General features: G+C 44.7%; 50 protein-coding genes, 1 tRNA gene and 1 riboswitch (1 of these 52 cut by a window edge). Of the genes, 24 read left to right on the top strand and 27 right to left on the bottom strand.

Features of this window, described 5'->3' with window-relative positions; translation table 11 throughout:
- Together rne and F0229_RS01005 are read left to right on the top strand one after the other, a co-directional pair.
- A protein-coding gene (gene rne / locus F0229_RS01000; protein ID WP_171732066.1) for a ribonuclease E crosses the window boundary here: on the top strand, positions 1 to 1,289 show its end. The gene continues 1,879 nt to the left of window position 1, outside the view; the window shows 1,289 of its 3,168 coding nt (coding positions 1,880–3,168); the start codon falls outside the window, past its left edge; it ends in the stop codon at positions 1,287 to 1,289.
- A 258-nt stretch (positions 1,290 to 1,547) separates the two neighbouring features.
- Positions 1,548 to 3,095, top strand: a complete 1,548-nt coding sequence (locus F0229_RS01005) for a SulP family inorganic anion transporter (protein WP_017062156.1) — start codon at positions 1,548 to 1,550, stop codon at positions 3,093 to 3,095.
- Between the two features lie 114 nt (positions 3,096 to 3,209).
- Here the strand turns inward: F0229_RS01005 and F0229_RS01010 are convergent, their stop codons facing one another.
- Positions 3,210 to 3,659, bottom strand: a complete 450-nt coding sequence (locus F0229_RS01010) for a low molecular weight protein-tyrosine-phosphatase (protein ID WP_017067202.1) — start codon at positions 3,657 to 3,659, stop codon at positions 3,210 to 3,212.
- Positions 3,660 to 3,743: 84 nt separating this feature from the next.
- Between F0229_RS01010 and cobO the strand changes: the two genes are divergently transcribed.
- On the top strand, positions 3,744 to 4,349 hold the full coding sequence (cobO, locus tag F0229_RS01015) for a cob(I)yrinic acid a,c-diamide adenosyltransferase (RefSeq protein WP_017062158.1): 606 nt from the start codon (positions 3,744 to 3,746) through the stop codon (positions 4,347 to 4,349).
- A 221-nt stretch (positions 4,350 to 4,570) separates the two neighbouring features.
- Here cobO and F0229_RS01020 read toward each other — a convergent pair whose 3' ends face one another.
- The 3 genes from F0229_RS01020 to apbC form a co-directional block, all read right to left on the bottom strand.
- Positions 4,571 to 6,697, bottom strand: coding sequence for an AsmA family protein (locus F0229_RS01020; protein ID WP_171732067.1), 2,127 nt, complete (start codon positions 6,695 to 6,697; stop codon positions 4,571 to 4,573).
- Between the two features lie 106 nt (positions 6,698 to 6,803).
- Positions 6,804 to 7,445, bottom strand: a complete 642-nt coding sequence (udk, locus tag F0229_RS01025; RefSeq protein WP_004734002.1) for a uridine kinase — start codon at positions 7,443 to 7,445, stop codon at positions 6,804 to 6,806.
- Positions 7,446 to 7,702: 257 nt separating this feature from the next.
- The gene (apbC, locus tag F0229_RS01030; RefSeq protein WP_102332506.1) at positions 7,703 to 8,779 is read right to left on the bottom strand and encodes an iron-sulfur cluster carrier protein ApbC; all 1,077 of its coding nucleotides are present in this window, start codon (positions 8,777 to 8,779) and stop codon (positions 7,703 to 7,705) included.
- Positions 8,780 to 8,936: 157 nt separating this feature from the next.
- Here apbC and metG point away from each other — a divergent pair, with 157 nt between their 5' ends.
- Together metG and F0229_RS01040 are read left to right on the top strand one after the other, a co-directional pair.
- A complete protein-coding gene (metG, locus tag F0229_RS01035) occupies positions 8,937 to 10,997 on the top strand; it encodes a methionine--tRNA ligase (protein WP_171732068.1) in 2,061 nt (686 codons plus the stop codon).
- Positions 10,998 to 11,218: 221 nt separating this feature from the next.
- Positions 11,219 to 11,698 (top strand): DUF1456 family protein, encoded by a 480-nt coding sequence (locus F0229_RS01040; RefSeq protein ID WP_016783812.1) that lies wholly within the window; start codon positions 11,219 to 11,221, stop codon positions 11,696 to 11,698.
- Positions 11,699 to 11,892: 194 nt separating this feature from the next.
- On the opposite strand, the gene fadR is transcribed toward F0229_RS01040, so the two are convergent.
- Positions 11,893 to 12,732, bottom strand: coding sequence for a fatty acid metabolism transcriptional regulator FadR (gene fadR, locus F0229_RS01045; protein ID WP_017062161.1), 840 nt, complete (start codon positions 12,730 to 12,732; stop codon positions 11,893 to 11,895).
- Positions 12,733 to 13,372: 640 nt separating this feature from the next.
- Here fadR and nhaB point away from each other — a divergent pair.
- Positions 13,373 to 14,965: a Na(+)/H(+) antiporter NhaB gene (gene nhaB, locus F0229_RS01050; protein ID WP_171732069.1), complete on the top strand. Its 1,593-nt coding sequence runs from the start codon at positions 13,373 to 13,375 to the stop codon at positions 14,963 to 14,965.
- Positions 14,966 to 15,112: 147 nt separating this feature from the next.
- A complete protein-coding gene (gene dsbB / locus F0229_RS01055) occupies positions 15,113 to 15,622 on the top strand; it encodes a disulfide bond formation protein DsbB (RefSeq protein ID WP_029235487.1) in 510 nt (169 codons plus the stop codon).
- Positions 15,623 to 15,749: 127 nt separating this feature from the next.
- Here the strand turns inward: dsbB and F0229_RS01060 are convergent, their stop codons facing one another.
- Positions 15,750 to 16,370 carry an SEC-C metal-binding domain-containing protein gene (locus F0229_RS01060; RefSeq protein WP_171732070.1) on the bottom strand — a complete coding sequence of 207 codons (621 nt, stop codon included), beginning with the start codon at positions 16,368 to 16,370 and terminating at the stop codon, positions 15,750 to 15,752.
- 177 nt (positions 16,371 to 16,547) lie between these two features.
- Between F0229_RS01060 and dusC the strand changes: the two genes are divergently transcribed.
- Complete coding sequence (dusC, locus tag F0229_RS01065) at positions 16,548 to 17,504, top strand: tRNA dihydrouridine(16) synthase DusC (RefSeq protein ID WP_017069187.1); 957 nt, start codon at positions 16,548 to 16,550, stop codon at positions 17,502 to 17,504.
- Between the two features lie 144 nt (positions 17,505 to 17,648).
- Here the strand turns inward: dusC and F0229_RS01070 are convergent, their stop codons facing one another.
- The 3 genes from F0229_RS01070 to yfbV all read right to left on the bottom strand — a co-directional run bounded on the left by F0229_RS01070 (position 17,649) and on the right by yfbV (position 21,060).
- Entirely contained in the window at positions 17,649 to 19,115 is a 1,467-nt protein-coding gene (locus F0229_RS01070; protein ID WP_017069188.1) for a sensor domain-containing diguanylate cyclase, read from the bottom strand.
- A 256-nt stretch (positions 19,116 to 19,371) separates the two neighbouring features.
- Positions 19,372 to 20,337, bottom strand: coding sequence for an ABC transporter substrate-binding protein (locus F0229_RS01075; protein ID WP_171732071.1), 966 nt, complete (start codon positions 20,335 to 20,337; stop codon positions 19,372 to 19,374).
- 270 nt (positions 20,338 to 20,607) lie between these two features.
- The gene (gene yfbV / locus F0229_RS01080; RefSeq protein ID WP_105057413.1) at positions 20,608 to 21,060 is read right to left on the bottom strand and encodes a terminus macrodomain insulation protein YfbV; all 453 of its coding nucleotides are present in this window, start codon (positions 21,058 to 21,060) and stop codon (positions 20,608 to 20,610) included.
- Between the two features lie 344 nt (positions 21,061 to 21,404).
- Here yfbV and F0229_RS01085 point away from each other — a divergent pair, with 344 nt between their 5' ends.
- Both F0229_RS01085 and pta read left to right on the top strand, forming a co-directional pair.
- Positions 21,405 to 22,601, top strand: coding sequence for an acetate kinase (locus tag F0229_RS01085; RefSeq protein ID WP_010437209.1), 1,197 nt, complete (start codon positions 21,405 to 21,407; stop codon positions 22,599 to 22,601).
- 147 nt (positions 22,602 to 22,748) lie between these two features.
- On the top strand, positions 22,749 to 24,914 hold the full coding sequence (pta, locus tag F0229_RS01090; RefSeq protein WP_050633749.1) for a phosphate acetyltransferase: 2,166 nt from the start codon (positions 22,749 to 22,751) through the stop codon (positions 24,912 to 24,914).
- Positions 24,915 to 24,995: 81 nt separating this feature from the next.
- On the opposite strand, the gene F0229_RS01095 is transcribed toward pta, so the two are convergent.
- The 11 genes from F0229_RS01095 to moaA form a co-directional block, all read right to left on the bottom strand.
- Complete coding sequence (locus tag F0229_RS01095; RefSeq protein ID WP_171732072.1) at positions 24,996 to 25,934, bottom strand: glutathione S-transferase family protein; 939 nt, start codon at positions 25,932 to 25,934, stop codon at positions 24,996 to 24,998.
- A gap of 198 nt (positions 25,935 to 26,132) precedes the next feature.
- Complete coding sequence (gene oppF, locus F0229_RS01100) at positions 26,133 to 27,119, bottom strand: murein tripeptide/oligopeptide ABC transporter ATP binding protein OppF (RefSeq protein WP_017062172.1); 987 nt, start codon at positions 27,117 to 27,119, stop codon at positions 26,133 to 26,135.
- Complete coding sequence (locus tag F0229_RS01105) at positions 27,116 to 28,087, bottom strand: ABC transporter ATP-binding protein (RefSeq protein ID WP_012603544.1); 972 nt, start codon at positions 28,085 to 28,087, stop codon at positions 27,116 to 27,118. The genes oppF and F0229_RS01105 overlap by 4 nt, the downstream gene beginning before the upstream one ends.
- Before the next feature lie 42 nt (positions 28,088 to 28,129).
- Positions 28,130 to 29,032 carry an oligopeptide ABC transporter permease OppC gene (gene oppC, locus F0229_RS01110; protein ID WP_017062173.1) on the bottom strand — a complete coding sequence of 301 codons (903 nt, stop codon included), beginning with the start codon at positions 29,030 to 29,032 and terminating at the stop codon, positions 28,130 to 28,132.
- 15 nt (positions 29,033 to 29,047) lie between these two features.
- Positions 29,048 to 29,968: an oligopeptide ABC transporter permease OppB gene (gene oppB / locus F0229_RS01115; RefSeq protein WP_017062174.1), complete on the bottom strand. Its 921-nt coding sequence runs from the start codon at positions 29,966 to 29,968 to the stop codon at positions 29,048 to 29,050.
- Between the two features lie 112 nt (positions 29,969 to 30,080).
- Positions 30,081 to 31,712: an ABC transporter substrate-binding protein gene (locus F0229_RS01120; RefSeq protein ID WP_171732073.1), complete on the bottom strand. Its 1,632-nt coding sequence runs from the start codon at positions 31,710 to 31,712 to the stop codon at positions 30,081 to 30,083.
- A gap of 652 nt (positions 31,713 to 32,364) precedes the next feature.
- The gene (moaE, locus tag F0229_RS01125) at positions 32,365 to 32,820 is read right to left on the bottom strand and encodes a molybdopterin synthase catalytic subunit MoaE (RefSeq protein ID WP_017062176.1); all 456 of its coding nucleotides are present in this window, start codon (positions 32,818 to 32,820) and stop codon (positions 32,365 to 32,367) included.
- 2 nt (positions 32,821 to 32,822) lie between these two features.
- Positions 32,823 to 33,068 carry a molybdopterin synthase sulfur carrier subunit gene (moaD, locus tag F0229_RS01130; RefSeq protein ID WP_171732074.1) on the bottom strand — a complete coding sequence of 82 codons (246 nt, stop codon included), beginning with the start codon at positions 33,066 to 33,068 and terminating at the stop codon, positions 32,823 to 32,825.
- On the bottom strand, positions 33,065 to 33,544 hold the full coding sequence (gene moaC, locus F0229_RS01135) for a cyclic pyranopterin monophosphate synthase MoaC (RefSeq protein WP_004734026.1): 480 nt from the start codon (positions 33,542 to 33,544) through the stop codon (positions 33,065 to 33,067). The genes moaD and moaC overlap by 4 nt, the downstream gene beginning before the upstream one ends.
- A gap of 12 nt (positions 33,545 to 33,556) precedes the next feature.
- Complete coding sequence (gene moaB, locus F0229_RS01140) at positions 33,557 to 34,069, bottom strand: molybdenum cofactor biosynthesis protein B (protein ID WP_004734027.1); 513 nt, start codon at positions 34,067 to 34,069, stop codon at positions 33,557 to 33,559.
- Positions 34,070 to 34,155: 86 nt separating this feature from the next.
- The gene (gene moaA / locus F0229_RS01145; protein ID WP_009848642.1) at positions 34,156 to 35,145 is read right to left on the bottom strand and encodes a GTP 3',8-cyclase MoaA; all 990 of its coding nucleotides are present in this window, start codon (positions 35,143 to 35,145) and stop codon (positions 34,156 to 34,158) included.
- Positions 35,134 to 35,286: riboswitch (molybdenum cofactor riboswitch) on the bottom strand. Its footprint overlaps the gene before it by 12 nt.
- 194 nt (positions 35,287 to 35,480) lie before the next feature.
- On the opposite strand from moaA, the gene F0229_RS01150 reads away from it, so the two are divergent.
- Entirely contained in the window at positions 35,481 to 36,368 is an 888-nt protein-coding gene (locus tag F0229_RS01150) for a YvcK family protein (protein ID WP_017062178.1), read from the top strand.
- Between the two features lie 74 nt (positions 36,369 to 36,442).
- Here the strand turns inward: F0229_RS01150 and luxU are convergent, their stop codons facing one another.
- The 3 genes from luxU to uvrB all read right to left on the bottom strand — a co-directional run bounded on the left by luxU (position 36,443) and on the right by uvrB (position 40,533).
- On the bottom strand, positions 36,443 to 36,787 hold the full coding sequence (gene luxU, locus F0229_RS01155) for a quorum-sensing phosphorelay protein LuxU (RefSeq protein ID WP_017062179.1): 345 nt from the start codon (positions 36,785 to 36,787) through the stop codon (positions 36,443 to 36,445).
- A 24-nt stretch (positions 36,788 to 36,811) separates the two neighbouring features.
- Positions 36,812 to 38,200 carry a quorum-sensing sigma-54 dependent transcriptional regulator LuxO gene (gene luxO / locus F0229_RS01160; protein ID WP_004734031.1) on the bottom strand — a complete coding sequence of 463 codons (1,389 nt, stop codon included), beginning with the start codon at positions 38,198 to 38,200 and terminating at the stop codon, positions 36,812 to 36,814.
- 302 nt (positions 38,201 to 38,502) lie between these two features.
- Positions 38,503 to 40,533 (bottom strand): excinuclease ABC subunit UvrB, encoded by a 2,031-nt coding sequence (gene uvrB / locus F0229_RS01165; protein ID WP_171732075.1) that lies wholly within the window; start codon positions 40,531 to 40,533, stop codon positions 38,503 to 38,505.
- Between the two features lie 509 nt (positions 40,534 to 41,042).
- Here uvrB and F0229_RS01170 point away from each other — a divergent pair.
- The 8 genes from F0229_RS01170 (at position 41,043) to nth (ending at position 48,413) form a co-directional block, all read left to right on the top strand.
- Positions 41,043 to 41,118: transfer RNA gene (locus tag F0229_RS01170), tRNA-Asn, on the top strand.
- A gap of 487 nt (positions 41,119 to 41,605) precedes the next feature.
- The gene (gene rsxA / locus F0229_RS01175) at positions 41,606 to 42,184 is read left to right on the top strand and encodes an electron transport complex subunit RsxA (RefSeq protein ID WP_004734039.1); all 579 of its coding nucleotides are present in this window, start codon (positions 41,606 to 41,608) and stop codon (positions 42,182 to 42,184) included.
- 2 nt (positions 42,185 to 42,186) lie between these two features.
- The gene (gene rsxB / locus F0229_RS01180) at positions 42,187 to 42,780 is read left to right on the top strand and encodes an electron transport complex subunit RsxB (RefSeq protein ID WP_004734040.1); all 594 of its coding nucleotides are present in this window, start codon (positions 42,187 to 42,189) and stop codon (positions 42,778 to 42,780) included.
- A gap of 7 nt (positions 42,781 to 42,787) precedes the next feature.
- On the top strand, positions 42,788 to 45,232 hold the full coding sequence (gene rsxC / locus F0229_RS01185) for an electron transport complex subunit RsxC (protein ID WP_171732076.1): 2,445 nt from the start codon (positions 42,788 to 42,790) through the stop codon (positions 45,230 to 45,232).
- Positions 45,232 to 46,278, top strand: a complete 1,047-nt coding sequence (rsxD, locus tag F0229_RS01190; RefSeq protein WP_171732077.1) for an electron transport complex subunit RsxD — start codon at positions 45,232 to 45,234, stop codon at positions 46,276 to 46,278. The genes rsxC and rsxD overlap by 1 nt, the downstream gene beginning before the upstream one ends.
- Before the next feature lie 13 nt (positions 46,279 to 46,291).
- Positions 46,292 to 46,921, top strand: a complete 630-nt coding sequence (gene rsxG / locus F0229_RS01195; protein ID WP_017061171.1) for an electron transport complex subunit RsxG — start codon at positions 46,292 to 46,294, stop codon at positions 46,919 to 46,921.
- Positions 46,921 to 47,613, top strand: a complete 693-nt coding sequence (locus F0229_RS01200) for an electron transport complex subunit E (protein WP_012603531.1) — start codon at positions 46,921 to 46,923, stop codon at positions 47,611 to 47,613. The genes rsxG and F0229_RS01200 overlap by 1 nt, the downstream gene beginning before the upstream one ends.
- A 164-nt stretch (positions 47,614 to 47,777) precedes the next feature.
- Entirely contained in the window at positions 47,778 to 48,413 is a 636-nt protein-coding gene (gene nth, locus F0229_RS01205; protein ID WP_050633734.1) for an endonuclease III, read from the top strand.
- Between the two features lie 180 nt (positions 48,414 to 48,593).
- Here nth and F0229_RS01210 read toward each other — a convergent pair whose 3' ends face one another.
- Positions 48,594 to 51,347, bottom strand: coding sequence for a cation-transporting P-type ATPase (locus tag F0229_RS01210; RefSeq protein ID WP_171732078.1), 2,754 nt, complete (start codon positions 51,345 to 51,347; stop codon positions 48,594 to 48,596).
- A 426-nt stretch (positions 51,348 to 51,773) separates the two neighbouring features.
- Here F0229_RS01210 and F0229_RS01215 point away from each other — a divergent pair, with 426 nt between their 5' ends.
- The 3 genes from F0229_RS01215 (at position 51,774) to F0229_RS01225 (ending at position 53,163) form a co-directional block, all read left to right on the top strand.
- Positions 51,774 to 51,923, top strand: a complete 150-nt coding sequence (locus F0229_RS01215) for a hypothetical protein (RefSeq protein WP_171732079.1) — start codon at positions 51,774 to 51,776, stop codon at positions 51,921 to 51,923.
- A 189-nt stretch (positions 51,924 to 52,112) separates the two neighbouring features.
- Positions 52,113 to 52,529: a lactoylglutathione lyase gene (gene gloA, locus F0229_RS01220; RefSeq protein WP_004734046.1), complete on the top strand. Its 417-nt coding sequence runs from the start codon at positions 52,113 to 52,115 to the stop codon at positions 52,527 to 52,529.
- A gap of 199 nt (positions 52,530 to 52,728) precedes the next feature.
- A complete protein-coding gene (locus F0229_RS01225; protein WP_004734047.1) occupies positions 52,729 to 53,163 on the top strand; it encodes a DUF2753 domain-containing protein in 435 nt (144 codons plus the stop codon).
- 133 nt (positions 53,164 to 53,296) lie between these two features.
- Here the strand turns inward: F0229_RS01225 and F0229_RS01230 are convergent, their stop codons facing one another.
- A complete protein-coding gene (locus F0229_RS01230; protein ID WP_017063457.1) occupies positions 53,297 to 54,178 on the bottom strand; it encodes an OmpA family protein in 882 nt (293 codons plus the stop codon).
- A 188-nt stretch (positions 54,179 to 54,366) separates the two neighbouring features.
- Between F0229_RS01230 and rnt the strand changes: the two genes are divergently transcribed.
- Positions 54,367 to 55,011: a ribonuclease T gene (gene rnt / locus F0229_RS01235; RefSeq protein WP_017061178.1), complete on the top strand. Its 645-nt coding sequence runs from the start codon at positions 54,367 to 54,369 to the stop codon at positions 55,009 to 55,011.
- A 65-nt stretch (positions 55,012 to 55,076) separates the two neighbouring features.
- On the top strand, positions 55,077 to 56,402 hold the full coding sequence (locus tag F0229_RS01240) for a Na+/H+ antiporter family protein (protein ID WP_029235135.1): 1,326 nt from the start codon (positions 55,077 to 55,079) through the stop codon (positions 56,400 to 56,402).
- A 174-nt stretch (positions 56,403 to 56,576) separates the two neighbouring features.
- Here F0229_RS01240 and F0229_RS01245 read toward each other — a convergent pair whose 3' ends face one another.
- Complete coding sequence (locus tag F0229_RS01245) at positions 56,577 to 57,206, bottom strand: DsbA family protein (protein WP_171732080.1); 630 nt, start codon at positions 57,204 to 57,206, stop codon at positions 56,577 to 56,579.
- A gap of 98 nt (positions 57,207 to 57,304) precedes the next feature.
- Positions 57,305 to 57,643: a Grx4 family monothiol glutaredoxin gene (locus F0229_RS01250; protein ID WP_004741702.1), complete on the bottom strand. Its 339-nt coding sequence runs from the start codon at positions 57,641 to 57,643 to the stop codon at positions 57,305 to 57,307.
- Positions 57,644 to 57,671 lie beyond the last annotated feature (28 nt).

Raw genomic sequence — 57,671 nt, forward strand, 5'->3', positions numbered from 1 at the left:
GTAACGACCGTGGTGAACGTGGTGACAATCGTAACGAAAACCGTGACAACAAACGCCGCCGTAAGCCAGCTCGTGATGAGAAGCCTGAAGAGCAAAAAGAAGCAGCTCCACAGCAAACTCGTCAGCCTCGCAAGCCTAAGCAAGACCGTCGCAACAAGCCACGTGATGAGCAGAAGCAACGCGAAGAGCAAGCACCATCTAAATTAGCAGAAGAAGGTCTACAGCTAGCAGCAGAAGCACAAGCTGGTAAACCGGAAGCGCCTAAGGCTAAACCTGAAGCGAAAGCAGCTAAGATTAAAGAGCGTCGTCAGCGTCGTAAACTGAACAAGCAAGTTCGTGTTAAAGACCAACAAGCTCAAGCTGAAGATAACGCTTCAAAAGAGCAGGTTGCTGCTAAAGAACTATCTGTTTCAAAAGAACAGTCAGTAGCTCAAGAGCAAAAAGTTGCGGAACAAGTAGAAGCAACTCAAGCGAATGCAGAGCAAACTGAACAGGAAGAGCCGAAACAACGTCGTAACCGTCGTTCTCCACGTCACCTACGTGCAAGTGGTCAACGTCGTCGTCGCGGTCGTGATCGTCGCCCTAACCCATTCCGCCTACGTAAAGGTGGTGTAGCTTCTCCAGAGATGGCTATGGGTAAAGTGATGCCTCGCTTCATTCCAAAACCTCACCACAAGCAGGCAAAGCCTGAAGTGGCTGAAGTTCAAGTAGCAGCTGAAGCTCAAACATCTGTTCAAGAGCAGAATGTTGCTCTAGAGACGGCACCACAAAGCAATGTAGCAATGACTGGCGGCTTCGCATGTCCAGAGCTTGCAATGGGTAAAGTTATCATCCGTCGTGAAGATGCTGCTGTTGAAGCTCAAGTAGCTGAGACTCCTGCTGTAGTTGAAGCTCCTGCAGTCGTTGAAGAAGCACCAGTGGTTGTTGAAACCGCGAAAGTTGAAGCTCCAGTGATTGCAGAAGCGACGAAAGTTGAAGCGCCTGTTGTAGCAGAAGCTGTGCAAGCAGAAGCAACACCAGTTGTTGAAGCTGAAGCGCCTAAAGCTGAAAGTGCAAAAGTTGAAGAAGCACCTGTTGTTAAAGCAGAAGCTCCTAAAGCGGCACCAAAGGCAGCTGTTGCTAAGAAGCAAGCCGGTTCACCAATGACTAAAGCTCCTGGTCCTCAAGAGATCAAAGAGATTGAAGTGATTGCAGCTCCGTTCCGCACTGAACGTTTTGTATCGAAAGGTGCAGGCAGTCAGGCAGCGTCGAACAAAGCTGGCGCGGCGATGACTAAGCCAAACTACTAGTGATTACTGATAGGTAATCGCGAGTAAATAGAATCAAAGGCTGCTTATTAAAGCAGCCTTTTTCATATCTACTAATCGAATAAAAATTAACAGATATATTACTCAAAGTTAGGTTCAACCTTGAACTTAATCACATTTTTGGGTAGCATTCGCGCACTTATCTTTTCGACACTTCGCTATTGCCGCTCTTTTCCATCACTGTTTGGCTACGCAATACACCCGTGTCGGTAAATCCATCTTAAGCATAGCTGAGCAAACATGTTCGAATTCCCACAATTTTCAAAGCACTCTGTAAAGAATGACGTGCTTTCAGGTCTTACAGTAGCCCTGGCTCTGGTACCTGAAGCTGTAGCATTCGCCTTTGTTGCTGGCGTTGACCCAATGGTTGGTCTTTATGCAGCATTCATCGTAGGTTTAATCACTTCTGTCTTTGGCGGCCGTCCAGGTATGATTTCTGGCGCAACCGGCGCAATGGCCGTTGTAATGGTGAGCCTAGTGGCAACCCATGGTGTTCAATACCTATTCGCAGCCGTTATGCTGGCTGGCCTTCTGCAAATTGCAGCAGGTGTATTTAAACTAGGTAAATTTATCCGTATCGTTCCACACCCAGTAATGATTGGTTTCGTGAACGGTTTGGCCATTGTTATCTTCCTAGCTCAACTTGGTCAATTTAAAGCGCCAGACGTAACAGGTGCGTTGACTTGGTTACCAAGCGGTCAAATGACACTAATGCTAGGTCTAGTAGCCCTTACAATGGCTATCATCCACTTCCTACCTAAGCTAACAACAGCAGTACCATCTTCATTAGTTGCTATTGTTACAGTAACGGCTTTGGTTGTGGGTCTTGACCTTGAAACTCGCACTGTTGTCGACTTCCTACGTACAATGTCTGGTGACGAAGCTGCTACGCTAGCGGGCTCTCTTCCAACATTCTCAATTCCTGCTGTTCCGTTTTCTTTAGATACACTACAGATCATCCTGCCTTACGCAATTATCCTTGCGGCTATCGGCCTGATTGAATCTCTGCTGACACTGACAGTACTAGACGAAATGACAAACACTCGTGGTCAATCTAACCGTGAATGTGTTGGTCAAGGTATGGCTAACGTAACGTGTTCTGTATTCGGTGCGATGGGTGGTTGTGCGATGATCGGTCAATCGATGATCAACGTAAACTCAGGTGGTCGTGGTCGTCTTTCAGGTATCGTCGCCGCAGTTGCACTACTGATGTTCATCCTGTTCGGTTCTGCACTGATTGAAATGATTCCTCTAGCAGCACTTGTGGGCGTAATGTTCATGGTTGTTATCGGCACATTTGAATGGGCAACCTTCAAGCTTGCGCGTCGCGTTCCTAAACAAGACTTCTTCGTTATCGTTCTTGTTACCGTAGTAACAGTACTGACTGATCTTGCTGTGGCAGTAGGTGTTGGTGTTGTCGCTTCTGCGCTAATGTTTGCTTGGCAACATGCTAAACACATCTACGCAGATACATCAGTAAACGCTGAAGGCTCAAAAGAGTACAAAGTTAACGGCCCAATCTTCTTTGGTTCAACGGCTAACTTCCTAGAGTTGTTTGACGCATACAACGATCCACAAGATGTAATCGTTGATTTCGCAAACTCACGCGTGACTGACCACTCTGCAATTGAAGCGATCGACACGATTGCTGACCGTTACGCGGCGCTAGGTAAAACACTTCACCTTCGCCACCTAAGCCAAGACTGTGTTGCTATGCTGCACAAAGCAGGTAGCTTAGTTGAAGCGAACGTTGCAGAAGACCCAATCTACAAAGTAATGTCTAAGTAATCTTAGCTGTAGCTTTAAGTTAGATTTAGAGAGGCCGACATTCAATGTCGGCCTTTTTTATACCTATCGGTCAGCCCTTACGCTGATAACAAAACGACGTACATTGTTCCTACACTACATCGAACGCAGTATCGCTTCGCTAGACTCTTCGATTAAATCCAACACCAATTCAAAACCATTTCCCTCACCATAATACGGATCGGGGATCTCTTGATATTGTGACTCTCCAAAGCTCAAAAATAATGCGAGCTTGTATTGGAGGTGAACTGGGCATTGGCTCATTAAGTCGTCTAAATTCGCCCTATCGGCCGCGAGTATCAGGTCAAATTCTTCGAAGTCATTATCTACCACTTTACGAGAAGTAATCCCTTTAAAGCTGTAGCCTCGCTTCTCTCCTGCAGATTTGGATCGCGAGTCTGGCGGGTTGCCTTGATGAAAACCAATCGTCCCCGCAGAGTCGACCACAACATCAATATCCAGCTGTTGCGCTTTCTTCCTTAGCACCGCTTCACCTGTTGGCGAGCGGCAAATATTCCCCATACAAACTACGAGTATCTTTTTCATCCCTAATCACCTGTTCTTCCGATGGTTTTTGCTATCGTTAAGTTAGGCTATGATAGACGCAATCACAACTTAAAAGGATTTGTTATGTCGACTGAAGACAACAAAGAACAACGCCACAAAGCAAGACAACAGAAAGTAAAAGAACAAGTCGATGCACGTGTCGCTGCAGCACAAGAAGTAAAAGGCCTATTGCTGGTCATCACGGGTAACGGTAAAGGTAAATCAACATCCGGTTTTGGTACGATTACACGTGCAGTTGGTCATGGTAAGAAATGCGCCGTTGCTCAGTTTGTTAAAGGTACCTGGGATAACGGCGAAAAAAACGTTCTGCAAAAGCTTGATGTCGAGTTCCAAGTCATGGGCACAGGCTTTACTTGGGAAACTCAGAACAAAGCGCAAGATATTGAAGCTGCGCAGCGTGTATGGAAAGAGTGCCAACGCATGCTGGCTGATGAGTCGATCGATGTGATTCTGTTTGATGAACTGACTTACATGGTTAGCTACGGTTACATCGAACTCGATGAAGTGGTTGAGGCGTTGAATAACCGCCCGAAGATGCAGTCTGTCATCATTACAGGTCGTGGCGCGCACCGTACTCTTACTGAGATAGCAGATACAGTATCTGAAGTTCGCAATGTGAAACACGCTTTTGAATCTGGTGTTAAAGCGCTACAAGGCGTTGACTGGTAATCACCTTCAACCAGAGATCCCCGACTCGGTCATTCTTCCCTCTCGAGGATGACGACCACTAGGCCGTTACGCTCTTGAACAAAGGACGACGGCCTATCGTCATTCCCTAGAGCGAGGGACGAGTGTCATAGGGAATCTCTCGAAAGTATTATAAGCACCCAAACAAAAGCGCCATTCCTACAGTAGGAATGGCGCTTCTTTTATATACGAGTTAAAAACGTTTAGTTAAAGAAACCTTTCAATAAACCATCAACTGCTTCTTTAGTTTTCTCGTCTTTGATCTTGTCCGTTAGCTTGTTCACACCACGGTCAATTTCTTTCTGTGCTTTCTGTTTCAATACGTCATCAAAAACAAGTGCAAATTTCGGGGCTGCCCACTGACCAGTTACCTTAATTGGGATAGTCACATCTTTCAGGTCGTCGATACTCTTACCACCCTGACCTTCAAGTGAACCCACAATTGATGTACGTACAAGGAAATCGACCGTTTCATTGATGAAGTTGGCTTTACCTTGACCTGTAACGCGTAACAATGGCGACTGTGCTGATAAGTCGTTAGTTGAAACCCAACCTTTATCCACTTTCAGCGTCGCTTTCATTGCACTGAAGTCCGTTTTTTGAGCTTCATTTGTGCTTTCAACTTTCTCGCCCTTGATCTTAGCGTAGTTTTCTCGAATCAGTTGAGCTACGTTGATGCCGTTAACTGCACCATCTTCAAAGTTAATCGCGATAGTACCGACTAGGTTTTTCTTGATACCCGTCGGAGTTAGACTCTTACCTTTCACGTTGACATCAATATTACCGGTACCTTCCAGCATATCGTTATCTGCAACATCAACCAGTAACGGTTGTACTTTCACGCCTTTGATTTTCTTCTTAGCCGTGTAAGTCGCTGGTGTTTTACGAGCGTCTAACTTTGCAGTAGCAGAAATAGAACCTTGGTAAAGATTCGAGGTGAATGAGGTTAGCTCTGCGATACCACGGTTAACCGAAAATGCGGTTTTAACATTCTGCATCTTCGCGTTGTTCGCCTTGAACTTATCAATCGTGATGTCACCTTTCACGTCTAACGTTTTCAGAGCCGACAGATCAGGTTCCACTTCTTTAGCTGGATCTGAACTACCAGAACTTGACGTTGAACCACCAGCAGAACCAGAAGGCGCTGTGCTCGCTGTTTCTGTTGTATTGCCTAAGCCTAAGAATTCATCTAAATCAATATTCGGGCTATGAAGAGAGAAACGAACCTTTGGTATTTCAGATAGGATTACGTCTGCTTTACCGTCTAATGCAATAGCGTTAGCTTGTAGCTTCTCTAACACAAAGCTCAGGTGGCTCTTGTTAAGATCGAAGCTTAAGTCAGACAGCATGTCGACTTTCATTGGAGACTGAGGAAGCGTGTCGCCTTTGAATGTTGAGTCTAACGTCAATTTGTTCAACGTTACTTTTGAAATCGCGCTATCAACAGTAAGTTCACCGCCACCTTTAAGACCAAGGTCAAGGCCAGCTGCATTACCGATTACAGCGTAAGTCAGTTGGTTTACCTTATCGAACTCAAACGTATTCAAGCCAATTTTTGCTGACTCAATCGACGTCGCTGGATCATTGAACTTAGCGTTTAAGTCGATATTACGAAGTGCGTAACTTGCAAAGCCTTCAGCTAATTTGAATTCTGCACTGCCTTGTGCAGAGAACTTCTGTTGATTGTTCTCACCAGAAGCCGCAAATGTCGCGGTTGTCCATGTATCAACGGCAAACTCAGAAAGATTCAAAGACACATCGTATAGCTTAGTGAATGAACCCGCTTGCTTGTCGTCCATTTCAAACAATGCGTTTGATACAGTTACGCCTGCAAGGTTGATCGTCCAACCCGATGCGTCTGTGGTAGTTTGCTCTTGAGGGGCAGGCGCTGATTCAGAACTTGTGCCTGCTGCAGGCTCAGATTCTTGAGGCGCTGACGCTTGCGTTAGTGCATCAATGTTCTTGCGACCATCTTTAAGCGTTTCTAAATAGAATTCTGCACCATCTAGAGTAATGTTGCCGATCTCTAGTTGGTTGCTAAATAGCGGAGTAACCGAAACGTCAACGCCAACGGTATCAACCTTAAATAGGTTAGGTTGCGTAAAACCTTCAGGGTTGCGTAATTCAGTTTGACCAAGTTCAAAGCCAATGGATGGGAAGAATTGCCAGCTGATATCACCCTCGATCACTAGCTCTAGGCCTGTGTGTTTTTGGGCTTGTTCGACAATTAATGGCTTAAATTGGTTGGGATTCACTAACAGCACTAGTGCCAGAATTGCTGCAACGACAACAAACACTGGTACAGCTATGAAAATGAGTAGTTTCTTCATCCGCATATTCCTTGCTTAGATTCCAAAAGAAAGTGGCACTATAAAAGTGCCACTGATTCGGTAAAAAATAAAGCTAAGTGAGTCACTTAGGCAAAATTTTATTCGATTAAGACTTCAACAACTTCGCAATGTGCGCTTTTAGCACATCAATCGCAATACGGTTTTTACCACCACGAGGAACGATGATGTCTGCATGTTGTTTTGAAGGCTCGATAAACTGCATGAACATTGGACGTACTGTTTCTTGGTATTGTTTAAGTACAGTGTCCATTGTGCGACCACGCTCTTCTACATCACGCTTAACACGGCGTAGTAGACAGATGTCTAATGGTGTATCCATAAACACACTTGCGTGCATTAGTTTACGAAGACGCGGGTCTGTTAGAAGCAGAATACCCTCTAAAATGATCACTTTCTTTGGAGTAAGTGTAGTCGTTTCAGAAGTACGTGTGTGCTCTGTGTAGCTGTATTCAGGAACTTCTACGGCGTTGCCACTCATTAGCTGCTGTAGATGTTCACATAAAAGATCATGATCTAGTGCATTTGGGTGATCGTAGTTAGTTTTAACACGCTCTTCCATACTCAAGTGGCTTTGGTCGCTGTAATAGCAATCTTCCGTGATAACACCAATTTGATGGTCGCCTACTTTTTCGCGCAATTCATTATAAATTGTACTAGCAATCAGACTTTTTCCTGAAGCTGAAGCGCCAGCGATACCTACGATGACACATTGATTATTATCAGACATTAATTTTGCACCCGATATGGTTTGGTGGTGGGAAGAGATAAACCGCCTGATTATAGGGGCTAAAGCACATAGATTCTAGTCGCCATTTTAGCTAATTGCAGTCAAATTGATGATATCAATGCATTTAATGAATACAATCGTTTGCTTTCAAATAACTTGCCTACAACTATTTGCACAACCCCAATGGCGATCAGCCTAAATCCAACCGCTATTTATCTAATCCAACATGATTAACACAACTTTTGGATTATCTTTCGTTATTCAACCATAGAGAAGTTAATCGCTTCTGGTCTCGCCTTGCCGGTCCAGAACATCTTCGCAGCCACATTCTCTGCAAGCTCTAAGTAGTGACGTGTATGTTCACTATCTGGACGACGAATCACCGTCGGGCAACCTGCATCGATATCTTCTCGCACATCAATATGAAGAGGGATCTGTGCCAAAATATCGAGGTAAAACTCTTCTGACATAGCTTCGGCACCACCAACGCCAAAGATATGCTCTTTCTCACCACAGTGACTACAAATATGATAGCTCATGTTTTCAACTAAGCCTGCGACTGGCACACTCACCTTATCAAACATCGCTACGCCTTTACGTGCATCCGCTAGCGCCAAATCTTGAGGAGTGGTCACCACTACAGCCCCGGTCACTGGGATCTGTTGCGATAACGTCAGCTGAATATCGCCCGTGCCCGGTGGCATATCAATAACTAGATAATCCAACTCTGGCCATACGGTTTCGTTAACAAGCTGACCTAAAGCCTTGGCCGCCATTGGACCGCGCCAAATCGCAGCGTCATCTTTCGACACAAGATAACCGATAGAGTGAGTGAAAATACCGTGTGCTTCGATTGGCATCATCCACTTATTGTTTTGCACTTCTGGCTTCGAATCTAACTGTCCTAGCATCATGGGAACCGATGGGCCGTAGATGTCAGCATCCAATAAACCGACTTTTGAACCTGACTTAGATAAAGCCAGCGCAAGGTTAACTGAAGTCGTTGATTTGCCCACCCCGCCCTTGGCAGAAGTGACAGCAATAATATTCTTCACGCCTTTAAGTGGCGTTGATACCGTCGTTTCAAGTGCCGATGGCTTGACCTTCACTTCAAATTGAAAAGCACTCACAAGCTTTTGTTCAATCTGAGCGTTAATCCAATTTTCCAGGTCAATAGCAAGCTGATTCGCTGCGAAAGGCAAAGTAATAACAAACGATCCACGAGGGTCAACAGAGACAATGTTTTGGTGTAGCGCCCACTCTGGGATGAGGATTGGTGACTCAAACTCATTCAACCATGAACAGAAATCTTGCTTCGAAGTAAAGTTACGCATTGGGGCTCCTTTTTTTATTTATGCTATCACCCACGAGATGAAGACTGAACCCCTAAAAAACTAGGGGAATCCTTTGTCTGATACCTTGGCGTATCACACGTTATAAAGTAGTATTACCAATCAAATTTATACCTATCAAAAAAGCGAATTATTAAGTATGGCAACTGATCCAAGACAACTTTTGGTAACTTGTGCGCTTCCGTACGCTAACGGCTCTATTCACCTTGGCCATATGCTTGAGCATATCCAAGCTGATATCTGGGTTCGATACCAGCGTCTGCGTGGCAACACTGTAAACTTCATCTGTGCTGACGATGCTCACGGCACGCCAATTATGCTTAAAGCTCAACAGATGGGTATCACGCCAGAAGAGATGATCGCTGCTGTTAGTGAAGAGCACCAAAAAGACTTCGCTGGCTTTGATATCAGCTTTGATAACTACCACAGCACACACAGCGACGAGAACCGTGAACTGGCTTCTCACATCTACCTAGAACTTAAAAAGAACGGTTTCATTTCTAGCCGTACTATTTCTCAGCTTTTCGACCCTGAGAAAGAGATGTTCTTACCAGACCGTTTCGTAAAAGGTACTTGCCCTAAGTGTAAGTCAGAAGACCAGTACGGTGATAACTGTGATAACTGTGGTGAGACATACAGCCCAACTGAGCTAATCGATCCTAAGTCAGCAGTTTCTGGCGCAACTCCAGTAATGAAAGACTCTGAGCACTTCTTCTTCGATCTACCTCAGTTTGAAAGCATGCTAAAAGAGTGGACACGTTCTGGTTCACTGCAAGCTGAAACAGCAAACAAAATGCAAGAGTGGTTCGAGTCTGGTCTACAACAGTGGGACATCTCTCGTGATGCACCATACTTTGGCTTCGAGATCCCAGGCGAAAAAGACAAGTTCTTCTACGTATGGCTAGATGCACCAATCGGCTACATGGGCTCATTCAAGAACCTATGTGACAAGCGCGACGATCTAGACTTTAACGAGTACTGGAAGAAAGACAGCACCGCTGAACTTTACCACTTCATCGGTAAAGACATCGTTTACTTCCACAGCCTATTCTGGCCAGCAATGCTAGACGGCGCAGGTTTACGTAAGCCAAACAACGTATTCGTACACGGCTACGTAACAGTGAACGGTGCGAAGATGTCTAAGTCGAAAGGCACATTCATCAAAGCAAGCACGTACCTAAACCACCTAGACCCTGAGTGTCTACGTTACTACTACGCTGCGAAACTAAACAGCCGCATCGATGACTTAGATCTTAACCTTGAAGACTTCACTCAACGTGTAAACGCTGACGTAGTAAACAAGATTGTTAACCTAGCTTCTCGTAACGCTGGCTTCATTACTAAGCGTTTTGAAGGCAAGCTAGCTTCTGAATTTGCAGAGCCTGAGCTATACAACGAATTCGTTGCTGCTGCTGAGCGTATCGGTGAACTATACGAAACTCGTGAATTCAGCCGTGCTATCCGTGAAATCACTGCACTAGCGGATAAAGCTAACCAGTACATCGACGAAAAAGCACCTTGGGTTCTTGCAAAAGAAGAAGGCAAAGAAGCTGAGCTTCAACAAGTTTCTTCTGTAGGTATTAACCTATTCCGCGTACTGATGGCTTACCTGAAACCAGTGATGCCAGAGCTTGCAGCTCGCACTGAAGCTTTCCTAAACGAAGAGCTAACGTGGGAAGCGATTGCTACTCCGCTAACTGATCACGAGATCACTAAGTTCAAAGCGCTATTCAACCGCATTGACCCTAAGAAAGTGGAAGCAATGGTTGAGTCTTCTAAAGAAGATGCAGCCGCTGAAGCAGCAGCGAAAGAAAAAGCAGAAGCTGAAAAAGAGCAAGCAAGCCAAACTGAGCTAGACAAAGAGCCAATCGCAGACGAGATTGAGTTCGATGCCTTTGCAGCAGTAGACATGCGTATCGCTCGTATCATCTCTTGTGAAGAAGTACCAAAAGCGAACAAACTACTGAAGTTCCAACTAGACATCGGTGGTGAGACTCGCCAAGTATTCTCTGGTATCAAATCAGCATACAAACCTGAAGAGCTAGAAGGCAAGCTAACTGTAATGGTAGCAAACCTAAAACCTCGTAAGATGAAGTTTGGTATGTCTGAAGGCATGATCCTAGCAGCGGGCCCTGGCGGCAGCGACCTATGGATCCTTGAGCCACACGAAGGTGCTCAGCCTGGTATGCGTGTAATGTAATTCTGACTCCAGTCAGATAACAAGCACCCATCACTAAATCCCTAATGCTTTTTTGACTTGAAAGAGTTAATCAGCATTGGGGATTTTTTATATCTACCGAAAATTAGCGTTCTCTGTTAGAGTCGCCGTCAACTATGCTATGTAGAGTAGAAATTGGTTCGTCGACAAAAATAGGCTAAACCAACACCTCTTTACTCTAAAACCCTTTTTAGGAATCCCCAGTGACTAACAACGAAATCTTGCGTCGTATTCAACACGCACTAAACCTTAAAAATGCACAAATCATCAAAGCTATCGAACAAGCTGATGTGACTGTTGCTCATGACCAAGTGATTAACTGGCTAAAAGATGACAACGACAAGTCATGCTCTAAGATGAAAGATAAAGAGTTAGCGGTATTCCTAAATGGTTTCATCAACCTTAAGCGTGGCAAAAAAGAAGGCGAGCAACCTAAACCTGAAGTTGCACTGACGAACAACATGATCTTCATGAAGCTTCGTATCGCATTGAACATGAAAGCAGAAGATGTTTTGGACGTACTAGAAGTGGTTGGCATTAGCTTGAGCAAGTACGAAATCGGCGCTTACTTCCGCAAGCCAGAAAACAAAAACTACAAAGTGTGTGAAGACCAACTGCTTTGCGATTTTCTAAACGGTGTGCAATTTACCAACCGTCCAGACTCAGAAGAGTTTACGGGTTAAGTTACTACTCCTAGATAAATTTTAAGTTGCTACACATAGATAAATTACTCGTCATAGGTAAGTAACTGACCCACTGATAATTTTCTAGTAACGACAGATAAATAAAAAGCGGCGAGATAATTGAATTATCTCGCCGCTTTTTCGTTTTCTTTACGTCACTGACTAAACAGGAACAACAATAGTAAACCTATGCCTTAGCTGTCGTCTTCAGTGAAGTTCGTCGGCAATGTCGTTTTCATTTCATTCCAAACTTGTGCACTTGCGATACCGTAGTTACGAATCACTAATGGCAAAGTTTCGCGCTCGCCACTTTCACAGATAATGAACAACTCTTTATAAAAGTCCATCGCTAAACGTCGTGCTTCTGGGTTAGAGAAGTAGTAGCTACCGATACGGTCATAAAGTTTACGCACACCGTTAAAGATCAGGCCGTAAATCTGGTTGCCTGAGTGGAATGCCAAACGTTGGAAAAGCATGTAATCATAGAAGTTGAAAGTCTTCGCGATTAAGATCGTCTGACGTTTCGCTTCATCTTTTTCTGAATCTTCTTTTACCGCTTGTTTGATCTTGTCAGCGTATGGCGACGATTCTAGGAACTCATCCCAAGTTGGTGCCGCAAGTAGCGCTTCACAAGATTCAATCACATTACTGATAGTACGCTCTGAAGCTTCTTTGTTTGCTTTGAATGCATAACGCATAAAGATCGGGCTGATATTAGTACGAGCAGCAAGCAGGTCTTCTACCATTTTGCTTGCGTTATCAACGTCCAACGTCATTAGCGTATCAAGGATATGAAGACCTGAGGTTTCCATAAACTGGTTAACTTTAGTTGGTTTGCCATGTTGGATTGTCAACCAACCATCACGAGCAAGACGTTGTAGTACTTCACGAAGCGTAGTACGTGTAACACCAATCAGCTCAGAAAGCTCACGCTCTGCGGGCAAGATAGAACCTGGAGGGAAACGGCCATTCCAAATACTTTCAATGATATACTTCTCTGCAAATCCTGCCGGGCTCTTCGCCTTAATGACCATCTACACTTCAATCCAATTTAATTATTCTGTTCTAATTTACTCATCATACCACTAGTTCACACCTAGCGGAAACACCCTCAAAAATTTTACTCCCCCTAAACACCGTTAGAGTTATAACTCTAAAGTTCAGCACACGTTTGCACCTCAGGTTTGTAAAGCAAGCGACTCTAAACCACCATTTAAACAAACCGTTAACACAACAATTTTTCTTTAAAATCAATGGGATTGGTCATATTTTTAAAGCTATTAATTTGCAATATTAAGTTGTAATAATCATATATAAGCCATCGTTATTCTGTAATTTTCAATCATTTCGCTGAAATATTGATTCTAGTCGGTTTTTATCACATTTTAAGTGGTATGCTTGCGCTACTTTGATCGCGTTTCTCAACAAAAAAGAGGTATTTTTAGGGCTACAGGGCTTTTCCTGTTGACTAAATGTTATCTAAGAGTAAAGTTGCGCTCAAAAATAAGCAGTGCTTGAGTTTCTAAGGGAGTGACTTGGCAAGACCACAGAACATTACATGGAATGTAGTTTTTCTAAGTCACTGTTAGTCATAGTTTTTAACAATTTCTATAGCTCGATTCTCAAAATGTTGTATTGCTTGTCTATTCATAATCAACATAAAAGAGTATTAACATGCCGATGTCTCTCGGAAACGCTTTTATCAAGAACTTCCTTGGTAAAGCTCCTGATTGGTATAAACTTGCCATCATTTCCTTTTTAATCATCAACCCGTTTGTTTTCTTCCTAGTTGACCCATTTGTTGCGGGCTGGCTATTGGTGGTTGAGTTTATTTTCACTCTAGCTATGGCTCTCAAATGCTACCCACTTCAACCGGGTGGTCTATTAGCTATTCAAGCAGTCGCCATTGGCATGACCAAACCAGAAATGGTTTATCACGAGCTGCAAGCAAACCTTCCTGTATTACTCTTGCTCGTATTCATGGTTGCTGGCATTTACTTCATGAAAGAACTGCTTTTGTTCATTTTCACGAAGATCTTGCTTGGCATCCAATCTAAAATTTTACTCTCCGTTGCCTTCTGTGTTGCTGCCGCTTTCTTATCAGCATTCCTAGATGCACTAACAGTAATCGCCGTAGTTATTAGCGTTGCGGTCGGCTTCTACTCTATCTACCACAAGGTTGCATCAGGCAAGGGCACAACGTCTTCGCACGATCATACTCATGATGAAGAGATCTCAGAGCTAACTCGTGATGACCTAGAAAACTACCGTGCTTTCCTACGTTCACTGCTAATGCACGCTGGTGTGGGTACAGCACTGGGTGGTGTAATGACCATGGTAGGTGAACCACAAAACTTGGTAATTGCTAAGCAAGCAGGTTGGGAGTTCGGTGAATTTATCATCCGTATGCTGCCAGTAACACTACCTGTTTTCTTCTGCGGTATTTTAACTTGTGCACTTGTCGAGAAATTCAAAGTGTTTGGTTACGGTGCTCAACTACCAATGAATGTTCGCCAAATCTTAGTTGAGTTTGACAACAAAGAACGTGCAAACCGCACAAAGCAAGACGTAGCAAAACTATGGGTTCAAAGTGCAATCGCAGTTTGGCTTATCGTCGGCCTTGCACTTCACGTTGCTGAAGTAGGTTTGATTGGCCTGTCTGTGATCATCTTAGCTACAGCATTTACGGGTGTTATTGAAGAACACTCTATGGGTAAAGCCTTTGAAGAAGCGCTGCCATTTACTGCACTTCTTGCCGTTTTCTTCGCTGTTGTTGCTGTGATCATCGACCAAGCTCTATTTAAGCCAGTCATCGATGCAGTACTTCACGTTGAAGATAAAGGCGCACAGCTCGCACTCTTCTATATTGCCAACGGTATTTTATCGATGGTTTCAGATAACGTGTTCGTCGGTACGGTTTACATTAACGAAGTGAAAACTGCACTGGTTGAAGGCATCATCACTCGTGAACAGTTCGACCTACTTGCTGTTGCTATCAACACTGGTACTAACCTACCTTCTGTTGCAACGCCAAACGGCCAGGCTGCATTCCTATTCCTATTAACATCAGCACTTGCTCCGTTAATTAGATTGTCTTACGGTCGCATGGTTATCATGGCGTTGCCATACACCATCGTATTGGCACTGGTTGGCCTAGCAGGCATTGTGTTCATCGTAGAGCCAATGACAGCATGGTTCTACGATGCTGGTTGGATCATTCAACGCACTGGTGAAGTCGTCGCTCCAGTTATCTCTGGTGGTCACTAAGCTAAACACTGTGTCGCAAACCACAATAACTATAACTAACTAATCAAAAATATTAGTTGATTAGGAAACTTATCCAAGATAAAAAGCTCTGAGTAATCAGGGCTTTTTTATTTTATAGACGGGATTAAATTCGTGAACTTTTTTGCAATGCTTAAAGACTTCTCTAAGGGACGTTTATCTTGGCTTTTACTGCTGGCTTTTATTGTCTTTTTTGAGGCATGCGCTCTCTTCTTCCAACACGTGATGATGCTTGGCCCTTGCGTAATGTGTATCTATGAGCGCGTTGCTATGCTCGCTATCGGTGTTGCCGCCATGATTGGTGCGATTGCCCCGAATAACCCAATATCACGCTGGTTAGGCCTTGCTAGCTGGGGATTTGGCGCATACAAAGGTTTGATGCTTGCTTTAGAGCACGTCGATTACCAGTTCAATCCGTCCCCTTTCGCAACCTGCGACTTATTCGTAACCTTCCCTAGCTGGGCGCCTTTAAACCAATGGGCTCCGTGGATGTTTGAGGCTTACGGCGATTGCAGCAAGGTTGTGTGGCAGTTCTTCGATCTTTCTATGCCTCAGTGGCTAGTAATTATCTTTGCAGGTAACTTGGTTGCTTTCGGTATTGTGGTTATTTCTCAATTTGTGAAGTCGAAAAACGACTAACAGTAAGCCGTTGACACTTGGACAACAAAAAAGTCGACCACGAGGTCGACTTTTTTATTACTTAAGCTTTTGAACATATTAAGAGAGTCTGTTATTCACACAAACTAAGTTGCTCAACAAGCCGTGATTAGCTGCTTTTACCGCAGCATTGTTTAAACTTCTTGCCGCTTTCACAAGGGCAAAGGTCGTTTCGACCAATGTCTTTAAACGGGTTCACGCTCTGGGACTTATTGCCCAACATAGCTTCATCCGCTGCCATTGCCACTTCTGAGAGCATCAGATCGACTTGACCCACTAAATCGGCAAGCGATGGTGGGTTAGTAAGCCCTGCAGCGATCATTTGTTGTTGAGTTTGCTCTTCATCAATCGCAAGCATCAAGGTGGTTAAGAGCGCTTGCAACATGCGCAGAGTACCATCCGCGACTGTCACGCTCTGCCACTGCTCTTCCACTGTTGGCCAAACCATCATGAAGCCTTCAGAAAAATCGGCGAACTGTTCGTTAAAGTCACCTTCAACCAATACGTCTGTCAGTAGGTATTCATTACGCTGAATCAAATTGTGCTGGCGGTTAATCTGTTCTGTCACCGTTGTTACCAGCTCTTTACCCGCTTCAGGCGCAACGATAGCCAGCCACTCTTCTGGATCGAGTGGCTTGGTAGCCAAGTTAGAGGCAAGGATTGCACCTTCCATAAACTGCGGAGTAATGTCTGTGATTGATTCTGGTAGGCTTAATAATTGATATGTCATGAAAGCTCTGGATATTGGGCATTTTCGATATTATAACGCCATCCTCCCCAAGATGTCGCTATTAAGAGACGAAACCAACATTAAGACAGGCAAACCACACTCATAGTGACAATCCTGTAAGCACACCGTACAATCACGCCTCGAATTTTTCGGTTCACTCAGTTTCGGTAAAGCAGCATGCGCGTAATACTTGGCCCTATGGAGGGCGTTCTAGACCACCTAATGCGTGAAATTCTCACAGAGATTAATGATTACGATCTCTGTGTGACAGAGTTTGTGCGCGTCGTGGATCAACTTCTTCCCCCGCATGTGTTCCACCGTATTTGCCCTGAGCTACATCAAGGCTCTCAGACCATGGCTGGTGTGCCAATCCATCTCCAGCTTTTAGGTCAACACCCAAATTGGATGGCCGAGAATGCTTTTCAAGCTGCTAGCTTAGGCGCTAAAGGGATTGACCTTAATTTTGGTTGCCCAGCAAAGGCGGTCAACAAAAGTAATGGTGGTGCGTCACTGCTAAAAGAACCAGAGCTCATCTATCAAGTGGTGAACGCCTGTCGGGAAGCAGTACCTGCACACATTCCTGTGTCCGCAAAGATTCGATTAGGTTGGGAGCATCCGGAAGAGTGCTTTGAAATCGTCGATGCCATCGAACAAGCCAAAGCTGACGAACTCACCGTGCATGCAAGAACCAAAGTTGGCGGCTATAAAGCCAGCGAAATCAAATGGGACTTCATCAATCAAATAAGAGAAAAAACGTCTCTGCCGTTGATTGCTAATGGTGAGATCTGGAACTATCAAGATGGTCAAGATTGCATAGAAGCAACAGGCGTCGATTCATTGATGGTCTGCCGTGGTGCTTTCAATATTCCAAACCTTGGCAACGTCGTTAAGCACAACCACCAAAAAATGCCGTGGGATAAAGTCATTGAACTTTTGCTGCGCTATTCAGAGTTTCAAATTAAAGGGGACAAAGGCATGTACTACCCCAATAGAGTGAAGCAGTGGTTTGTTTATCTAAGTAAAGGCTACCCTGAAGCGAACGAACTGTTTAAAGAAATTCGTACTTTCAAAAAGGCGCCACCGATTGTAGAACGCCTTCAGCGTTATCAAGAAGAACGCCGCCAACCTGTTTAAGATTATGTTTAGGGTTAAATACCCAACGCTACAAACGTGTTTACCGGTGCAAATAAGCTTTGCTTGGTAGACACGTTCGCTCTTCCCTCTTTCATTTTCATTTTCATTTTCATTTTCATACAAAGCATCGATTCAATAACGTGGTTAAAATTTAAGACGGTCTTTGCCCGTCGTCTTAGCCACGTACAGCTTTTCATCGGCGTACTTAAATATCTCATCGAAGTTAAGTTTACTTTGCTCAGTTTCAACAATGCAGACACCGCCAGACACCGTAAATCCATTTGGAATAATGTCGGCTGAAGTGGAACAAATCGCATTCTTCACTCGCTCTAATGTTCTCATCAAAGTTTCACGATCTTCGCCTTTCATATAAACGACAAACTCTTCACCGCCAAACCGTGCTGCAACGTCACTGCTTCGAATACTGTTGCTGATCTGACGCGACATATAACGAATCACATCATCCCCCTTATCGTGGCCGTAGGTGTCGTTAATTGACTTAAAATCATCAATATCGAAGACGGTTAATGCAAACAGTTGATCGTGCTCTACACTGCGCCAGAACGCTTCTAAGCCACGACGATTCAATAACCCTGTCATAGGGTCTTTGGCTGCGAGATCTTTGAAGTAACCACGTTCAATATTGGAATTGACGTAGAAGAAGATGGTTACTGAGAACAGATACACAATGATGGCAACAATAAGGCTGTCTTTCTCGTAGACGAAAAAGTGCTCAACCTCTTTCGCTATGTCTAATTTGTAATACATCGCATGGTGAGACGAGACACCATCCAGTTTGATCTCGTGATAAAAAGCCGCAGAATCTACCGGAGTCGCTAAAGTGGTATCAATGATATCGATCCGACCTGCAAGATGCTCATTCGAGTTTGCGAGCAGCTTGTCAGCATTAATATCCACCGACAGCATCCCTTGGTGAACGCCTTTATGGAATACAGGGATCGTCATACTGATTATACGGTCAAGGGAATCAAAACGATAACCAGGGCCTGAAAGGGTAAGTTGGTCAGGGTTGTTGGCTGTTTTCTGCCAATAAGGACGACTCTTTATGGTCGAGAGTAACTCTTTGCTCAGTCCTTTGGCAAAACCTTCAGGTGAAGAGATCACATAGCCGCTCGTATCAATAAAGTGCACGCCGGCATGGTATTCATCAAGCTGGGATAAAAATGAAAGAATAGGAGCTAACGCTATTTTTTCTGACGCGCTCTTATAACTATCACTGCTTTCAGAACAAAGAGACTCTTGACCAATTAGCATATAGTCGATATCGACAGAGGGAATGTCTGAGGTTTTACCGTCGGCAAGTAGCAATACATCAATAGGCCAGATTTGGCAAAGACCATCCACAACATGTTTGTTGTGATCAAGAAAGAGAGGGTTTCCTGATTTATAATAGTTGGAGAAGCTGTAGTCTAGGGCTGTCGCCACTTTTGTGGTTCTTTTGAACACATCTTCAATACGATGAAACTCACTACTGATATCTTTTTCTACCGCGTCAAAATGATTCTTTCCTATTAGGCCAAGTAACATCGCGGCGATCACAGCGGGAAACCCGAAAACAAAGGTTAGGCTAAAGTGCCTATTTACTTTCATATAATGTGCTCTTAGCGTTCAGCTATTTTCATTTACCCCATTAATATTATTACATTAATCGCCAACCTGCTCGACGTAAAATAATGTAAATTGATATTAACGGTACCGCTCTCGGTGAAATAACTGCTTATAAATGAACAAAATAGATAAAAGTTAACGCGTAGAACAGCGTAGCGCCATTTGATGGAAGGCGATGCTAGCACCGTTAACAATATGACTTATGTCTAATTCGCTAAGCTCATGCTATCCAACGCCATCACCGGCTCACTATCGCACGCTCAATCACTGACTTTGGCACCGTAACACCTAGCTCGCGAGCTGCATCCAAGTTAATCACCAATTGCGAACTCTGTGCGGTCTTTACGCTCAATTTACCGGGCTTTTGACCATTCAAGATAGCAGAAACATAATCCGCGGTTTGTACTCCAACGTCGTAATAGTCTAACCCTAAACCAGCAATAGCCCCCTTCCCTACATAAGACGTTGCCCCTGCGACCACTGGCGTCCCCGCTTGGTTTGCCGCTTCAATAAGGCCTTCAGCACCGCTAGCAACCGTATTATCGGTCAGCGCGTAAATTACGTCGGAGCGCTTGGCCACTGATTCTGCTTTAGATTCCACATCATCAATGGTCAGCGCCTTTTCTGTATAGAGCTCATAGCCAAAATCACGCGCTGCTTTTTTTAGTAGCCCAACTAAAGCGACCGCATTAGCTTCTGCCGGGTTATAGACCACGCCTATAGAGTTCGCCTCAGGAAGAAGCTCTTTGATTAGGGAGACATGCTGAACAATTGGAGATAGATCAGAAAGGCCAGTCACATTGCGTCCCGGTTTTTCAAATTGCTTAACAAGCCTTGATCCGATTGGATCGGTTACGGCCGTAAACACAATAGGAATGGTTCTCGTAGCTGACACCAAAGCCTGTGAGCTCGGCGTGGCGATGCCCACCAAAACATGTGGGTTTTCGCTCACAAGTTCTCTGGCAATTTTCGCTGCCTGAGCTGGGTTTCCATCGGCCATTTCATAAGAAAACTCTAAGTTTTTTCCAGGTTCATAACCTTTTGCTCTTAGCCCTTCAAGAAGCCCTAAACGTGTCGCGTTTAAATCTGGGTGATCGACCACTTGTGACACCGACACTTTCGCAATGTTTGCCATCACACTGCTAGTCCATAGCAGCAGAGAACAGCTCAAAACTGCCGTTAATACTTTTTTTACTAAACCCATTCACACTCCCTGAATCAAGCTTCCGTTGTTATTGCTCGATCAAAGAGAACAACATCAAATCACTATTGATATTATTACCAGTAACAATTGATAACTTGAAGTGATATTTAACAAAAACACAACAAGGCTCGAATTATGCGAGGAAAGCTAGGTTTGCTTTGGGACACGATAAGAAATGGGGTGAATAAGATATGCAAGGGTTAGCTCTGAGAGCAAGCAAGTATGTAGAATATCGATGCTCTCAGGCCTATGGGGAGATGTGAGGTGTTTTTAGAACCAGCGCTCCATTGACGACTTGTCTAACTGACGGAAAGCGCGGTTAAGGATAATGGCTAATTCTTTATAACGAGGGCGCGGCTTCATCGGCTCTAACGCGAACCCTGTTTCAGTGATCTTTTCGTGTAACTCTCGATACCAAGAGACCAAAGCCGGCGGAAGTTGAGTCTTTGAACGGTTACCTAACCACCACATGCCTTGAAGTGGCAAGCTAATAGCGAACAAAGCCATGACCACAGCTTGTGGCATTGCTTGGTAATTATTAAAAACCATTTGCGTAAGAACACTGATAGCAGCGATCGCAGGCATTACCTTAACACCAAAGCGCGTCGCTTTAATGATGCGTTGCTCTGGGAAAATAGCGTTTAACTCTTTTCGAACAGGCCAGAGATCCATATACTTTTGGCCATCTTTTAAACTGCCAGCTAAACCAACTCTATTGCTCATATGAGTCTCCCATTAAAAAAAAGTTGAAATCATCAACTAAAAACACAAAAATTTGACGAAAAATAATATTCTTTCAAATTTTTTTGTTATATTTGCACAATATCGCTATTATTTGCAGACCTCAATCTCATTGTTGCCCTTATTTACAATTTAAGCAACTTTGAGAAGACTTCTGCAAGGAATGCACAAGCCGCTTTTGCTTAAAAAGTGCGCTTTCACTTTAATACGGAAATTAACGTTTTTTTGACCAAGGTTAGTACGCAAGCTAGCGAGCTTCGTCTATTCTTGAGATTAATTTTCATCCTTAACTGATTTCGATCAGAAAAATTAACAGGTAGTCATTAATGTCTAAGCTAGTTTTAGTTTTAAACTGTGGTAGTTCTTCTCTTAAATTCGCTGTTGTTGATGCAGAAACAGGTGCAGAGCACCTAACTGGTCTTGCTGAGTGTCTAGGTCTTCCAGAAGCTCGTATGAAGTGGAAACTTGATGGCAAGCATGAAGCACAACTAGGCGCGGGCGCAGCTCACGTAGAAGCACTATCTTTCATGGTAGAAACTATTCTTGCTTCTAAGCCTGAGCTTAAAGCTAACCTTGGCGCTATCGGTCACCGTATCGTACACGGTGGCGAGCAGTTCACTTCTTCTGCACTTATCACTGATGAAGTTCTTAAGGGTATTCAAGACGCTGCGACTTTCGCACCTCTTCACAACCCAGCTCACCTTATCGGTATCGAAGCGGCTCAACAGAACTTCCCAGGCCTTAAAAACGTTGCTGTATTTGACACTGCGTTCCACCAAACAATGCCTTCTGAGTCTTACCTATACGCTCTACCGTACAACCTGTACAAGGAGCACGGCATCCGTCGTTACGGCATGCACGGTACTTCTCACCTATTCATCACTCGTGAAGTTGCAGGCCTACTAAACAAGCCAGTTGAAGAAGTTAACATCATCAACTGTCACCTAGGTAACGGCGCTTCTGTATGTGCTATCAAGAACGGTCAATCTGTAGATACTTCTATGGGTCTTACTCCTCTTGAAGGTCTTGTAATGGGTACTCGTTGTGGTGACCTAGATCCTGCGATCATCTTCCACCTACACGACGCTCTTGGTTACTCTGTTGAAGAAATCAACAACATGCTAACTAAAGAGTCTGGTCTTGCTGGTCTAACTGAAGTGACTTCTGACTGTCGTTTCGTTGAAGACAACTACGGTGAGAAAGAAGAAGCAACTCGTGCAATGGACGTGTTCTGTCACCGTCTAGCTAAGTACGTAGCTGGTTACACTGCAACTCTAGAAGGTCGTCTAGACGCAATCACTTTCACTGGCGGTATCGGCGAGAACTCTGGCCCAATCCGTGAAATGGTTCTTAACCGCCTAGGCATCTTCGGCATCGAAGTTGACGGTGAAGCAAACCTTAAAGCTCGTTTCGGCGGCGAAGGTACTATCACTACAGCTAACAGCCGTATCCCAGCAATGGTTATCTCTACTAACGAAGAGCTAGTAATTGCTGAAGACACTGCGAAACTAGCAGGTCTTTAATTGATTTTCCTGACTAGCTTCACTCGAAGCTAGTCAGTTTTTCATATCAAGAAAATGGGGCTCAACTTCTATTCCTACCCCAATTTAAATATCGGTGGGAATAGCAGTTGAGCTTTTTTTATTTCCAATAGTCAAAGGTGTTCGTCAATGTCACGTACTATTATGCTTATCCCTACAAGCGCTGGTGTTGGTCTTACTAGTGTAAGCATGGGTGTTCTTCGCGCTATGGAGCGTAAGGGCGTAAGTGTTTCTTTCTACAAGCCAATCGCTCAACCTCGCAGCGGTGGTGATCAACCCGATCTAACGTCTACTATTATCAGCGTAAACAGCGACATTAAGATTGGTGAACCAATCGCAATGACTAAAGCTGAAGCTTTGATCGGTAGCGAAAAAATGGACGTACTTCTTGAGTCTGTTGTTGAACAATACAACAAGATCAACAAAGACGCAGAAGTAACGCTAATCGAAGGTCTAGTACCTACTCGTAAGCACCCATTTGCTAACCAAGTAAACGCGGAAATCGCGAAGACACTTGGCGCGGAGATCGTATTCGTTGCGACTCCTGGTACTGACAACCCTACGCAACTTAAAGAGCGTATCGAAGTAGCATGTTCTAACTTCGGCGGTACTAAGAACAAGAACATCAAAGGCGTAATCATTAACAAGCTTAACGCTCCTGTTGATGAAGCTGGCCGTACTCGCCCTGACCTATCTGAAATCTTCGACGATGCAGATACAGCTCAGCAAGCGAACCTTGAAGTAATGCAAATCTTCAACTCTAGCCCTATCCGTGTTCTTGGCTGTGTGCCATGGAGCATCGACCTAATCGCAACTCGTGCGGTTGATATGGCTAAGCACCTTAACGCTGAAATCATCAACGAAGGTGAAATCGCGACTCGTCGTATTAAGAGCATCACTTTCTGTGCACGTTCTCTACCGCACATGATTGAGCACTTTAAACCAGGCTCACTGCTAGTAACCTCTGCAGACCGTCCTGACGTTATCGTTGCTGCGGCTCTTGCTGCGAAAAACGGTGTTGAGATTGGCGCAATCCTACTGACTGGCGGTTACGACATCCCAGAAAGCATTGCTAACCTTTGTGCACCAGCATTCGCTTCAGGTCTACCGATCTTCAAAGCACAAGGTAACACTTGGCAGACATCTCTAAACCTACAGAGCTTCAACCTAGAAGTTCCTGCAGACGATAAAGAGCGTATCGAGTTCGTTAACGATCACGTTGCAAGCCACATTGATGGCCCTTGGATTGATTCTCTATCTGAAGGTACTCAAGGCATCCGTCGTCTAAGCCCACCAGCATTCCGTTACCAGCTAACTGAATTTGCTCGTAAAGCGGCTAAGCGCATCGTTCTTCCTGAAGGTGATGAGCCACGTACAGTTAAAGCTGCGGCTATCTGTGCTGAGCGCGGTATCGCAACGTGTGTACTTCTAGGTAACCCTGAAGAAATCCGTCGCGTTGCTGCACAGCAAGGTGTTGAGCTTGGCGCTGGCGTTGAGATCATCGATTCTGCATCAGTTCGCGAAAACTACGTAGCTCGTCTAGTAGAACTTCGTGGCGCTAAAGGTATGACTGAAGTTGTTGCTCGTGAGAAGCTAGAAGATTCAGTATTCCTAGGTACTATGATGCTTGAAGCTGGCGAAGTTGACGGCCTAGTTTCTGGTGCTGTTCACACAACGGCGAACACAATCGTTCCTCCGTTCCAGATCATCAAGACGGCTCCTGATGCTTCTATCGTATCTTCAATCTTCTTCATGCTTCTGCCTGATCAAGTTCTTGTATACGGTGACTGTGCGATCAACCCAGATCCAACAGCTGAACAGCTTGCTGAAATCGCTATCCAATCTGCAGATTCTGCTGCTGCATTCGGTATCGACCCACGCGTTGCTATGATCTCTTACTCTACTGGTGAATCTGGTAAGGGTGCAGACGTAGATAAAGTACGTGAAGCGACGAAGCTTGCTCAAGAGAAACGTCCAGATCTAGTGATCGACGGTCCTCTACAATACGATGCTGCTATCATGGAAAACGTTGCTGCTTCTAAAGCACCGAACTCTCCAGTAGCTGGTAAAGCGACTGTATTCGTATTCCCAGACCTAAACACTGGTAACACGACTTACAAAGCGGTACAACGTTCAGCAGATCTAGTATCTATCGGTCCAATGCTTCAAGGTATGCGCAAGCCAGTAAATGACTTGTCTCGTGGCGCTCTAGTAGACGATATCGTTTACACAGTAGCTCTAACGGCTATCCAAGCAGACCAAGCTGCTCAAGCTGAAGAAAAAGTAATTAACTAATTTTTCTTTAGTAGAAAGCAAAAACCCTAGATGTTTATCTAGGGTTTTTTATGTCTGGAGTAAAGGAACTGACTGGTAACCCTAGCCTCGGCCATGTGGCGATTCTAAGTCTAGCTCTGGCCCTTTGGGTACCACTTGAGTCGGATTGATACCAGTGTGGCTGTAGTAGTAGTGACGCTTGATATGATAGAAATCGGTCGTCTCTTTGATGCTTTCGATCTGATACAGCTCTTTTAGATAACCCTGAATATTTGCGTAGTCCGCTATTCGCTGCTTGTTACACTTGAAGTGACCCACATACACAGCATCGAATCGAACCAAGGTCGTAAACAACCGCCAATCCGCTTCTGTAATCTCGCTACCCGCTAAATAGCGATGTTCGCTAAGGTGAGCGTCTACTTTGTCTAAGGCTTCAAACAAGGCGTCATACGCTTCTTCGTACGCTTCTTGTGTTGTCGCAAAGCCAGTGCGATAAACGCCGTTGTTGATGTTCGGGTAGATATAATCATTCCACTCATCAATCTTCTTGGACAACTCCCATGGGTAGTAATCATCGGTGTTACTTGTTAACTCATTAAATTCTGAATTGAACATGCGGATGATTTCAGACGACTCGTTACTCACAATGGTGTTGGTTTTCTTATCCCACAGCACAGGTACCGTTACTCTACCCGAGTAGTCAGGCTTGGCTTGAGTGTAGATTTGGTGCATGCGGGTATGGCCAAATAGAGGTTCAGGTAACCCCATTTGCCAACCTTCACTCATCATGTCTGGGCAAACAACCGTCACGTCAATGTGATCGGTTAGGTCTTTCAGCTCACGGAAGATAAGGGTTCGGTGCGCCCAAGGGCAAGCCAATGATACGTATAAGTGATAACGGCCGCTTTCAGGCTCAAACTGCGCGCCCGGTTTGTTCTCTATCCAGTGACGAAAGCCCGCATCTTCACGAACAAACTTACCACCGCTTTCTTTGGTGTCGTACCACACATCGTGCCAAACACCTTCAACTAACTTACCCATATCCAAACCTCTGTCATCGAAACTTTTCTCTAGTATAAAAAAAGCCAACTTTTTCAAAACTAGAAGAAGTTGGCTTAGTTGTTCGAATATTTTGATGAAGCTTGTTGAGCGAACCAATAAGCCTAAGACAAAAAAAGCGCGACTCTAATAACTAGTCGCGCTTAAGCCTGTCACAGGCTGAACCGTTTTAAATAGGCTCTAGACTTGTACGTGCAAGCAAGATACTGCGTGAACGTCATCGCCTTGAATCGTTGGCTTAGTTTGCGCACACGCCTCCGTTGCTTGTGGGCAACGAGTACGGAACACACAACCTGATGGCGGATTGATTGGCGATGGGAGATCACCTTCCAACATCTGAATGGTTTTGCTGCGCTCTAAGCGTGGGTCTGGAATTGGAACTGCAGACATCAACGCTTTGGTGTATGGGTGCTTAGGATCAGAGAACAATGCATCTGATTCGCCAAGTTCTACCGCATTACCTAGGTACATCACCAATACGCGATCAGAGATGTGTTTAACAACCGACAAATCGTGCGCGATGAATACCAAAGACAAACCTAGCTCTTTTTGTAGCTCCTTCAGAAGGTTAACTACTTGAGCTTGGATAGATACATCCAGTGCAGAAACAGGTTCATCACAGATGATCATCTTAGGTTTCAAGATAAGCGCACGTGCAATACCAATACGCTGACACTGACCACCAGAGAATTCATGAGGGTAACGGTTGATTACGTTGGGTAGTAGACCAACCTTTGCCATCATCTCTTTAACTCTGTCCTTCACTTCTTGTTTAGAAAGTTCAGGGAAGAAAGTCTCTAGAGGCTCAGCAATAATATCGCCTACTGACATACGTGGGTTAAGCGATGCTAGCGGGTCTTGGAAGATCATCTGAATCTCTTTACGAGTCTCACGACGCTTCACTTCCTGCATCTTAGTTAGGTCTTGACCTAACCACATCACTTGACCTTCAGTCGCTTCAACCAAGCCGATAATCGCACGGGCAAAAGTCGACTTACCACAACCAGACTCACCTACTACACCCAGAGTCTCTCCTTCGTAAAGGTGAACATCAACACCATCAACCGCTTTAAGGTTTGATGGTTTTGCCCAAGGCCAAGCAGACTTAGCTGCAATACTAAAGTGAACTTTCAGGTCTTTAATATCTAATAGTAATTCTTTACTCATTTTGTCCAAGTCTCCCAATCTGAAAAACAAGCACGCTGACGGTCTTTAGCAAATGGCTGCAAAATCGGTGCTTCTTGCTTACAACGGTCCATTACACGGTGACAACGGTCTTGGTAAGGACAACCTGTTGGTAGGCGAAGTAAGTTAGGTGGGTTACCTGGAATCGTCGGTAGAATTTCACCTTCGGTATCCAAACGAGGAATCGCTTTAAGCAGGCCTTCCGCATATGGGTGGCTTGGCTCGTAGAAGATTTCATCAACCGTGCCGTACTCCATTGTACGACCCGCGTACATCACAAGTACTTTGTCACATGAGCCAGCAACAACACCCAAGTCATGGGTGATCATGATGATTGCCGTATTGAACTCATCTTTAAGTTCGTTCAGCAATTCCATGATTTGCGCTTGAATGGTTACATCCAGTGCCGTTGTTGGTTCATCAGCGATAAGTAATTTAGGACGACAGAGCAGTGCCATTGCGATCATCACACGCTGACGCATACCGCCAGAAAATTCGTGTGGGTACATGGTGATACGCTTACGTGCTTCAGGGATTTTAACCGCTTCAAGCATGCGTACTGATTCTTCAAACGCCTCTGCTTTACCCATGCCTTTGTGCAGCATAAGTACTTCCATCAACTGATCACTTACTTTCATGTAAGGGTTCAGTGACGTCATTGGATCTTGGAAGATCATTGCGATCTGTTCAGCACGAACCTTGTTCAGCGCTTTTTCAGGCAGGTTGAGGATTTCATTGCCTTCAAACTTTGCACTGCCTGAGATGATGCCGTTTTTAGCCAGCAGCCCCATCAGTGCAAATACCGTTTGTGATTTACCTGAACCCGACTCACCAACAATACCCAGCGTTTCGCCTTGGTTAAGTGAGAAGTTCAAGTCGTTTACTGCGGTTACGATACCATCTTGCGTGGTAAATTCGACGCGCAGATCTTTGACATCTAATAAGCTCATTATTGCTTCCTTAATCTTTTATAGCTTTTAATTGCTATTTCGTTATCTGTCTTTTGGATCAAGCGCGTCGCGCAGACCATCACCTACGTAGTTAAAGCAGAACAGCGTAACTACCATGAATGCCGCAGGGAATGTCAATTGCCAGATTGCAACTTCCATTGTTTGCGAACCTTCTTGAAGCAATGCGCCCCAGCTTGTCATAGGCTCTTGAACACCAAGACCAAGGAAAGATAAGAATGATTCTGTAAGGATCATGCTTGGAATAAGCAACGTAGAGTAAACCGCTACGATACCCAGTACGTTCGGTACGATGTGACGTGTAATGATCTTCCATTTGCTTACACCACATACGTGTGCAGCTTCAATGAACTCTTTACTACGTAGGCTCAACGTTTGACCACGTACAATACGCGCCATATCTAGCCAAGCAATCGCACCAATAGCAACGAAGATTAGGACGATGTTACGACCAAAGAACGTTACCAGTACGATTACTAGGAACATGAACGGCACTGCGTACAAGATCTCTAGGATACGCATCATCACTCGGTCAGTACGACCGCCGATGAAGCCTGAAGCTGCACCGTAAAGCGTACCAATCAGTACCGCTACGAAGGCACCCATCACACCAACCATCAATGAGATGCGGCCACCGACAAGAGTACGAACGTACAAATCACGACCTAAGCTATCGGTACCAAACCAGTGATCCGCATTCGGACCAACGTGCATTGCGTACCAGTCAGTATCATCATAAGTGTACTGAGCCAGCATTGGTAAGAAGATAACTGCCAGTACCATAAGCGTAAGAATGAACAGACTCACCATCGCAGCTTTGTTTCGCATGAAACGAATACGCGCGTCCTGCCACAAACTACGACCTTCAATCTCTAAGCTCTCAGAGAACTTTTCGATCGCTTCTAAATTTTCTTTTTTCTTCAACATAACCATGCGTCCCTGTTAGTAGCGAATTTTCGGGTCAATAAGCGCTAGCAAAATATCAACGATTGCGTTGAACAAGATGAATAGGAAACCAATCAAGATGGTTACACCCATTACTAGCGAGTAGTCACGGTTAAACGCGGCGTTAACAAACAGCTTACCGATACCTGGTAGGCCGAAGATGGTTTCAACAACAACTGAACCTGTGATGATACCTACGAACGCAGGTCCCATGTAAGAAACAACAGGTAGCATTGCTGGCTTAAGTGCATGTTTTAGAATGATATAACGGTAGCTTAGACCTTTTGCACGCGCAGTTCGGATAAAGTTACTGTTTAGCGTTTCAATCATGCTACCGCGAGTAATACGAGCAAAGGTTGCTACGTAAAGAAGAGACATCGCGATAACAGGCAGCACGATGTACATAAATGTACCGCCATGCCAACCACCTGCTGGGAATATGTTCCAGTGCAGGGAGAAAAGGTAAATAAGCGCCGGTGCCAACACGAAGGATGGCATCACCACCCCGAGCATGGCGGTCGACATTATGGTGTAGTCGACCCAGGTATTGTGCTTCAAGGCGGCAATCGTCCCGACGGTGACCCCCATCAATAGTGTGAAGATAAAGGCAACGAAACCTACCTTCGCAGATACTGGAAGTGCAACCGCGATCAGCTCATTTACTGTGTAATCTTGGTATTTAAAAGAGGGACCGAAGTCACCTTGTAAGATATTTGTCAAATACGTGGTGTATTGTTCAAATACTGGTTTATCCAAGCCGTATTTAGCTTCGATGTTAGCCATAACTTCTGGCGGTAATGGACGCTCGCTTGAAAACGGGTTACCCGGTGCGAAACGCATAAGAAAGAAAGATATAGTGATCAACACCAACATGGTTGGAATCGCTTCAAATATCCGTTTCATAATGAATTTAAGCATAAACTCACTCTTTCAGTCTGTGACAATTAAAATTAGAAAGACGCTACATGCGCGCCCTGCGCATGTAGTGCCTGTATCGTTATATTTATATTAACTTTTGAATCGAAGCTGATTATTGAGCTTTGATGTATAGGTCTTTCGAGAAGATCTTGTCTTCCGCGTTGTTGATTGGGAAGCCACCGACATGCGGGTTAAGTAGACGAGATTTCACGTATTGGTAGATAGGAGCGATTGGCATATCGTTAGCCATCAACTTCTCAGCTTCTAGGTAAAGTGCTTCGCGCTCTTCTTCTGAAGTAGAGTTAAGTGCTTTGTCGATGATTTGATCGTAAGCCGCGCTATCGTAGTGAACACCACCAGTCGTGTTGTTACTCTTCATTAGTGTTAGGAAAGAAGACGCTTCGTTGTAGTCACCACACCAACCGGCACGTGCAACTTCGAAGTCACCAGAGTCTTTAGAAGATAGGTATGTTTTCCACTCTTGGTTTTCAAGTGTTACTGAAAGACCTAGTGTTTTCTTCCACATTGAACCTAGTGCTACAGCAATCTTCTTGTGGTTCTCTGAAGTGTTGTAAAGTAGGTTGAATTTAAGTGGGTTGTCTTTACCGTAGCCCGCCTCTGCAAGAAGACGCTCTGCTTCTGCGTTACGCTCTTTTTGAGACATCTTACCGTAAGCAGGTAGCTCAGGGTTGAAGCCAGCAGTGATTTCAGGCGTTAGGAAGTAAGCAGGTTTTTGACCTTGCGCTAGGATTGCACCTGTTACGATATCACGGTCGATTGCATAAGAGATTGCTTGACGAACACGAACGTCATCAAACGGTGCTTTCTTCGTGTTGAAGATGTAGTAGTAAGTACATAGGTTACCCGCTACAGATACATCTTCAGCGTGCTCTTTTTGAAGGCGCTTGAAGTGCTCAGTTGGCAGTTCGTTTGTGAAGTCGATTTCACCAGATAGGAAACGGTTCATTTCCGCTACTTGGTTTTCGATTGGTAGGAACGTTACTTTGTTAAGAACTGTTTTATCGTTGTCCCAGTACTGTTCGTTACGCTTGAGTACTAGACGCTCGTTAACAACCCATTTATCAACAGAGAATGCACCGTTGCCAACAAAGTGCTCTGGCTTAGTCCACTGGTCACCGTATTTTTCAACAGTTGCCTGGTGTACTGGCTTCATTGTTGTGTGGCCCATCATCATTACGAAGTATGGTACCGCTGTTTCTAATTCAACAACTAGAGTGTTTGCATCCACTGCTTTAACGCCTAGTTCACTCTTGTCTTTCTTACCCGCTACGATATCTTTCGCATTCGCCATCTTGGTGTATTCCATGTACCAAGCGTATGGAGAAGCCGTTGCAGGATCAACTGCACGTTGCCAGCTGTATACAAAATCTTGAGCTGTTACAGGATCGCCGTTAGACCATTTTGCGCCTTTGCGTAGGTGGAAAGTGAATGTTTTGTTGTCTGTCGTTTCCCAGCTTTCCGCAACACCAGGGATAGTGTTGCCGTCGCCGTCTTGGTTCACTAGGCCTTCTAGAAGATCACGAATTACGTGAGATTCTGGTACACCTTGAGATTTGTGTGGGTCGATAGTTGCAACTTCAGTACCGTTACCGCGAACAAGTTCCTGAACTTTTGCCAGTTCTGTGCCTGCTGGAACTTCAGCAGCGATAGAAAGAGTAGAAGAGGCAGCCACTGCCAAACCAGCACCTAGAAGAAGGGCCTGAGTGATTTTATTCTTGTACATTTAATAAACTCCAAGTTTTATGTATTGCATCCATGACTTCTTTGCTTGGTTCACTGAACGGCAGTGATTTAGATTTATTTAGCTCAAAATTTAAGCATAAAAATCTAAAACCTTACAAAGATTGAGGCACACACTATCAACCATTGAAGTAATTTGCCACAAACAAGTCGCAAAAAATCGGATAATTCTCCGAAATACTTAAGGTATCAGTGTAAATATCTAAAAAACCCCAAATCAGTAGTGACTTGCGTAGAGGGATTAATTAAAAAACAGCCTTTAGTGTTGATGTATCTGTGTTGATACTTTTTTTTAGCATCTTATGCTAGAACACTGAGCGCAAATTAACATTAATGCCACATGAAATCTAATTGCACATCACATATCACCTAAACCGTCTACACTATTTGTGAGGATAATCACTTTATACAAGACAGCATAATGCTCTGCACCAAACCGGGTTATCCAATGCACCAATTAAGACAAAATTACGCGCTGAATTTATATGCAACCACAATGAATTATCATTTGTCAAATCAATGATTATCTATAAATAGATTTATAGCAGGTACAAAAAAACCGACCTAAGTGGTCGGTTTTTGACTGTCTCATATACAAATGAGCAAATGCTGAAGCAACATCACTTTAAGAGAAATTACTTCTCCCAGCGTTCCGCTGCTTTCGTGTCTGAATCACGAGAATCAACCCAACGCGTCGTTTCGGTCGTGCGTTCCTTTTTCCAAAAGGGAGCCTTGGTTTTCAGGAAGTCCATAACGAATTCACAGGCTTCAAATGCAGCACCACGGTGTGCACTGGATACACCAACGTAAACAATCTGGTCGCCGATATCTAAGTCACCTACACGGTGGATAACACGCATCTTCTGAATAGGCCAGCGAGCCTCAGCTTGGTCACAGATCTCGCTCAGTGATTTTTCTGTCATACCCGGATAGTGCTCCAGAGACAAACCAATCACATTGTCGCCAAGGTTCATGTCGCGAACTTTACCAACGAACGTCACAATCGCTCCGGCAGCTGTACCTTGAGCCAAGTAGTCGTATTCGTCGCCTACCGAGAAGTCCTCAGCTGTCACTAATACTCTTGGATCCATGCTTAGCCTCCAGTCACTGGTGGGAAGAAAGCCACTTCGTCGCCGTCTTTCACTTCAGCTGTCAGAGGTACGATTGATTGGTTAAGTGCAGCCAGAAGCTTCCCCTCTTCCAATGCGATATCCCATTTGCCTCCTTGTGTCACAAGATGACTACGAATCGCTTCAATCGTCTTAAATTGTGCATCAACTTCAACGCTGTCCACACCAACAAGTTCACGAGTTTGAGCAAAGAAAAGTACTGTAATCATGACTCCACCTTAAAGTGACCAGATTTACCACCTGTCTTCTCTAGCAGGCGCACGTTTTCGATAACAATGTCTTTCTGAACAGCTTTACACATATCGTAAATCGTTAACGCAGCCACAGAAGCAGCCGTTAGCGCTTCCATCTCTACGCCCGTCTTACCCGCAAGCTTACAAACAGATTCGATGCGAACCTTGTTTTCAGACTCGATAGCTTCAAGCTGCACTTCTACTTTAGTTAATAGCAGAGGGTGACACAGGGGAATCAGATCCCACGTCTTCTTCGCCGCTTGAATACCCGCAATACGTGCCGTTGCGAAAACATCACCTTTATGGTGGCTACCAGAGACAATCAGCTCTAGCGTTTCTGCCGACATTTGAACGAAGGCTTCCGCTCTCGCTTCACGTACTGTTTCCGCTTTAGCCGATACATCGACCATGTTTGCTTCGCCAGACGCGTTAATGTGTGTAAATTGGCTCATACTCAAACCGCCTTATACAGAAAGGTGTGGCATGAAGTTACAAGGACGGTGGCTAGCATCCATCTGTTGCTTGATGATCTTAGTCCAACCGGTGCGGCAAGCGCCTGTAGAACCTGGCATCGCAAAGATAACCGTGTGGTTAGCAAAACCCGCAATCGCACGAGATTGAATTGTCGAAGTACCGATCTCTTCGTAAGATACTTGACGGAATAGCTCACCAAAGCCTTCTACTTCTTTGTCGAACAGTGGCTTAAGCGCTTCAGGCGTGCTGTCACGAGAAGTGAAACCCGTACCACCCGTGATCATGATAGCTTGTACGCTTTCATCAGCGATCCATTTAGATACGATCGCACGGATCTTGTACATGTCATCAATAACGATTTGCTTATCAACCACGTTGTGACCCGCTTCTTTAGCATGCTCTGCTAGGTAACCGCCTGAAGTGTCGTTTTCTTCTGTACGAGTATCTGAAACCGTTAGTACTGCGATGTTTGCTGCTTGGAATTTGCTTTCTGCGTGACCCATTTGTTCACCTATATAAATTTTTCATTAGACTGATTCGCCCAGCCTGAAGAAGCTGAGCGATAAAATGCTTTAGAGTGTGTAGCGGGTTAACCGCCGATTGACGCCAAGTTTGGAGTCATGCCGCTGTTGCCATCGTGTAAGAAGTGGCTAACGGACTTGGTTTGAAGCTGAGCCTGAATTCGATCAATGAGTTCTTGCTCTTGTTGATCTTCTTGAATCAGATCTCTCAGTTCAACACCATGGTCGCCAAACAGACATAAGTGAAGTTTACCGGTCGCAGAAACGCGCAGTCGGTTACAACTCTCACAAAAGTCTTTCTCGTAAGGCATGATCAAACCAATTTCACCCTTGTAGTCTGGGTGGACAAACACTTGCGCCGGGCCATCGTTAACGGCTTTGACTTTTAACAGCCAACCATTAGCAATAAGCTGGTTGCGAATCGCAACGCCAGACACATGATGTTTATCGAACAACTCGTCCATCTCGCCGGTTTTCATCAGCTCGATAAAACGTAATTGAATAGGTTTGTCTTTGATCCAATTAAGGAAGGCTGGTAATTCCTGACTATTGAGGTCTTTCATTAATACGACGTTGACTTTGACTTGTTCAAAGCCAACCTCAAACGCTTTATCAATGCCTCGCATAACCTCAGTAAACTTATTCTCACCAGTGATCTGATGGAACATGCGCGAATCTAAACTATCCACGCTCACGTTTATATGGGTTAAACCAGCATCACGCCATTGCCCTACTTGTTTCTCCATGCGGTAGCCATTCGTTGTGGTGGCTACTTTTTCGATGCCTGGAGTAGAAGCAACGGTATGTATGATTTCAGGAAAGTCTTTACGCAGACTCGGCTCTCCGCCTGTAATGCGGATCTTTGAGGTACCACAATCTGCAAACGCTTTAACAACGCGTTTGATCTCGGGAACACTTAAAAAAGACGAGTTTTTTTGCCCTGACGGTTTGTAACCATCTGGCAAGCAGTAAGTACATTTAAAGTTACAGACGTCTGTAACCGACAAGCGCAAGTAATAAAACTTGCGATGGAATCTATCTTCGAATTGTTGCGCCACGGAACACCTTTCCAAACACGGGAGGCATAATCATTTCCAATTAAGCCCTTGTGACAACATGTCACTGGCTCTTGATGCGTATCGGTACAGCAAATACCACTGTGCGACTTAGCATGCGAGAGCTCGGAGTTATGGCAACTGAGCGTTATATTCACACGCGCAGTAGCTGAGTAATAAAATACTTAATATTTGTACGTGAATCTAGCTCTGATGGTAAAAAACGGGTCACATCGGCAAAAAAAACGTATCAAACGCTCAAAATAACTCTTGTTGAGTATATAGCGAGAAGCATTTAACCTAAATTATAGTTGGTAATAACCTAACAAGAACAATAAATGAATATTTACTCTTCAAAGAAAGTCGTAGCAATCGGCGGTGGCCATGGCTTAGGTCGCATGTTAGCTGCATTAAAAGACTTTGGTAACAACGCAACTGGCATTGTTGCAACGACAGATAACGGCGGTTCCACCGGACGTATTAGAGATTGCCAAGGTGGCATCGCATGGGGAGATACACGCAACTGTATCAACCAATTAATCACAGAGCCTTCAATCAGTTCGATGATGTTCGAATACCGCTTTCGTGGTCAAGGTGAGCTAGACGGTCATAACTTGGGTAACCTAATGCTGACGGCGTTAGACAACCTTTCCGTTCGCCCATTGGAAGCAATTAACCTGATTCGAAATATGCTCAAGGTCGATGTCAATATCGTGCCGATGACTGAGCATCCTTCAGACCTCACGGCTCTATCAATGGACGGCCGCTGGGTTACCGGCGAAACCAACGTTGATGACATGACGGAAAAGCTGCGCATGATGGACTTGTCTCCAGAAGTGCCAGCAACCAAAGAAGCCGTTGCTGCCGTTGAGCAAGCAGACTGCATTGTCCTTGGCCCTGGAAGCTTTTTAACCAGTGTGATGCCCCCTCTTCTCCTTCCAGAGATTGGCAAAGCAATCTCTGAGAACACCAAGGCAAAAGTTATCTTCGTTGAAAACCTTTCACCAGAGCACGGTCCCGCAGGGAAAATGACGCTTCAAGAGCAATTGGAGTGGTGTGAACGTACCTGTAAGGCAAGGAAAATAGACATCGTGTTAGGCAATGAACCTCACCCGGAACTAGAAGTGCAATGGAATTGTGTGACCACAGATCTTGCATCGGCAAACCGAGATTGGCGACACGACCGTGTGAAGCTTCAACAAGCCATTGAAGCCCAGTTGGCGTAGCCATAGGTTCAAGCGACAAACAACAAAAAAGGAGCATGCTGCTCCTTTTTTAATCTCAGTAATAACTCGCTGTTTTAAAGGTCCGTCATCAACTGCTGATATTCAGTGTACGTCGATAACAGGAGGTCTTGCATATCTTGAAAATCAATCTCGGTTACAGGCAACGCTTGCTTCACTTTTGCGTCTAAGCTAATCGCAAAACTACACAAAGAATCCGCACCAAAGCTTGCTGCGCTGCTCTTAAGCGCATGACTGATATCAGCCAAGTACTTAGAGGTATCCGACTCTTTATTTATCTCTAGGTGTTCGTAGTAGCCTTTCAACTCACCTAAAAAGATTTCCAGTAAAACCGGGACATTCTCTTGGCCTATTTCGCCGGCAAGCTCATCAACTTTTTGCTGATTTAATACTTTCGTCATTATTATTTTCTTATTGTTTGTTGATTACTGCTTCGCATTCCACGTTTGCAACTTACGGTATATCGTCGATGGACTGACATCTAAGAAACCTGCCGCACGAGGGATGTTGCCATCACACGCTTTAATGGCCTGCTCGATAGCCGTTTTCTCAGTGATCCACAATGGGAAAATATCTTTTACCGTGATGTCTTCATTCTGCTTCTCTTTCAATCGCAGACTGTTTTCAATCGGTTGGTTCAACGGTGGTGGAAGCATGTTGAGAGTAATCTCTTTGCCGTTATTCAAAACCACCACGTTCCGCAACACGTTTTGTAGCTGACGAACGTTACCCGGCCACTCATATTGATTAAAGCGATCAAGTACTTCCTGAGCAAAACGTACAAACGCCTTCCCCTCCTCGACCGACATATAGCCTAGCAACGAATACGCGATCTCGATGACATCTTCACCACGCTCGCGCAATGGCGGCAAGTGCAATGGAATCACGTATAAACGATAGTATAAATCTTCTCTAAAGCGACCTTCTTGTACTTCTTTCCAAGGGTCACGGTTGGTCGCACACACAAAACGAACGTCGACACTTTTCATCTTTGAAGAACCGACTTTTTGGAAAGTGCCGGTTTGGATAAAGCGCAGCAGCTTGGTTTGCAGCTCTAAGTCCATTTCGCACAGTTCATCAAGGAACAGTGTTCCACCATCAGCAAGCTCAGCAGCACCTTGGCGATCGGTCGCAGCACCGGTAAAGGCACCTTTAACGTGGCCAAACAGCTCACTTTCAATCAGGTCTTTAGGGATAGCGGCACAGTTAATCGCGATGAACGGCTTATCGCCACGCTTACTCGCCGCATGAATGGCTTCTGCACATACCTCTTTACCGGTACCACTTTCACCAGTAATGAAAATGCTCGCCTTACTCGATGCAGCAGAATCGATAGTTCGGTAAACCTGCTGCATGGTTTGGCTGCTGCCGATAAAACCTTGGTAGTTCTGGTTTCCCGGGTGTTCCGAGCTATTTTTAAGTTTGGTGGCTTTGCGGATCGCATTATTCACCGTAATACGGAGTCGGTCGGCTTCACACGGTTTGATAAGGAAATCTTGAGAGCCATGACGCATCGCTTCTACAGCGGTATCGATAGAGCCGTGAGCCGTCATGAAGATAACTGGAACTTCAGGGTATTTTTGTTTTACAGCAAATAGTACGTCCATACCCGTCATATCAGGCAGACGTAGATCTAATAAAATAAGGTCTGGGATTCGATGATTCAAACTCTCGATTGCATCGCGGCCAGTGCCGACAATGTTGATATCAATTTCGAGCGGTGTAAGATACGAGCGATATAAAGCTGCTACCGAAGCGGTATCCTCTACCATCAACAAATACTTCGATTTGTTATCTAGCGTTTTTGATTGCATATCCTAGCCATTTATAATTTGCATTTCTTATTATAGTCGCATTCCGCTTTGCATTATGCAAATTAGCCACAGTATTTGTAGTGTGTTTTTTTACTTGCTTCAAACAATCAATGTTTTATCTATCTGGCACGAACGATGCAACGGTATAAATGACCTTCGGGTCACCTAGCCAACTGACGTTGTTAGTGGACCGATTGTTCACAAACGTAAGCCAGTAGAACATTTACTACTGGCTGTTTTTTTGTCTGAAACACTCTCAATTCTTGTGTTGAGGGGGATCAATTCTCGAGCGAAAAGTGAGATTAGCTGTTGGTAATAAACTGCTTTCTTAACTGATCAATTTCATCACGCTTCTGTGCGGCCAATTCAAATTCCAGATTCTGAGCATGCTGATACATCGCAGATTCTAGCTTGCTGATCTCTTTATCAAGCTGTTGCGGCGTAAGTACTGCATAACTTTCAGAAGGCTCTGCCACCTTAGATAGTGGAACTTGTTTCGATTGGCGCTGCTGCTTCGACTTGGTTAGATCACCCAGTTCCATAATGTCTTTGATATTGCGTTTCAACGCTTGCGGAGTGATGCCTTGCTCTTCGTTGTAGGCTTGCTGTTTCTCGCGACGACGATCGGTTTCATCAATCGCTTTTCTCATCGACTTAGTAATCGAATCACCATAAAGGATTGCTCGACCTTCCAAGTTACGAGCAGCACGACCAATGGTTTGAATCAGAGAACGCTCAGAACGCAAGAAGCCCTCTTTATCTGCATCAAGAATCGCCACCAGCGACACTTCAGGCATATCCAAACCTTCACGAAGTAAGTTAATGCCCACTAACACATCGAACTTGCCCAAACGTAGGTCTCGGATGATCTCTACACGCTCAACGGTATCGATATCCGAGTGCAAGTAACGCACTTTAACGCCGTGCTCACTTAGGTATTCGGTTAAGTCTTCTGCCATTCTCTTGGTCAACGTGGTAACCAAAACACGCTCTTCTTTCGCTGAACGGATTCTGATTTCAGACAACAAGTCATCCACCTGAGTCGCGACAGGTCTTACTTCGATGATTGGGTCTAACAGACCAGTAGGACGCACCACTTGATCAGCAATCTCGCCATCTGATTTTTCAATCTCGTAATTACCCGGCGTTGCCGACACAAAAATCGTTTGCGGAGCGATCGATTCGAACTCTTCAAACTTCATTGGACGGTTATCCAAAGCAGAAGGCAGTCTAAAACCAAACTCGACCAAGGTTTCTTTACGAGAACGGTCACCTTTATACATCGCACCAATTTGCGGCACCGTCACGTGTGACTCATCGATGATCAGCAAACCATCATCAGGCAGGTAGTCAAATAACGTTGGCGGCGCTTCCCCTTCCGCACGGCCGCTCAAGTATCGTGAATAGTTTTCGATACCGGAACAGAAGCCAAGCTCAGTCATCATCTCAATATCAAACTGAGTTCTTTGAGAGATACGCTGCTCTTCCAAAAGCTTATTGTTGTCTTTTAAGTATTGAGCACGATCGCGCAGTTCGTCCTTGATGTTCTCAATCGCCTCAAGGATTTTTTCTCTTGGCGTTACATAGTGAGTTTTTGGATAAACCGTAAAGCGCGGCAAGTCTCTTTGTTTCACCGCACCAGTCAGAGGATCAAAAATACTAATGCAGTCCACTTCGTCATCGAACATCTCAATTCGAACCGCATCTTGGTCAGATTCAGCCGGAAAGATATCAATCACCTCACCACGAACACGGAACTGACCACGTTCAAAGGCGACATCGTTTCTTGAATATTGCAGCTCAGCCAATCGACGCAGGATGTCTCGCTGATCCATCACCTCGCCACGACTCAAATGAAGCATCATCTTCAAATAAGACTTAGGATCACCCAGACCGTAGATAGCCGACACAGAAGCCACAATGATGGCGTCTTTTCGTTCTAATAAGGCTTTGGTTGCCGAAAGCCTCATTTGTTCGATATGAGCGTTCACAGACGCATCTTTCTCGATGAACGTGTCCGTGGTTGGAACGTAGGCTTCAGGTTGGTAGTAATCGTAGTAAGAAACGAAATACTCAACGGCATTGTTTGGAAAGAAAGATTTCATCTCACCGTAAAGTTGAGCCGCCAATGTCTTGTTAGGCGCTAACAGAATCGCAGGTCTTTGAGATTGGGAAATGACGTTGGCAAGGGTAAAGGTTTTACCTGAGCCCGTTACCCCTAGTAGAGTTTGATGTGCCAAACCAGAATCTAATCCGTCTAGTAATTTGGTTATCGCTGTCGGCTGATCACCGGACGGGCTGTAGTCCGATACCAAGTCAAAGAGTTTACTCATAGGTCGCCATTTCCATACTGTTTTTTTAATCAGGTCATTGTCACTCTAGGAGGAGTGTCGTTGCAACAATTATCTAGAGAAATGCATCTTAAGATCAGAGATCAGTTATAGCTTTTATTTTTATAACTTGGTATTATCCGTGCCCTTGCAAGATCTCTTCAGCTAAATCACTCAATTTTTCATCCACTACTTTTCCCCAAAAAATCTAAAAATAGCACTTGTTTTACTGTATGTTTTATAATCGCCAAAAGTTATACAATAGTGATATTTTGATACAAATCTTTTAAATACATTACCTTACCTTAGATTTTTATATTCTCAGATTTATCCCAATTATTGTTGTTAAAGTTTCACACACACACTTATCCACAATTTTGGTGGATAACTAAAGAAAGGCTAAATCCGGTAAGGCGTCCAAGAAAGTAAAGTTTTTTATATTATTTTTTTCTGCTATTTTTTGTTGACAGAAATTCGGACTATTATTAAAATTCGCGTCGCTAACAAGCAATTCCCCTTTAGTTCAGTCGGTAGAACGGCGGACTGTTAATCCGTATGTCGCAAGTTCAAGTCTTGCAAGGGGAGCCAAATTCAGAAAAAAGCTCAATCGAAAGATTGGGCTTTTTTCGTATATAACTGCGACTAACTTGTTCCAAGTTAATGTCACAAACCTAGCCGCCCGCGTTCAAGTCTCGACAAGGGGGCCAAATTTAAAGAAGCCGCATCACTCGATGCGGCTTTTTGCGTTTTAGTGCTTTGGGCTCGTATTTTACTCGCCTCTTTCACTCCTCTTTTTGATAGTTCTGAGCACAAAAAGCCACAAATATGACCCTATTCGTAGGAAGCAAATCGAGTTCAATTCAAGAATGATCTTATGAAAGATCCAATTCAACTACTCCTACAAACTTGTCTCACGAAGTAAAAATTGGCCGTCTATACTTACGGTAACTTTAATAATCAATCGATTACCTGATGTTTTTTTCACCAAGTGTCTAAATCCCTAGTGATCCTTGGTTGTTATTAGGTGAGCAAAGCAGGATAATATCGGGATCGGAATCTCAAGAATTAATCCATTATGACCGAATACCTTTTGTTGTTGGTTGGCACAGTGCTGGTCAATAACTTTGTGCTAGTGAAGTTTTTAGGACTATGTCCATTTATGGGAGTCTCCAAGAAACTGGAGACTGCGATTGGCATGGGCCTCGCGACGACTTTCGTTCTAACGTTAGCGTCGGTCTCTGCATACCTAGTAGAAACCTACATCCTTACCCCTCTGGGTATTGAATACCTGCGTACCATGAGTTTCATCTTGGTTATCGCGGTGGTTGTTCAATTTACGGAAATGGTCGTTCACAAAACCAGCCCGACTCTTTATCGCCTGCTGGGTATCTTTCTGCCTCTTATCACCACCAACTGTGCGGTATTAGGTGTGGCACTTCTGAACATCAATGAAAACCACAACTTCATTCAGTCGATCATCTATGGTTTCGGCGCAGCGGTGGGTTTCTCTCTTGTATTGATCTTATTTGCTGCAATGCGTGAACGTATTGCGGTTGCTGATGTTCCAATGCCATTCAAAGGCGCATCGATTGCGATGATCACAGCAGGCCTAATGTCTCTGGCATTCATGGGCTTTACTGGGTTGGTGAAATAAACATGAGTACCATTTTAATTGCGATCATTGCGCTAGCCGTTTTAGCCGCTGTTTTTGGCGCTATTTTGGGCTTTGCTTCTATCCGTTTTAAAGTTGAAGCTGATCCTATCGTCGATCAAATCGACACCATTTTACCGCAAACTCAATGTGGCCAGTGTGGCTACCCTGGCTGTCGCCCATACGCAGAGGCGATCGCTAACGGAGACAAGATCAACAAATGTCCTCCGGGCGGCCAAGCAACCATTGAGAAGCTAGCAGATTTAATGGGCGTAGAAGTTGAAGACTCCGCTCATGACTTAGATAACAAAGTAAAAACCGTTGCCTTCATTCACGAAGATATGTGTATCGGCTGTACCAAGTGTATTCAAGCCTGCCCTGTTGACGCCATTGTTGGTGGCACCAAGGCACTGCACACAGTAATTAAAGATGAATGTACAGGTTGTGATCTATGTGTCGCACCGTGCCCTACTGACTGTATTGAAATGATTCCAGTGGCAACAACGACTGAAAATTGGAAATGGCAGATGAACATCATCCCTGTTACTGATATCACTAACCAAGCGACTGATGCGACTGCGTCAGAGCCTAAAGCATAGGGTTAGTATGATATCTTTAATTGAACAAATTCGCACGGGCTCTATTTGGAACTTCCCTGGTGGCGTGCACCCTGCTGAAAACAAGAAACAGTCGAATACTACTGATATCGTCCATGCAAGGCTTCCAGAAGAAATCGTTCTTCCTGTGAAACAGCACATCGGTAAGCCGGGGAACCTATTGGTTGCTGCTGGCGACACTGTGTTAAAAGGTCAGCAACTCACGGCCTTAGACACAGGTTTTACTTTGCCAGTACACGCACCAACATCGGGTGTGATTACCGCTATCGAACCGCGAACTACCGCTCACCCTTCAGGCTTGAGCGAAATATGCGTGGTTATTAAACCTGATGGCCTAGACACTTGGATTGAAAAAAATCCAGTTGAAGATTTTTCGACAAAGACTTCTGACGAACTGCTTGATGTGATTCGCCAAGCTGGTATTTCAGGCATGGGCGGCGCAGGTTTCCCTACGGCTAAGAAGCTTCAATCAGGCTTAGGTCGTACCGACATTTTGATCGTCAACGCTGCGGAATGTGAACCTTACATCACCTCTGATGACAAGTTGCTTCAAGAACATGCCGACGAAGTATTAAACGGCATCGAAGTGGTTGAACACATTCTTCAACCAAAGCTGACGGTTATCGGCATTGAAGACAACAAACCAGATGCGATAAAAGCACTTGAGATTGCAGCGAAAGACAAAGATATCGTCATTCGCGTTATCCCAACCAAATACCCTTCTGGTGGTGAGAAGCAACTTATCAAGATCCTCACCAACAAAGAGGTTCCAGCTGGCGGCATTCCTGCAGACATTGGTGTTTTGGTTCAGAACGTCGGCTCTCTTTACTCGATTAAGCGAGCGGTAATTGACGGCGAACCTGTGGTTAACCGCGTTGTGACATTAACCGGTAAAACCTTTAAGCAACCTCGTAACGTTTGGGCGCTATTAGGCACACCAGTACATGAGTTACTTGAAGAGTTTGGCTACAAAGCAGATAAAAAACTGCCGCGTTTAATTTTGGGCGGCCCGATGATGGGCTTTACCTTGCCGCATGCCAATGTGCCAATCACCAAAACGTCGAACTGTATTTTGGCGCCAACGCGTCGTGAGATCTCACCAAGCACTTACGAGATGGAATGTATCCGTTGCAGCGCATGTGCTGAAGCTTGCCCTGCGTCTCTACTTCCTCAACAACTGCAATGGCACGCCAAAGCCAACGAGTTGGATAAGTGTGAAGAGCTAAATATTAAAGACTGTATTGAATGTGGTGCATGTGCATTTGTCTGCCCAAGCGAAATCCCTCTTGTTCAGTACTATCGCCAAGCAAAAGCTGAAATCAAAACTCGAAAAGATGAAGCCGCTGCTGCAGAACGCGCCAAGATTCGTTTTGAAGAGAAGAACGCTCGTATGGAGCGTGATAAAGCCGAACGTGAAAACCGCTTTAAAAAAGCCGCAGATAACCGCCGTAAAGATATGAAAACATCCGGCGGTGATGATGCTATTGCTGCTGCGATTGCTCGTGTTAAAGCACAAAAAGCCGCTGCGGATCAGGCTCCGAATGAAGAACCAGCAGTGAAACCTGCGGTTGCTGCCGCTATTGCGAAGGCAAAAGCGAAACAAGCTGCAGCTCAAAAAGCGGAAGGCGCTGAACCAGACAACTCTGAAATGTCTAAACTGCGTGAAGAGCGCAAGCGTCAAGCGAGAGAGCGCAAGGCACAACAAGCAGCAGCCGATACTCCTGCAGAAAGCTCAGGCGATACGAAGAAAGACGCCGTTGCTGCTGCGATTGCTCGCGCTAAAGCGAAGAAAGCACAGCAAGCGGAATCTGCTTCGGATGCTCCTGTTGAAAGCTCTGGCGATGCTAAGAAAGATGCTGTCGCTGCGGCCATTGCTCGTGCTAAAGCCAAGAAAGCTCAACAAGCTGAATCTGCTGCTGAAGCTCCTGCTGAAAAATCCGGCGATGCCAAGAAAGATGCTGTTACTGCCGCTATCGCTCGCGCTAAGGCTAAGAAAGCACAGCAAGCGACACAAGAAACAACCGAAGCTCCTGAACCTGCAGTTGAAACTGAAGCTGGAAGTTCTGGCGATGCTAAGAAAGACGCCGTTGCTGCCGCTATAGCCCGTGCTAAAGCAAAAAAAGCACAGCAAGCTAAGCAAGCAGAAACGTCTGAACCAGTAGTTGAAGTAGAAACTGATACTCAATCTGAACAGGTCGATCCGAAGAAAGCAGCTGTTGCTGCAGCTATCGCTCGTGCTAAAGCGAAAAAAGCCCAGCAAGCGAAACAAGACGAAACAGTAGAAACGCCAGAGCCAGTGCTCGAAGTGGCAGCTGAAACTCAATCTGAAGCTGTTGACCCTAAAAAAGCAGCCGTTGCTGCCGCTATTGCTCGTGCTAAAGCAAGAAAAGCACAGCAAGAGCTAGATAAAAAGAACAATGAGGAGAAAGAGTAGTGGCCTTCTTTATCGCCAGCTCACCGCACGCACACAGTCGTAGAAGCACCCCAGATCTGATGAAATGGGTGGCTATTTGTGCATTGCCAGGTCTACTAGCTCAAACCTACTTCTTCGGATGGGGTACGCTCATCCAGTTAGTATTTGCTATCGCACTTGCGATTACCTTTGAAGCAGCAATCATGCTGCTAAGAAAGCGCCCGCCAGTGATGGCGCTACGTGATTACAGTGCTGTTGTCACCGCTTGGCTACTTAGTGTCGCGATTCCTCCGCACTCTCCGTGGTGGATTCTAGTGATAGGTATGTTCTTCGCAATTGTCATCGCGAAACACCTATACGGCGGACTTGGGCAAAACCCATTTAACCCAGCGATGGTCGCTTACGTTGTTTTGCTGATCTCATTCCCAGTTCAAATGACCAGTTGGAATGCTCCAGCTAGCTTAACGGCTGAAGCAACCAGTTTTGTTGACTCATTCTTGATGATCTTTACTGGCTTCAATAATGAAGGATTATCTCTACAGCAAGCTCGTTTAGGGGTTGATGGCACCACAATGGCGACGCCACTCGATGCCTTCAAAACTGCACTAACGGCAGGCAACACAGCGTCTGAAGCTCTGTCTCAACCTCAATTTAGCTGGTTAGCTGGCGTGGGTTGGGAATGGGTAAACCTTGCTTACCTTATTGGTGGCTTAGTGCTTATCAAACAACGCGTGATTCAATGGCATATCCCAGTAGCGTTTCTGGGAAGCTTGACCCTATTTAGCCTAGTGTTCTTGATGTTCACTCCTGGCGAAACCGCATCACCGACCATTCATCTATTGTCTGGTGCGACGATGCTAGGCGCATTTTTCATTGCGACCGACCCAGTTTCAGCATCAACAACAGTCAAAGGTCGCTTAGTGTTTGGCGCTCTGATCGGCGGTTTAGTCTTTATCATCCGCAGTTGGGGGGGGTTCCCTGATGGCGTGGCGTTTGCTGTATTGTTAGCCAACATGTGTGTTCCACTGATTGACTACTACACCAAACCTCGCACATACGGTCACTAAGGGAGCGGATACCATGCTAAATGCAATTAAGAAAAACGGCCTTGTACTCGCGATTTTTGCGTGTGCTTCGACGGGTTTGGTCGCGGTAACTCACTACCTGACCAAAGATCAGATCAAACAACAAGAACAGGCTCAGTTACTGTCTGTTCTTAACCAAGTGATCCCACACGATCAGCACGACAACGAGCTGTTTTCGTCTTGTACTTTGGTTCAAGCAGAAGAGCTTGGTACTGAGCAAGCGATGCCGGCTTACATTGCTAAGCTTAATGGTGAGCCAAGCGCGATTGCGATCGAAGCGATTGCACCAGACGGCTACAATGGCGCGATTAAAGTCATTGTTGGAATGAAAACTGACGGTACTATTTTAGGTACTCGCGTGCTTTCTCACCAAGAGACTCCGGGCTTGGGTGATAAGATTGATCTGCGTGTGAGTGATTGGATTCTTTCGTTTGCAGGTAAGCAAGTGACGGATTCTAATCTAGACCGTTGGAAGGTTCGTAAAGACGGTGGTGATTTTGACCAGTTTACTGGCGCTACTATCACGCCAAGAGCAGTCGTGAAGTCAGTCAAACAAGCGGTCCAGTACGTTAACCAAAACAACCAAGCATTGCTTGCTCAACCTCTAAATTGTGGTGGTGAATAATGAGTGACCATAAAACATTGATCAAAAATGGCATGTGGGCCAATAATCCTGCCCTAGTGCAACTTCTTGGGTTATGTCCGCTGCTGGCTGTATCGTCAACAGTCACTAACGCACTTGGGCTAGGCATTGCTACCTTGCTTGTACTGGTCGGCTCAAACGTTTCTGTTTCTTTGGTTCGTAACCACGTACCAAAAGAAGTGCGTATCCCAGTATTCGTAATGATCATTGCCTCGCTAGTAACGTGTGTTCAATTACTGATGAACGCTTACGCCTATGGGCTTTACCTCTCTTTGGGTATCTTCATCCCGCTGATCGTAACCAACTGCATCATCATTGGTCGTGCGGAAGCCTTCGCTTCAAAGAATGAAGTGCTACCAGCGGCTCAAGATGGTTTCTGGATGGGTCTAGGCATGACATCAGTATTGGTCGTGTTAGGTGCGATGCGTGAGATTATTGGTAACGGCACTCTATTTGATGGTGCAGACCTGCTGCTTGGAGACTGGGCTTCGGTGTTACGAATCCAGATATTCCAATTTGATAACAGCTTCTTGTTAGCCCTGCTTCCACCCGGTGCCTTTATTGGTGTTGGTTTCTTAATTGCGTTGAAAAACATCATCGACAACCAAGCAAAATCTAGACAACCTAAACAAGAAAAACCAGTCATTGAACGCGCTCGCGTTACCAATGCCTAATAAGTTAAATTAGCTTAAATCCCGCTGAGTTAGCTCAACCGCTCAGCGGGGAAAATCAGATCTAAACAGTACATATAATAATGACGCTCATAAGAGCGCGTAACCGATGATAAAGCAGAAGCAATCCAAGCTTCATGCCCTAACTATTTGAAAGTAATGTCGCTATGAACAATGTAAAACGAGTAGAAATACTTGAGCGTTTAAGAGAAAACAATCCAAAGCCAGAGACTGAGCTTAACTGGAACAGCCCATTCGAGTTGCTGATCGCCGTACTTTTATCAGCACAAGCAACCGATGTAAGCGTGAACAAGGCGACGGATAAGCTGTACCCTGTAGCCAACACTCCGCAAGCAATTTTCGACCTAGGTGTTGATGGTTTAAAAGAGTACATCAAGACCATCGGCCTATTTAACTCAAAAGCAGAAAACACCATCAAAACGTGTCGTATGCTGCTTGACCTACATAATGGTGAAGTACCGGAAGATCGCGCTGCATTAGAAGCCCTTCCAGGTGTTGGTCGCAAAACAGCAAACGTAGTGTTAAATACTGCATTCGGTTGGCCGACCATTGCCGTTGATACTCACATCTATCGTGTATCAAACCGCACTAAGCTAGCGATGGGTAAAACCGTCGACGATGTCGAAGCAAAACTACTTAAAGTTATCCCAAAAGAATTCAAACTGGATGTCCACCATTGGCTCATTCTTCATGGACGTTACACCTGTGTCGCACGTAAACCACGCTGTGGCAGCTGTATCATTGAAGACCTCTGTGAGTACAAAGAAAAGAGCGAAGATTAGTCTTTCCGTTCACAACAATTAATCAACACGGCAGCGCTTAAAGCGCTGCTTTTTTATTGCCACTCTCTAGAAGTCGCCTCTACATCAGTTTTCATTTCTAATTCTGCGTTCCCAAGATAACAGGCATAAAAAATCCCGCCTTTTATGGCGGGATTCAATTATTTAGCTAAGAAGTCTGTCTTAGATAAACTTCACTTTAGTCACTTCTTTGATAGCAGATAGAACAAATGTTGGTACTGCTGCAATGAAGATTAACGATATTAAGTGATTAAACTCTAGTGCTTCTGTGCTGAATACCAGCTGGCCGAAGCTTGTGTAGACAACACTTAAAGACAAGATAGCCGATACTGCCACCGCACCAAGTAGGTAGTGGTTAGTGAACGGATTCTTACGATAAATCGTTGTAAACGTACGTGCATCGAACAAGCTCCAAAGTTGAGCAAAGATCAGTGTTAAAAACGCAACAGTTTGTGCGTATTGAGCACTGTAACCACCGTCGAGTGCGTAAGAGAATGTCACAAAGCTTAGACCACCTAATGCGAGACCACGAGTTAGGATACGAGCGCCTAGACCATTAGAGAAGAAGCCTTGGTCACGTTTGCCTGGCTTACGCTCCATGAGATCTTTCTCTTCTGGCTCAACACCGAGTGCAAGTGCTGGTAGACCATCAGAAACGAGGTTAACCCATAAGATCATTAGTGGAGTTAGCGGAAGTACTACATCTGGTCCCATGAGTAGGAATGCAAATAGGATTACCGAAACCTCACCCACGTTCGCTGTAAGTGCTTGGCGGATAAACTTACGTAGGTTATCGAAAATTTGACGACCCTGACGTACCGCCTTCACGATAGTACTGAAGTTATCATCCAACAGGATAAGGTCACTTGAGTCTTTCGCAACAGACGTACCTGTAATACCCATCGCAACACCAATGTCTGCACGACGCAGTGCTGGCGCATCGTTCACGCCGTCACCGGTCATAGAGGCAACTTCGTTATTCTCTTGCTGCGCTTTTACGATACGCAGCTTGTGCTCTGGAGTAACACGTGCAAATACTGCAACCTGAGAACAGATAGACAACAGCTTCTCGTCATCCATTTGGTCAAGCTCTGCACCCGTTACCACTAGATCGTCTTCGCTACGGATGATTCCGATTTCACGAGCAATCGCTGCTGCCGTGACTGCGTGGTCACCGGTAATCATTACCGTACGAACACCTGCGCTATAACAGCTATTTACTGCATCGCGCACTTCTGGGCGTGGTGGATCCATGATGCCATAGATACCCAGGATGCTGACGTCTTTTTCAAGCTCAGGGAAATCTAACTCCAGCTCTTCTTCTTTTAATTCACGGAAACCAACGGCAAGTGTACGCAGAGCATCACCACCAAAGGTTTGGATTGCCGCTTCAAAGTTTAAATGAAGCTCTTGAGACGGTGCGGTATCGAGAGCCAAGTTGCCTGCAACTTCACAGCCAACCGTTGGTACGAAACCACCGTCAACCATGAAGCTGGTTGATTTACCAAGAACAACATCTGGCGCGCCTTTCAATGCTAGGAAGTGCTTACCTTGTGGGTCACGAACGATAACAGAAGCCATCTTACGACCAGAATCGAACGGGAACTTCTTAACGATTGAGTAGCCACCCGTTGATAGCATTTCATCTTGTTTAAGACCTGCTTTTGCAGCTGCAACAATTAGTGCACCTTCTGTCGGGTTGCCACGAACCGTCCATTTACCATCAGCATTTACATATTCAGCATCGTTACAAAGCGTTGCAACTACAAGACCTTTCATCATTGCAGGGCTGTTTGTCGCCTCGACATCGTGACCTTTGGTAATGAATTCACCCTTAGGATCAAAACCTTTACCTGATACATCCCAGTAATGACCAGACGCATCGTACGCTTTCATTACCTGCATTTGGTTTTGTGTTAGCGTACCGGTTTTATCTGAACAGATAACGGTTGTAGAACCAAGCGTTTCGATTGCTGCTAGCTGTTTAGCCAAAGCATTATTCTTAACCATCTTAGTCGAGCCCATCGTTAATACGATAGTAACCACCGTTGGTAAGCCTTCAGGAATAGCGGCAACCGATAAAGAGATACCTGTTGTTAGGATTTCTAACCATGGCATACCGTGGTAAACACCGATAGCACAAACAATAGCAACAACCACAAGAGCAACAACCAATAATGCGAGTGCGATGGTGTCCATACGCTCTTGCATTGGTGTTTTCGTCTCTTCCGTTTGGTTCATCATATCAGCGATGTGACCAACTTCAGTTTGCATACCTGTGCTTGTTACAACAGCAAGGCCTGTACCTGTAGTCACGATTGTTGTCATGAAGCCCATGTTCTTCTGATCGCCAAGACCAAGGGTCTCATCTTCAAGGCGTTCAGACTGCTTATTCACTGGCTCAGATTCACCGGTCAGCGCAGCCTCATCTACCGTCAGACGGTTTGACTCAAGAATACGAACATCAGCAGGCAGAATATCGCCAGTATTAATTTTGATGATGTCACCAGGAACGAGGGTTTTCGCTGGAACACTGATCCATTTACCATCGCGCATCACTTCGGCTTCTGGAGCTGCCATTTCTTTTAGCGCTTCCATCCCTTTCTGAGCTTTAAACTCCTGCCAGAATGCAATACCAGTATTGATAAGGATAATCACTGCAATAGCAATAGCATCAATCGCGTGGCCAGTAGACCAAGAAACGATTGCACCAACAGCTAGAATAAAAATCAGTGGGTTTTTATATTGATGAATATACAGTTCCCACGCAGAAGCTGACTCTTGTGCAGTCAGTTCGTTAGTGCCGTGCTTCTCTAAGCGTGCATCCGCTTCAGAAGTTGATAAACCTGTCGTTTGATCTGCGTTCAGTTCGTTTAAAACATCTGAACTTTGTTGTGTAAACCATTTACTCGTCATTTGAGTACTCCACATCAATGCCTCACGCCGAGGCTAATGTAATAAAATAATACTTATTCTTATGTGATAGAAAAATCGCACAAATCAAAAGTGAATATTTAGTCGATTTGGTGCGCTTGAAAAACTATATAGTAAGGATTGTCTATTTAGCAAAGATCGCAAAAGATACACTTGATACACACTTGACAACTACTTTGAAAACACAACCACATCAAACATCAAACATAAAACAAACAATACAAGCCCAAACTATTGTTTAAAAAAGATAAGAACAAAAAATAGACACCCTTTGCACTTTCGTAAAAACCATTAGTTATCGGCGTATTTTATCGAAAATTCCTTAATAACGAAGTAAAACATCGGAATAACCTTTCTATAAACAGGGATATGTTGGCGTGATCATAAATTGATAAAATGGAAAGTTAGATGCCAATTGTAAAAACGAAAGGAAATCAGCAACAAGATGGAGATATAAGTCACAATTCAACAACCAAGGCCATTCTTGGCCATTACAAAAAAGACCAACACTCAAACTTACTATTTATGCAAAACAGCGAATTAAGCGCTAGTGACTGACAAATTAATAAGGCCGTCGCTCTTTAATTTCTTATAATACAAATAAGAAAAAAGGTAGAGAGGGAGAGTAAGATAGATGATGAGAATAAGAAAATATGACCAAGCTCATCATCTCTTTGGTGTTGCTTATGAGCTTGCTCATATATAGTGCTATAAAAGAAACAACCAATAACAAGCTAGGAGCAAATCATGTCAAACGGTCGTATTTTACACACCATGCTACGCGTGGGTGATCTAGACAAGTCTATCGAGTTCTACACCAATGTAATGGGCATGCAGCTATTACGTAAGAACGAAAACAAAGAGTACGAATACACACTGGCTTTCGTTGGCTTTGGCGACGAATCTCAAGGCGCAGTGATTGAGCTGACTTACAACTGGGGCACCACGGAATACGATCTTGGCTCTGCTTTTGGTCACGTTGCTATCGGTGTTGATGACATCTACACAACGTGTGATGCGATTAAAGCAGCTGGCGGCAACGTAACGCGAGAAGCGGGTCCGGTTAAAGGCGGCTCTACACACATTGCGTTCGTTAAAGATCCTGATGGCTACATGATTGAGCTGATTCAGAACAAACAAGCAAGCGCAGGTCTAGAAGGTTAATTCCTTAACCTCTTTGAGAAGTTGAGTTTGAACGCCTGATGAAATAAAAAAGAAGCGAGCACTATGCTCGCTTCTTTTTTATCACTCTCCCCATAATCGATATGCTTCACCAATTATTCTTAACAATCTCATTGATGAAACTTTACATGATAATGATTATCATTTAAATTAACCACCTATTGATTAGTGAGGTAATACAATGATTAGCGAATGGGAAAAACACACGTTACTTGCCGATACTGCATTGCAGCTCGACGATCCTGTACGAAGTATTCTTCATTATCAGCAGGCTTTGAACTTAAGTGAAGAAATTACAGAACGCACCGATATTCAAGCCGATGAACGCTTACTGATCTCGGTGATTTCTTGCCACAATCTTGCTCAATTCTGGCGTTGGGCTGGCGACACTGAATACGAGCTCAAGTATCTTCAACTGGCTTCTGAAAAGGTACTCACACTGATCCCTCAGTGCCCTAATACTCAATGTTCAAGCTTTATCGATTCTATTGGTTGCTGTAAGAAAGCACTGATCGATTTCATGAAACGCCACCCAAACCCTAAAATTGCCTCTATGGTTGAAAAAATCGATACTGCGACCAACTGTGAAATGATTGCTCGGTTCCGCTTGAATTAATGGTTGCCTCGAATAATTAGAGCCAAATCGACATGTTATCCAAACAAAAAATGCCCATCACGTAGATAGGCATTTTTATCTTTATCTTTATCTTTATCTTTATCTTTATCTTTATCTAGACAAGCTATTCAGCTTAAACCTGTGTGCGACCTAAAGAGATCACAACACGTCGGTTCTTATCTTTACCAATTGGCGAGTTATTGTCCGCAATCGGACGACGCTTGCCATAGCCTTGCACTTGGATACGATCTTCTGGCAGGCCTAGAGATTTGAAGTACTCTCTTAACGATTCTGCTCTGCGCTCTGAAAGGTTTTGGCTAATCCCTTTGCTGTCGACAGAGTCGGTGTACGTTGCCACCAGCACAAGATCTATGTCTTGGTTATAGCGAACGTAATCGGCGATCTGGCTCAGCCTTTTGCGCGACGACTTGTTCAGCTGATCACTGTTACGGTCATAGTGCAAAATAGTGAAAGAGATATCTTCAAAGCTGTAAGGCAGCAGGTTAGCAACACAGTCACTGAACACATTGTATTTTTCTTGGAATAACACCGACGACAGCGACACTTCGATACGTTGATCTCGGCTCTGCCACTCTTGGTAACTGAATGTCGGATAACGCCCTTTCTCCAACTCACTCAAGATGCCCCAAGCTGTTTGACCGCCGACATAGCCGTCAAATTGCTGGAAGAACTTAATGGTTGTCATACGATCAGCACTTTCACCCGGACGCCAAGGTGGCGGCATAGAGATCAAGCTTACATTGCGCGTCGCACCCATTGGACGGCGCATTTTAAGCTCAAAGTCCAAAATGATTTTTTTACTCGCGCGAGATGAGAACTCAGCATCACCAAAGTTTGGAATTGGGTGGACCAAACGACATTCAAGTGGCGTGTTGGCTACCATCTCCCATGTCGACTGTTGAGGAGATGCTCCGTAACGCTTTTCTTGTGCCATGACCGATGACGACACAAGTAGCGAAAATAGCATTGAACCTGTTATGAGTTGTTTCTTCATAAAGTGGAGTATCTCTTAAGCAATTCGTTTAACAATGCAGCCAATTGCCGCATTTTTCTCTCACGTTTAAATATGCAATTATCAAGCCGTAATGGGTTGGGTAATTTAAGATTTATTGCCCTTCCCTAGTTTTTATCACTGCTATTATCTGCAATAATGCAGCCTTAATCACACTTATTTGGGCTAACATGACTGTAGAAAACGAAGCTCTGACCCTAAAAAAACGCTTTCGTGGCTATTTCCCAGTGGTCATCGACGTGGAAACCGCAGGGTTTAACGCTGAAACCGATGCATTATTAGAAATCTGTGCCATTACGTTAAAAATGGATGAGAACGGAGATCTGCACCCTGCATCAACGCTTCATTTTCACATTGAGCCTTTTGAAGGCGCAAATATAGAGCAGGCAGCATTAGACTTTAACGGAATTAAAGACCCATTTAGCCCATTACGTGGTGCTGTGTCGGAACAAGAAGCCCTTAAAGAAATCTACAAGCTAGTGAGAAAAGAACAAAAAGCTTCAGATTGCAGTCGCGCAATCATGGTTGCTCACAACGCTACATTCGATTTGAACTTCGTTAATGCGGCAAGTGAGCGCTGTAAGCTTAAACGCGTCCCTTTCCATCCATTTGCTACTTTTGACACTGCAGCTCTTAGTGGTCTTGCCTACGGTCAAACCGTTTTGGCTAAAGCTTGCCGCACTGCAGGGATGGAATTTGACAACAAAGAAGCACACTCTGCTTTGTATGATACGCAAAAAACCACAGAGTTATTTTGCGGCATTGTAAACAAATGGAAAGCCCTTGGTGGTTGGCCTCTTGTTGACGAAGAATAAAAAATAGAGTCGGTAAACGTTTTTTCGTATTGCCTTCATAAAAAACACAACATCCCGAGAATAATATGAATCCTGTTGTAATTTCAGTTTGCATCATGCTTGTTTTAGCTTTGATGCGCGTAAACGTAGTCGTTGCTCTGACGTTCAGTGCAATTATCGGTGGCGTAGCCTCTGGTATGAGCTTGAACGACGCAGTCGCGGCTTTCGAAAGTGGATTAGGCGGCGGTGCAACGATTGCACTTAGCTACGCTATGCTTGGTACATTCGCTGTTGCTATCTCACGTTCTGGTATCACAGATCTCCTTGCTCAAAGTGTTATCAAACGCATTCACGGCAAAGAGAACAGTGCGGCATCGACTGGTCTTAAATACGGCATGCTTGCGTCGTTGATCTTAGTGACCATGTCTTCGCAAAACGTGATTCCAGTACATATCGCCTTCATCCCAATCTTAATCCCACCTCTACTAGGCGTATTCGCAAAAATGAACCTAGACCGCCGTCTAGTTGCGTGTGTACTTACTTTTGGTCTGATTACACCTTACATGGTGCTACCGATTGGTTTTGGTGGCATCTTCCTAAACAACATTCTGCTTAAAAACCTTCACGACAATGGTCTTGAAAACGTAGTAGCAAGCCAAGTGCCAATGGCGATGTTGTTACCCGCTGCGGGCATGATCTTCGGTCTTCTTACTGCAGTATTCTTTACTTACCGTAAGCCTCGCCAATACAAAGAAACCTCTCACACTGTTGTTTCAACAGAAGTGAAAGAGATCAACAAGAAGCACATCCTAGTAGCAGCAGCTGGTATCGTAGCAGCGCTAACAGTTCAACTATCGACTGGCTCTATGATCATCGGTGCTCTAGCGGGTTTCATGGTATTTACCTTCGGTGGCGTTATTGCTTGGAAAGAGACACAAGATGTCTTCACCAAGGGCGTTCACATGATGGCAATGATCGGTTTCATCATGATTGCAGCAGCAGGTTTCGCGGCAGTTATGAAGCAAACAGGTGGCGTTGAATCTTTGGTTGAAGCACTTTCAACAAGCATCGGCGACAACAAGCCTCTAGCAGCACTACTTATGCTAATTGTTGGTCTATTGGTTACTATGGGCATTGGTTCTTCGTTCTCTACGATTCCAATCCTTGCAACTATCTACGTTCCACTAGCAGCAGCATTTGGCTTCTCGCCAATGGCAACAATCGCTCTAGTAGGTACAGCTGCTGCACTTGGTGATGCGGGCTCTCCGGCTTCTGACTCAACATTAGGTCCAACGTCTGGTCTAAATGCTGATGGTCAACACGAGCACGTATGGGAAACCGTAGTACCGACGTTCCTGCACTACAACATCCCACTGATCGTATTCGGTTGGATTGCAGCCATGGTTCTGTAATTAGGTTCTGTAGTTAAACAGTCCTACGCTCACTTTTATAAAGACCGCCTCGTGCGGTCTTTTTTGTATCCGGCGTTTCTCCAACCAAGTTACACAGAAGAACCGCATACCTATGACAAAAAAGGCTTACTCTTATGAGCAAGCCTTTGAAGTAGTACGATTCAGTATCGCCAATTAAACGGCAGGAGCGCTCTTTATTAGAACTTCTCGAATCGACTTCAGTGTCGTTTCTGATGAGTGGTAATCCAGCTCGACTTCAGTGAAGATACCGTCAACTTCAAGCATTAGGGTTGGGTAAGAATGCACACCCATCGCATGTTTGAAGCTCAGCTGATCTTCTAGTTCACCCTCTAGTAACTTACCAGCAAGGTCATTCTCGAATTGCTGAACATTCATGCCTAGCTCTTCAGCCAATTGCTTATGAGTCTCTTCACTGTGCGGCAGCATCGCGCGCAAGTAGTATGCGTGTTGAATCGCTTCAAGCATCTGCTCATAGTGATCTTGGAAACCCGCAGCAATAACAGCGCGACACGCGGGGTAAGTGCTGCGAACAGGTTTACACTCAGTCCAAAATTCATGATTGAACTCAGTACCTAGCTTAGCTTCGATCTGCTTCCAAATAGCTTGCAGCTTACTTTTCATCTCTTCTGACATTGGCTCGTCAGAGTCCGGAGCCAAACCACCGACTACGTAGTTAAACTCAATACTCGCAGGCAATTGTTGTTTTAGTAACTCCAGTGTCGGCTTATATCCCCAACACCAGCTGCACATTGGATCATGCACATAATGAAGTTTTACGTTCATTGTTCATTCCTTATCGAGTCAATGATTCGATCAATTCAAACAAAAAAGGAGCCTGATTAAGGCCCCTCATTTTAACTATTCAGCGCAAAGGCTAGAACTTATTCAGCGTCATCGCCAGCAACTTTAGCCGCTGCTTCTTTGATGATTGGCTGAAGTTCGCCTTTTTGGAACATCTCAAGAATGATGTCACAACCACCGATTAGCTCACCTTCAACCCAAAGTTGTGGGAAAGTTGGCCACTGTGCGTAAGCAGGAAGCTCTGCACGGATATCAGGGTTTTGTAGGATATCTACGTAAGCAAATTTTTCGCCACATGCCATTAGAGCTTGAGACGCTTGAGAAGAGAAACCACAGCTAGGTAGCTTAGGAGAACCTTTCATGTACAGTAGAATAGTGTTTTCTTCAATTTGCTGTTTGATTTTATCGATAGTTTCCATTGCTTCCTCGTTAATGGATTACGGCTTT

It is taken from the genome of Vibrio sp. AIC-3 (assembly GCF_013114515.1).
Lineage (GTDB): Bacteria > Pseudomonadota > Gammaproteobacteria > Enterobacterales > Vibrionaceae > Vibrio > Vibrio crassostreae_C.

Coding starts and splice junctions, on each gene's coding strand:
- F0229_RS01245 (WP_171732080.1), bottom strand. CDS start 57,206: ATGAACGTAAAACTTCATTATGTGCATGATCCAATGTGCAGCTGGTGT.
- F0229_RS01060 (WP_171732070.1), bottom strand. CDS start 16,370: ATGACATATCAATTATTAAGCCTACCAGAATCAATCACAGACATTACT.
- yfbV (WP_105057413.1), bottom strand. CDS start 21,060: ATGAGCAATAGAGTTGGTTTAGCTGGCAGTTTAAAAGATGGCCAAAAG.
- gloA (WP_004734046.1), top strand. CDS start 52,113: ATGTCAAACGGTCGTATTTTACACACCATGCTACGCGTGGGTGATCTA.
- dsbB (WP_029235487.1), top strand. CDS start 15,113: ATGCTTAAAGACTTCTCTAAGGGACGTTTATCTTGGCTTTTACTGCTG.
- F0229_RS01005 (WP_017062156.1), top strand. CDS start 1,548: ATGTTCGAATTCCCACAATTTTCAAAGCACTCTGTAAAGAATGACGTG.
- oppB (WP_017062174.1), bottom strand. CDS start 29,968: ATGCTTAAATTCATTATGAAACGGATATTTGAAGCGATTCCAACCATG.
- moaE (WP_017062176.1), bottom strand. CDS start 32,820: ATGGATCCAAGAGTATTAGTGACAGCTGAGGACTTCTCGGTAGGCGAC.
- moaB (WP_004734027.1), bottom strand. CDS start 34,069: ATGGGTCACGCAGAAAGCAAATTCCAAGCAGCAAACATCGCAGTACTA.
- dusC (WP_017069187.1), top strand. CDS start 16,548: ATGCGCGTAATACTTGGCCCTATGGAGGGCGTTCTAGACCACCTAATG.
- F0229_RS01240 (WP_029235135.1), top strand. CDS start 55,077: ATGAATCCTGTTGTAATTTCAGTTTGCATCATGCTTGTTTTAGCTTTG.
- udk (WP_004734002.1), bottom strand. CDS start 7,445: ATGTCTGATAATAATCAATGTGTCATCGTAGGTATCGCTGGCGCTTCA.
- F0229_RS01095 (WP_171732072.1), bottom strand. CDS start 25,934: ATGGGTAAGTTAGTTGAAGGTGTTTGGCACGATGTGTGGTACGACACC.
- oppC (WP_017062173.1), bottom strand. CDS start 29,032: ATGTTGAAGAAAAAAGAAAATTTAGAAGCGATCGAAAAGTTCTCTGAG.
- fadR (WP_017062161.1), bottom strand. CDS start 12,732: ATGGTCATTAAGGCGAAGAGCCCGGCAGGATTTGCAGAGAAGTATATC.
- rnt (WP_017061178.1), top strand. CDS start 54,367: ATGACTGTAGAAAACGAAGCTCTGACCCTAAAAAAACGCTTTCGTGGC.
- F0229_RS01250 (WP_004741702.1), bottom strand. CDS start 57,643: ATGGAAACTATCGATAAAATCAAACAGCAAATTGAAGAAAACACTATT.
- uvrB (WP_171732075.1), bottom strand. CDS start 40,533: ATGAGTAAACTCTTTGACTTGGTATCGGACTACAGCCCGTCCGGTGAT.
- rsxA (WP_004734039.1), top strand. CDS start 41,606: ATGACCGAATACCTTTTGTTGTTGGTTGGCACAGTGCTGGTCAATAAC.
- luxU (WP_017062179.1), bottom strand. CDS start 36,787: ATGACGAAAGTATTAAATCAGCAAAAAGTTGATGAGCTTGCCGGCGAA.
- F0229_RS01210 (WP_171732078.1), bottom strand. CDS start 51,347: ATGACGAGTAAATGGTTTACACAACAAAGTTCAGATGTTTTAAACGAA.
- F0229_RS01225 (WP_004734047.1), top strand. CDS start 52,729: ATGATTAGCGAATGGGAAAAACACACGTTACTTGCCGATACTGCATTG.
- F0229_RS01075 (WP_171732071.1), bottom strand. CDS start 20,337: ATGGGTTTAGTAAAAAAAGTATTAACGGCAGTTTTGAGCTGTTCTCTG.
- F0229_RS01010 (WP_017067202.1), bottom strand. CDS start 3,659: ATGAAAAAGATACTCGTAGTTTGTATGGGGAATATTTGCCGCTCGCCA.
- rsxC (WP_171732076.1), top strand. CDS start 42,788: ATGATATCTTTAATTGAACAAATTCGCACGGGCTCTATTTGGAACTTC.
- apbC (WP_102332506.1), bottom strand. CDS start 8,779: ATGCGTAACTTTACTTCGAAGCAAGATTTCTGTTCATGGTTGAATGAG.
- oppF (WP_017062172.1), bottom strand. CDS start 27,119: ATGAGTAAAGAATTACTATTAGATATTAAAGACCTGAAAGTTCACTTT.
- cobO (WP_017062158.1), top strand. CDS start 3,744: ATGTCGACTGAAGACAACAAAGAACAACGCCACAAAGCAAGACAACAG.
- luxO (WP_004734031.1), bottom strand. CDS start 38,200: ATGCAATCAAAAACGCTAGATAACAAATCGAAGTATTTGTTGATGGTA.
- metG (WP_171732068.1), top strand. CDS start 8,937: ATGGCAACTGATCCAAGACAACTTTTGGTAACTTGTGCGCTTCCGTAC.
- F0229_RS01215 (WP_171732079.1), top strand. CDS start 51,774: ATGCCAATTGTAAAAACGAAAGGAAATCAGCAACAAGATGGAGATATA.
- pta (WP_050633749.1), top strand. CDS start 22,749: ATGTCACGTACTATTATGCTTATCCCTACAAGCGCTGGTGTTGGTCTT.
- F0229_RS01085 (WP_010437209.1), top strand. CDS start 21,405: ATGTCTAAGCTAGTTTTAGTTTTAAACTGTGGTAGTTCTTCTCTTAAA.
- nth (WP_050633734.1), top strand. CDS start 47,778: ATGAACAATGTAAAACGAGTAGAAATACTTGAGCGTTTAAGAGAAAAC.
- F0229_RS01070 (WP_017069188.1), bottom strand. CDS start 19,115: ATGAAAGTAAATAGGCACTTTAGCCTAACCTTTGTTTTCGGGTTTCCC.
- moaD (WP_171732074.1), bottom strand. CDS start 33,068: ATGATTACAGTACTTTTCTTTGCTCAAACTCGTGAACTTGTTGGTGTG.
- rsxG (WP_017061171.1), top strand. CDS start 46,292: ATGCTAAATGCAATTAAGAAAAACGGCCTTGTACTCGCGATTTTTGCG.
- moaC (WP_004734026.1), bottom strand. CDS start 33,544: ATGAGCCAATTTACACACATTAACGCGTCTGGCGAAGCAAACATGGTC.
- F0229_RS01120 (WP_171732073.1), bottom strand. CDS start 31,712: ATGTACAAGAATAAAATCACTCAGGCCCTTCTTCTAGGTGCTGGTTTG.
- rsxB (WP_004734040.1), top strand. CDS start 42,187: ATGAGTACCATTTTAATTGCGATCATTGCGCTAGCCGTTTTAGCCGCT.
- F0229_RS01150 (WP_017062178.1), top strand. CDS start 35,481: ATGAATATTTACTCTTCAAAGAAAGTCGTAGCAATCGGCGGTGGCCAT.
- F0229_RS01020 (WP_171732067.1), bottom strand. CDS start 6,697: ATGAAGAAACTACTCATTTTCATAGCTGTACCAGTGTTTGTTGTCGTT.
- F0229_RS01200 (WP_012603531.1), top strand. CDS start 46,921: ATGAGTGACCATAAAACATTGATCAAAAATGGCATGTGGGCCAATAAT.
- F0229_RS01105 (WP_012603544.1), bottom strand. CDS start 28,087: ATGAGCTTATTAGATGTCAAAGATCTGCGCGTCGAATTTACCACGCAA.
- nhaB (WP_171732069.1), top strand. CDS start 13,373: ATGCCGATGTCTCTCGGAAACGCTTTTATCAAGAACTTCCTTGGTAAA.
- F0229_RS01230 (WP_017063457.1), bottom strand. CDS start 54,178: ATGAAGAAACAACTCATAACAGGTTCAATGCTATTTTCGCTACTTGTG.